This window comes from Nonomuraea sp. NPDC051298 (assembly GCF_055586305.1).
This window is the reverse complement of record NZ_JBVJIM010000014.1, coordinates 1-54,578: the sequence shown is the minus strand read 5'-3', so window position 1 is coordinate 54,578 and position 54,578 is coordinate 1. Positions and strand designations below refer to the sequence as shown.

The 54,578-nt window shown below is 72.1% G+C and carries 55 protein-coding genes and 2 pseudogenes; 24 read left to right on the top strand and 33 right to left on the bottom strand.

Features of this window, described 5'->3' with window-relative positions; genetic code table 11:
• Positions 1-151 precede the first annotated feature (151 nt).
• The 6 genes from ACZ6S0_RS33310 (at position 152) to ilvA (ending at position 7,522) form a co-directional block, all read left to right on the top strand.
• Positions 152-775, top strand: coding sequence for a TetR/AcrR family transcriptional regulator (locus tag ACZ6S0_RS33310; protein ID WP_465923278.1), 624 nt, complete (start codon positions 152-154; stop codon positions 773-775).
• A complete protein-coding gene (locus ACZ6S0_RS33305) occupies positions 775-2,511 on the top strand; it encodes an ABC transporter ATP-binding protein (RefSeq protein WP_465923277.1) in 1,737 nt (578 codons plus the stop codon). Before ACZ6S0_RS33310 ends, ACZ6S0_RS33305 begins: the two co-directional genes overlap by 1 nt.
• Positions 2,508-4,460 (top strand): ABC transporter ATP-binding protein, encoded by a 1,953-nt coding sequence (locus ACZ6S0_RS33300; RefSeq protein WP_465923276.1) that lies wholly within the window; start codon positions 2,508-2,510, stop codon positions 4,458-4,460. The genes ACZ6S0_RS33305 and ACZ6S0_RS33300 overlap by 4 nt, the downstream gene beginning before the upstream one ends.
• Positions 4,461-4,592: 132 nt before the next feature.
• Positions 4,593-5,024 (top strand): PPOX class F420-dependent oxidoreductase, encoded by a 432-nt coding sequence (locus ACZ6S0_RS33295; protein ID WP_465923506.1) that lies wholly within the window; start codon positions 4,593-4,595, stop codon positions 5,022-5,024.
• A 98-nt stretch (positions 5,025-5,122) separates the two neighbouring features.
• Positions 5,123-6,037 carry a TIGR03620 family F420-dependent LLM class oxidoreductase gene (locus tag ACZ6S0_RS33290; protein WP_465923275.1) on the top strand — a complete coding sequence of 305 codons (915 nt, stop codon included), beginning with the start codon at positions 5,123-5,125 and terminating at the stop codon, positions 6,035-6,037.
• Positions 6,038-6,160: 123 nt separating this feature from the next.
• Entirely contained in the window at positions 6,161-7,522 is a 1,362-nt protein-coding gene (gene ilvA, locus ACZ6S0_RS33285; protein WP_465923274.1) for a threonine ammonia-lyase IlvA, read from the top strand.
• 28 nt (positions 7,523-7,550) lie between these two features.
• Here the strand turns inward: ilvA and ACZ6S0_RS33280 are convergent, their stop codons facing one another.
• Entirely contained in the window at positions 7,551-8,231 is a 681-nt protein-coding gene (locus ACZ6S0_RS33280) for a TetR/AcrR family transcriptional regulator (protein WP_465923273.1), read from the bottom strand.
• 102 nt (positions 8,232-8,333) lie between these two features.
• Between ACZ6S0_RS33280 and ACZ6S0_RS33275 the strand changes: the two are divergent.
• Positions 8,334-8,814 (top strand): annotated as a pseudogene (locus ACZ6S0_RS33275) (alcohol dehydrogenase catalytic domain-containing protein); the annotation flags it as partial.
• Positions 8,815-8,877: 63 nt separating this feature from the next.
• Entirely contained in the window at positions 8,878-9,471 is a 594-nt protein-coding gene (locus tag ACZ6S0_RS33270) for a zinc-binding dehydrogenase (RefSeq protein WP_465923505.1), read from the top strand.
• 35 nt (positions 9,472-9,506) lie between these two features.
• Here the strand turns inward: ACZ6S0_RS33270 and ACZ6S0_RS33265 are convergent, their stop codons facing one another.
• Complete coding sequence (locus ACZ6S0_RS33265; protein WP_465923272.1) at positions 9,507-10,160, bottom strand: response regulator; 654 nt, start codon at positions 10,158-10,160, stop codon at positions 9,507-9,509.
• Positions 10,157-11,266: a sensor histidine kinase gene (locus ACZ6S0_RS33260; RefSeq protein WP_465923271.1), complete on the bottom strand. Its 1,110-nt coding sequence runs from the start codon at positions 11,264-11,266 to the stop codon at positions 10,157-10,159. Before ACZ6S0_RS33260 ends, ACZ6S0_RS33265 begins: the two co-directional genes overlap by 4 nt.
• A 112-nt stretch (positions 11,267-11,378) precedes the next feature.
• On the opposite strand from ACZ6S0_RS33260, the gene ACZ6S0_RS33255 reads away from it, so the two are divergent.
• Positions 11,379-12,320 (top strand): ABC transporter ATP-binding protein, encoded by a 942-nt coding sequence (locus tag ACZ6S0_RS33255; protein WP_465923270.1) that lies wholly within the window; start codon positions 11,379-11,381, stop codon positions 12,318-12,320.
• A complete protein-coding gene (locus tag ACZ6S0_RS33250) occupies positions 12,317-13,105 on the top strand; it encodes an ABC transporter permease (RefSeq protein ID WP_465923269.1) in 789 nt (262 codons plus the stop codon). Before ACZ6S0_RS33255 ends, ACZ6S0_RS33250 begins: the two co-directional genes overlap by 4 nt.
• Before the next feature lie 132 nt (positions 13,106-13,237).
• Here ACZ6S0_RS33250 and ACZ6S0_RS33245 read toward each other — a convergent pair whose 3' ends face one another.
• Complete coding sequence (locus tag ACZ6S0_RS33245; RefSeq protein WP_465923268.1) at positions 13,238-14,155, bottom strand: LysR family transcriptional regulator; 918 nt, start codon at positions 14,153-14,155, stop codon at positions 13,238-13,240.
• A 108-nt stretch (positions 14,156-14,263) separates the two neighbouring features.
• On the opposite strand from ACZ6S0_RS33245, the gene ACZ6S0_RS33240 reads away from it, so the two are divergent.
• Positions 14,264-15,865 (top strand): GNAT family N-acetyltransferase, encoded by a 1,602-nt coding sequence (locus ACZ6S0_RS33240; RefSeq protein ID WP_465923267.1) that lies wholly within the window; start codon positions 14,264-14,266, stop codon positions 15,863-15,865.
• 94 nt (positions 15,866-15,959) lie between these two features.
• On the opposite strand, the gene ACZ6S0_RS33235 is transcribed toward ACZ6S0_RS33240, so the two are convergent.
• The 4 genes from ACZ6S0_RS33235 to ACZ6S0_RS33220 form a co-directional block, all read right to left on the bottom strand.
• On the bottom strand, positions 15,960-16,127 hold the full coding sequence (locus ACZ6S0_RS33235; protein ID WP_465923266.1) for a hypothetical protein: 168 nt from the start codon (positions 16,125-16,127) through the stop codon (positions 15,960-15,962).
• Positions 16,128-16,262: 135 nt separating this feature from the next.
• Positions 16,263-16,871 (bottom strand): dihydrofolate reductase family protein, encoded by a 609-nt coding sequence (locus ACZ6S0_RS33230; RefSeq protein WP_465923265.1) that lies wholly within the window; start codon positions 16,869-16,871, stop codon positions 16,263-16,265.
• 99 nt (positions 16,872-16,970) lie between these two features.
• Positions 16,971-17,378, bottom strand: coding sequence for a hypothetical protein (locus tag ACZ6S0_RS33225; protein WP_465923264.1), 408 nt, complete (start codon positions 17,376-17,378; stop codon positions 16,971-16,973).
• Positions 17,379-17,544: 166 nt separating this feature from the next.
• Positions 17,545-17,988 carry an ester cyclase gene (locus tag ACZ6S0_RS33220; RefSeq protein WP_465923263.1) on the bottom strand — a complete coding sequence of 148 codons (444 nt, stop codon included), beginning with the start codon at positions 17,986-17,988 and terminating at the stop codon, positions 17,545-17,547.
• A 301-nt stretch (positions 17,989-18,289) separates the two neighbouring features.
• Here ACZ6S0_RS33220 and ACZ6S0_RS33215 point away from each other — a divergent pair, with 301 nt between their 5' ends.
• The gene (locus ACZ6S0_RS33215; RefSeq protein WP_465923262.1) at positions 18,290-19,822 is read left to right on the top strand and encodes a glycosyl hydrolase family 18 protein; all 1,533 of its coding nucleotides are present in this window, start codon (positions 18,290-18,292) and stop codon (positions 19,820-19,822) included.
• Between the two features lie 91 nt (positions 19,823-19,913).
• On the opposite strand, the gene ACZ6S0_RS33210 is transcribed toward ACZ6S0_RS33215, so the two are convergent.
• A complete protein-coding gene (locus ACZ6S0_RS33210; protein ID WP_465923261.1) occupies positions 19,914-20,411 on the bottom strand; it encodes a MarR family winged helix-turn-helix transcriptional regulator in 498 nt (165 codons plus the stop codon).
• 84 nt (positions 20,412-20,495) lie between these two features.
• Here ACZ6S0_RS33210 and ACZ6S0_RS33205 point away from each other — a divergent pair, with 84 nt between their 5' ends.
• The gene (locus ACZ6S0_RS33205; protein WP_465923260.1) at positions 20,496-21,143 is read left to right on the top strand and encodes an FMN-dependent NADH-azoreductase; all 648 of its coding nucleotides are present in this window, start codon (positions 20,496-20,498) and stop codon (positions 21,141-21,143) included.
• Between the two features lie 119 nt (positions 21,144-21,262).
• Here the strand turns inward: ACZ6S0_RS33205 and ACZ6S0_RS33200 are convergent, their stop codons facing one another.
• Together ACZ6S0_RS33200 and ACZ6S0_RS33195 are read right to left on the bottom strand one after the other, a co-directional pair.
• Positions 21,263-22,561, bottom strand: coding sequence for an alkaline phosphatase family protein (locus tag ACZ6S0_RS33200; protein WP_465923259.1), 1,299 nt, complete (start codon positions 22,559-22,561; stop codon positions 21,263-21,265).
• Positions 22,562-22,685: 124 nt separating this feature from the next.
• Complete coding sequence (locus ACZ6S0_RS33195; RefSeq protein ID WP_465923258.1) at positions 22,686-23,252, bottom strand: AAA family ATPase; 567 nt, start codon at positions 23,250-23,252, stop codon at positions 22,686-22,688.
• A gap of 226 nt (positions 23,253-23,478) precedes the next feature.
• On the opposite strand from ACZ6S0_RS33195, the gene ACZ6S0_RS33190 reads away from it, so the two are divergent.
• A complete protein-coding gene (locus ACZ6S0_RS33190; RefSeq protein ID WP_465923257.1) occupies positions 23,479-23,955 on the top strand; it encodes a hypothetical protein in 477 nt (158 codons plus the stop codon).
• A gap of 46 nt (positions 23,956-24,001) precedes the next feature.
• Here ACZ6S0_RS33190 and ACZ6S0_RS33185 read toward each other — a convergent pair whose 3' ends face one another.
• From ACZ6S0_RS33185 to ACZ6S0_RS33165, 5 genes are all read right to left on the bottom strand, one after another.
• Positions 24,002-24,802, bottom strand: coding sequence for a hypothetical protein (locus ACZ6S0_RS33185; RefSeq protein ID WP_465923256.1), 801 nt, complete (start codon positions 24,800-24,802; stop codon positions 24,002-24,004).
• Positions 24,803-24,925: 123 nt separating this feature from the next.
• Positions 24,926-27,364 carry an RICIN domain-containing protein gene (locus ACZ6S0_RS33180; RefSeq protein ID WP_465923255.1) on the bottom strand — a complete coding sequence of 813 codons (2,439 nt, stop codon included), beginning with the start codon at positions 27,362-27,364 and terminating at the stop codon, positions 24,926-24,928.
• Positions 27,365-27,666: 302 nt separating this feature from the next.
• Positions 27,667-28,218, bottom strand: a complete 552-nt coding sequence (locus ACZ6S0_RS33175) for an anthrone oxygenase family protein (RefSeq protein ID WP_465923254.1) — start codon at positions 28,216-28,218, stop codon at positions 27,667-27,669.
• Between the two features lie 169 nt (positions 28,219-28,387).
• On the bottom strand, positions 28,388-28,747 hold the full coding sequence (locus tag ACZ6S0_RS33170; protein WP_465923253.1) for a hypothetical protein: 360 nt from the start codon (positions 28,745-28,747) through the stop codon (positions 28,388-28,390).
• Entirely contained in the window at positions 28,723-28,968 is a 246-nt protein-coding gene (locus ACZ6S0_RS33165; protein ID WP_465923252.1) for a hypothetical protein, read from the bottom strand. Before ACZ6S0_RS33165 ends, ACZ6S0_RS33170 begins: the two co-directional genes overlap by 25 nt.
• On the opposite strand from ACZ6S0_RS33165, the gene ACZ6S0_RS33160 reads away from it, so the two are divergent.
• On the top strand, positions 28,967-29,785 hold the full coding sequence (locus tag ACZ6S0_RS33160; RefSeq protein WP_465923251.1) for an SAM-dependent methyltransferase: 819 nt from the start codon (positions 28,967-28,969) through the stop codon (positions 29,783-29,785). The two genes, ACZ6S0_RS33165 and ACZ6S0_RS33160, sit on opposite strands and share 2 nt — an antisense overlap.
• A gap of 55 nt (positions 29,786-29,840) precedes the next feature.
• On the opposite strand, the gene ACZ6S0_RS33155 is transcribed toward ACZ6S0_RS33160, so the two are convergent.
• Complete coding sequence (locus ACZ6S0_RS33155; RefSeq protein WP_465923250.1) at positions 29,841-30,614, bottom strand: hypothetical protein; 774 nt, start codon at positions 30,612-30,614, stop codon at positions 29,841-29,843.
• A gap of 41 nt (positions 30,615-30,655) precedes the next feature.
• The gene (locus tag ACZ6S0_RS33150) at positions 30,656-31,489 is read right to left on the bottom strand and encodes a hypothetical protein (protein ID WP_465923249.1); all 834 of its coding nucleotides are present in this window, start codon (positions 31,487-31,489) and stop codon (positions 30,656-30,658) included.
• 144 nt (positions 31,490-31,633) lie between these two features.
• Here ACZ6S0_RS33150 and ACZ6S0_RS33145 point away from each other — a divergent pair, with 144 nt between their 5' ends.
• The gene (locus tag ACZ6S0_RS33145) at positions 31,634-32,116 is read left to right on the top strand and encodes an NUDIX domain-containing protein (RefSeq protein WP_465923248.1); all 483 of its coding nucleotides are present in this window, start codon (positions 31,634-31,636) and stop codon (positions 32,114-32,116) included.
• Here ACZ6S0_RS33145 and ACZ6S0_RS33140 read toward each other — a convergent pair.
• From ACZ6S0_RS33140 to ACZ6S0_RS33100, 9 genes are all read right to left on the bottom strand, one after another.
• The gene (locus ACZ6S0_RS33140; protein WP_465923247.1) at positions 32,109-32,816 is read right to left on the bottom strand and encodes a histidine phosphatase family protein; all 708 of its coding nucleotides are present in this window, start codon (positions 32,814-32,816) and stop codon (positions 32,109-32,111) included. The genes ACZ6S0_RS33145 and ACZ6S0_RS33140 overlap by 8 nt on opposite strands.
• A 240-nt stretch (positions 32,817-33,056) precedes the next feature.
• Positions 33,057-34,154, bottom strand: coding sequence for a pyrroloquinoline quinone biosynthesis protein PqqE (gene pqqE / locus ACZ6S0_RS33135; RefSeq protein ID WP_465923246.1), 1,098 nt, complete (start codon positions 34,152-34,154; stop codon positions 33,057-33,059).
• Positions 34,151-34,402, bottom strand: a complete 252-nt coding sequence (pqqD, locus tag ACZ6S0_RS33130; RefSeq protein ID WP_465923245.1) for a pyrroloquinoline quinone biosynthesis peptide chaperone PqqD — start codon at positions 34,400-34,402, stop codon at positions 34,151-34,153. The genes pqqE and pqqD overlap by 4 nt, the downstream gene beginning before the upstream one ends.
• Positions 34,399-35,070 carry a pyrroloquinoline-quinone synthase PqqC gene (gene pqqC / locus ACZ6S0_RS33125; protein ID WP_465923244.1) on the bottom strand — a complete coding sequence of 224 codons (672 nt, stop codon included), beginning with the start codon at positions 35,068-35,070 and terminating at the stop codon, positions 34,399-34,401. The genes pqqD and pqqC overlap by 4 nt, the downstream gene beginning before the upstream one ends.
• A complete protein-coding gene (gene pqqB / locus ACZ6S0_RS33120; RefSeq protein ID WP_465923243.1) occupies positions 35,067-35,876 on the bottom strand; it encodes a pyrroloquinoline quinone biosynthesis protein PqqB in 810 nt (269 codons plus the stop codon). The genes pqqC and pqqB overlap by 4 nt, the downstream gene beginning before the upstream one ends.
• A 12-nt stretch (positions 35,877-35,888) precedes the next feature.
• Entirely contained in the window at positions 35,889-36,056 is a 168-nt protein-coding gene (locus ACZ6S0_RS33115; RefSeq protein ID WP_465923242.1) for a hypothetical protein, read from the bottom strand.
• Positions 36,057-36,255: 199 nt separating this feature from the next.
• On the bottom strand, positions 36,256-36,588 hold the full coding sequence (locus tag ACZ6S0_RS33110; protein ID WP_465923241.1) for a hypothetical protein: 333 nt from the start codon (positions 36,586-36,588) through the stop codon (positions 36,256-36,258).
• 22 nt (positions 36,589-36,610) lie between these two features.
• The gene (locus ACZ6S0_RS33105) at positions 36,611-36,976 is read right to left on the bottom strand and encodes a hypothetical protein (RefSeq protein ID WP_465923240.1); all 366 of its coding nucleotides are present in this window, start codon (positions 36,974-36,976) and stop codon (positions 36,611-36,613) included.
• 274 nt (positions 36,977-37,250) lie between these two features.
• Positions 37,251-38,408: a hypothetical protein gene (locus ACZ6S0_RS33100; RefSeq protein ID WP_465923239.1), complete on the bottom strand. Its 1,158-nt coding sequence runs from the start codon at positions 38,406-38,408 to the stop codon at positions 37,251-37,253.
• Between the two features lie 193 nt (positions 38,409-38,601).
• Here ACZ6S0_RS33100 and ACZ6S0_RS33095 point away from each other — a divergent pair, with 193 nt between their 5' ends.
• The 3 genes from ACZ6S0_RS33095 to ACZ6S0_RS33085 are packed head-to-tail and all read left to right on the top strand — an operon-like array spanning position 38,602 to position 42,891.
• Complete coding sequence (locus ACZ6S0_RS33095) at positions 38,602-38,982, top strand: hypothetical protein (protein ID WP_344873001.1); 381 nt, start codon at positions 38,602-38,604, stop codon at positions 38,980-38,982.
• Positions 38,975-40,150, top strand: coding sequence for an FxsB family cyclophane-forming radical SAM/SPASM peptide maturase (locus tag ACZ6S0_RS33090; protein WP_465923238.1), 1,176 nt, complete (start codon positions 38,975-38,977; stop codon positions 40,148-40,150). The genes ACZ6S0_RS33095 and ACZ6S0_RS33090 overlap by 8 nt, the downstream gene beginning before the upstream one ends.
• On the top strand, positions 40,147-42,891 hold the full coding sequence (locus ACZ6S0_RS33085) for an aKG-HExxH-type peptide beta-hydroxylase (RefSeq protein WP_465923237.1): 2,745 nt from the start codon (positions 40,147-40,149) through the stop codon (positions 42,889-42,891). The genes ACZ6S0_RS33090 and ACZ6S0_RS33085 overlap by 4 nt, the downstream gene beginning before the upstream one ends.
• 450 nt (positions 42,892-43,341) lie before the next feature.
• Here the strand turns inward: ACZ6S0_RS33085 and ACZ6S0_RS33080 are convergent, their stop codons facing one another.
• The 3 genes from ACZ6S0_RS33080 to ACZ6S0_RS33070 all read right to left on the bottom strand — a co-directional run bounded on the left by ACZ6S0_RS33080 (position 43,342) and on the right by ACZ6S0_RS33070 (position 46,517).
• Positions 43,342-45,234, bottom strand: a complete 1,893-nt coding sequence (locus tag ACZ6S0_RS33080; protein WP_465923236.1) for an alpha/beta fold hydrolase — start codon at positions 45,232-45,234, stop codon at positions 43,342-43,344.
• Positions 45,235-45,406: 172 nt separating this feature from the next.
• Positions 45,407-45,694, bottom strand: a complete 288-nt coding sequence (locus ACZ6S0_RS33075; RefSeq protein ID WP_465923235.1) for a DUF402 domain-containing protein — start codon at positions 45,692-45,694, stop codon at positions 45,407-45,409.
• Positions 45,695-45,980: 286 nt separating this feature from the next.
• The gene (locus ACZ6S0_RS33070) at positions 45,981-46,517 is read right to left on the bottom strand and encodes a helix-turn-helix domain-containing protein (RefSeq protein ID WP_465923234.1); all 537 of its coding nucleotides are present in this window, start codon (positions 46,515-46,517) and stop codon (positions 45,981-45,983) included.
• A gap of 75 nt (positions 46,518-46,592) precedes the next feature.
• Between ACZ6S0_RS33070 and ACZ6S0_RS33065 the strand changes: the two genes are divergently transcribed.
• Positions 46,593-47,744 carry an aminotransferase class V-fold PLP-dependent enzyme gene (locus tag ACZ6S0_RS33065; protein ID WP_465923233.1) on the top strand — a complete coding sequence of 384 codons (1,152 nt, stop codon included), beginning with the start codon at positions 46,593-46,595 and terminating at the stop codon, positions 47,742-47,744.
• A gap of 21 nt (positions 47,745-47,765) precedes the next feature.
• Positions 47,766-49,172, top strand: a complete 1,407-nt coding sequence (locus ACZ6S0_RS33060; protein ID WP_465923232.1) for an amino acid permease — start codon at positions 47,766-47,768, stop codon at positions 49,170-49,172.
• Here ACZ6S0_RS33060 and sigJ read toward each other — a convergent pair.
• Both sigJ and ACZ6S0_RS33050 read right to left on the bottom strand, forming a co-directional pair.
• A complete protein-coding gene (sigJ, locus tag ACZ6S0_RS33055) occupies positions 49,163-50,041 on the bottom strand; it encodes an RNA polymerase sigma factor SigJ (RefSeq protein ID WP_465923231.1) in 879 nt (292 codons plus the stop codon). The two genes, ACZ6S0_RS33060 and sigJ, sit on opposite strands and share 10 nt — an antisense overlap.
• A 57-nt stretch (positions 50,042-50,098) precedes the next feature.
• Positions 50,099-51,064 carry a helix-turn-helix transcriptional regulator gene (locus ACZ6S0_RS33050; RefSeq protein WP_465923230.1) on the bottom strand — a complete coding sequence of 322 codons (966 nt, stop codon included), beginning with the start codon at positions 51,062-51,064 and terminating at the stop codon, positions 50,099-50,101.
• Between the two features lie 62 nt (positions 51,065-51,126).
• On the opposite strand from ACZ6S0_RS33050, the gene ACZ6S0_RS33045 reads away from it, so the two are divergent.
• Genes ACZ6S0_RS33045 through ACZ6S0_RS33035 form a run of 3 tightly spaced genes read left to right on the top strand, consistent with a single transcriptional unit; the run spans position 51,127 to position 54,416 of the window.
• Positions 51,127-53,499: an ATP-binding cassette domain-containing protein gene (locus tag ACZ6S0_RS33045; protein ID WP_465923229.1), complete on the top strand. Its 2,373-nt coding sequence runs from the start codon at positions 51,127-51,129 to the stop codon at positions 53,497-53,499.
• 26 nt (positions 53,500-53,525) lie between these two features.
• Entirely contained in the window at positions 53,526-53,762 is a 237-nt protein-coding gene (locus tag ACZ6S0_RS33040) for a GntR family transcriptional regulator (RefSeq protein WP_465923228.1), read from the top strand.
• Positions 53,763-53,792: 30 nt separating this feature from the next.
• Positions 53,793-54,416, top strand: coding sequence for an alanine racemase (locus ACZ6S0_RS33035; protein WP_465923227.1), 624 nt, complete (start codon positions 53,793-53,795; stop codon positions 54,414-54,416).
• A 21-nt stretch (positions 54,417-54,437) separates the two neighbouring features.
• Here ACZ6S0_RS33035 and ACZ6S0_RS33030 read toward each other — a convergent pair.
• Positions 54,438-54,578, bottom strand: a pseudogene (locus tag ACZ6S0_RS33030) (IS982 family transposase); the annotation flags it as partial.

Genomic DNA, 54,578 nt, shown 5'->3' with positions numbered 1-54,578 from the left:
GAAGGCGCCGCCGCCCGAGCGAGAGGCTCGGGCGGCGGTCCCGGTAGAGGCCCCAGACGTTCTGCAACCCCCGTCAAACGGGACATGAACTTCGCTTTGCGGGTATTTAATGATTTGAACGAGCGAGTGCTCACTCATTAGACTCCTCCGCATGTCAAGAAGGCGAAGAGTGCCGGCCATGGCGCCGGAAGACCGTCGGGCCGCGCTCATCGCCGCCACCGTTCCCCTGGTGCGCGAGCACGGCACGGCCGTGAGCACCCGTCAGATCGCCGAGGCCGCGGGCGTGGCCGAGGGCACGATCTTCGGTGTCTTCCCCGACAAGGCCACCCTGCTGCGCGCGGCCGTGATGCGCGCGTACGACCCGCGGCCCACGCTGGACGCGCTGGCCGCCATCGGCACGCGGACCGGGCTGCGCGCCCGGCTGCGCGAGGCGGTCACGCTGATGCGCGAAAGATGGACCGCCAACGCCAACCTCATCGCCGCGCCCAAGGAGCTGATGGCCGAGGACGCCGAGTTCAGGCAGTGGATGCTCGACGGCCGCCGCCTGATCTCGGCCGCGGTCGCCGCGCTGATGGAGCCCGACCGCGACCGGCTGCGGCGCTCCCCCGAGGCCGCGGCGCAGTTGCTGCTCATGCTGATCGCGGCGAGCGTGTTCCGCGACTACGGCCACGGCGGCGAGTTCGGCGACATGGACGACGAGGAGATCGTCTCCGTCCTGCTCGACGGGCTGCTCGTGCGGTCCGCCCTCGCCCCTTCCACAGAAAGTCCCCTTTGATGCTGCTCCGTCTCCTGCGGGGCCAGCTCAGGCCGTACGGGAAAGAGATCACGCTCGTCGTCCTCTTCCAGTTCGTCCAGACCCTGGCCACCCTCTACCTCCCCACACTCAACGCCGACATCATCGACAACGGCGTCGTGCGCGGCGACACCGGCTACATCGTCCGCGTCGGGCTGGTGATGCTCGGCGTGACGCTGGTCCAGATCGTCTGCTCGATCGTGGCCGTCTACTACGGCGCCCTGACCTCGATGGCCCTGGGCAGGGACCTGCGGGCCGCGATCTTCCGCCGGGTGCAGGACTTCTCCGCCCAGGAGGTCAACAGGTTCGGCCCGCCGTCCCTGATCACCCGCACCACCAACGACGTGCAGCAGGTCCAGTTGCTCGTGCTGCTGACGTTCACGATGATGGTGGCCGCGCCGATCATGTGCGTCGGCGGCATCGTGCTGGCGCTGCGCCAGGACACGACGCTGTCGTCGCTGCTGCTCGTCGTGCTGCCGGTGATGATCGCCATCGTGGGCGTGATCATCATGCTGATGCGGCCGCTCTTCCGTACGATGCAGGAGCGCATCGACCGGATCAACCAGGTGCTGCGCGAGCAGATCACCGGCATCCGGGTCATCAGGGCGTTCGTCCGCGACCGGCACGAGCGCGCGCGCTTCGGCGTGGCCAACGACGAGCTGACCGACGTGTCGCTGCGGGTCGGGCGGCTGATGGCGCTGATGTTCCCCTCGGTCATGCTGGTGGTGAACGTCTCCAGCGTCGCCGTGGTGTGGTTCGGCGCCGACCGCATCGCCGACGGGAGCATGCAGGTGGGCGCGCTGACCGCGGTCATCTCCTACCTCATGCAGATCCTCATGTCGGTCATGATGGCGATGTTCATGTTCATGATGATCCCCAGGGCCGAGGTGTGCGCCGAGCGCATCGAGGAGGTGCTCGGCACCGAGGTCACCGTCCACCCGCCGGCGAACCCCGTCACCCCGGAGCGCCGCATCGGCGAGGTGGAGCTGCGCTCGGTGGGCTTCCGCTATCCGGGCGCGGAGGAGCCGGTGCTGTCCGACGTCGGCTTCACCGCCCGGCCCGGCCGCACCACCGCGATCATCGGCAGCACCGGCAGCGGCAAGACGACGCTGCTCAACCTCGTCCCGCGGCTGTTCGACGCGAGCGACGGCGAGGTGCTGGTCGACGGCGTCGACGTACGCGACCTCGATCCGGCCGTGCTCTCCCGGACGGTCGGCCTGGTCCCGCAGTCGCCCTACCTCTTCTCCGGCACCGTCGCCTCCAACCTCAGGTACGGCAGGCCCGACGCCACCGACGAGGAGCTGTGGCGGGCCCTGGAGGTGGCCCAGGCCCGCGAGTTCGTCGAGGAGATGCCCGGCGGCCTCGAGGAGCCCATCGCCCAGGGCGGCACGAACGTGTCCGGCGGCCAGCGCCAGCGCCTGGCCATCGCCAGGGCCCTGGTGCACCGGCCCGAGATCTACCTGTTCGACGACTCCTTCTCCGCCCTCGACTACGCCACCGACGCCCGCCTGCGCGCCGCGCTGGCCGAGGAGATCACCGACGCCACGATCGTCATCGTGGCCCAGCGGGTGAACACCATCCGCGACGCCGACCGCATCCTCGTGCTCGAAGAGGGCCGCGTGGTCGGCAGCGGCACCCACGCCGAACTCATGACGACCTGCCCGACGTACCGGGAGATCGTGCTTTCCCAGCTCACCGAACAGGAGGCCGCAGCATGACCACGGAGGCGCCGGCACGGCGCCCGCAGCCCGCCTTCGGGCCGGGCCGGATGATGGCCGGGCCCGCCGAGAAGGCCCTCGACTTCGGCGGCACGCTGCGCCGCCTCTCGGGGCTGCTGCGCCCCGAGCGGACGCCGCTGATCGTCATCCTGGCGCTCGGCACGGCCAGCGTCGCGCTGACCGTGATCGGGCCCAAGCTCCTCGGTCACGCCACCGACCTGATCTTCTCCGGCATCATCGGCGCCCAGCTCCCTGCGGGCCTCAGCAAGGAGCAGGCGGTGGCCGGGCTGCGCGCCCGGGGCCAGGACACCTTCGCCGACATGGTGTCGTCGATGAACGTGGTGCCCGGCCACGGCATCGACTTCACCGCGCTGGGCCACGTGCTGGCCTGGGTGCTGGCGATCTACCTGGTGGCCGCGCTGCTCGGGATCGTGCAGTTCAGGATGACCACGACCGTCGTGCAGCGGGCGGCGTCCCGGCTGCGCGAGCGCATCGAGGCCAAGCTGGCCCGGCTGCCGCTGAGCTACTTCGACGGCCAGCCGCGCGGCGAGATCCTCAGCCGGGCCACCAACGACACCGACAACATCGCCCAGTCGCTGCAGCAGACGATGAGCCAGCTCATCTCCTCGCTGCTGACGGTCGTGGCGGTGCTGGTGATGATGGTCGTCATCTCGCCGCTGCTGGCGCTCATCGCGCTGGTCACGGTGCCGGTGACGGTCTACGTCACCGCGGTCGTCGGCAAGCGGTCGCAGCCGCAGTTCGTCAAGCAGTGGTCGTCCACCGGCAAGCTCAACGGCCACATCGAGGAGATGTACGGCGGCCACACGCTGGTCAAGGTGTTCGGCAGGCAGAAGGAGTCGGCCGAGACCTTCACCGAGCACAACGACGCCCTGTTCACCTCCAGCTTCCGCGCCCAGTTCATCTCCGGGCTCATCCAGCCGGCCATGATGTTCATCGGCAACCTCAACTACGTGCTGGTCGCCGTCGTGGGCGGGCTCAGGGTGGCCTCGGGCTCGATCTCGCTGGGCGACGTGCAGGCGTTCATCCAGTACTCCCGGCAGTTCAGCCAGCCGCTCACCCAGGTGGCCGGCATGGCGAACCTCGTGCAGTCGGGCGTCGCCTCCGCCGAACGCGTCTTCGAGCTGCTGGACGCCCCCGAGCAGTCCGCTGATCCCACCGAGCCCGCGCGGCCCGCGCAGGTCAGGGGGCGGGTGGCGTTCGAGGACGTGTCGTTCCGCTACGTGCCCGACCGGCCGCTGATCGAGAACCTGTCGCTGACCGTCGAGCCCGGCCAGACCGTGGCCATCGTCGGCCCCACGGGAGCGGGCAAGACGACGCTGGTCAACCTCATCCTGCGCTTCTACGAGGTCACCGGCGGCCGCATCACGCTCGACGGCGTCGACATCGCCCAGATGTCCAGGGACGAGCTGCGCGCCAACATCGGCATGGTGCTGCAGGACACCTGGCTGTTCGGCGGCACGATCGCGGAGAACATCGGCTACGGGTCCGAGGGCGCCACCCGCGAGCGCATCGAGGCCGCCGCGCGGGCCGCCCACGTCGACCGCATCGCGCACACGCTGCCCGACGGCTACGACACGGTGATCGACGAGGAGGGCGCGACGGTCAGCGCGGGGGAGAAGCAGCTCATCACGATCGCCCGCGCGTTCCTGTCGGAGCCCGCGATCCTCATCCTCGACGAGGCGACCAGCTCGGTCGACACCCGGACCGAGGTGCTCATCCAGCGGGCGATGAGCTCGCTGCGCGAGGGGCGTACGAGCTTCGTGATCGCCCACCGGCTGTCCACGATCCGCGACGCCAGCCTGATCCTCGTGATGGAGAACGGCCGGATCGTCGAGCAGGGCACGCACGAGTCGCTGCTGGCCGCCGAGGGCGCCTACGCCCGGCTCTACTCGGCCCAGTTCGCCCAGGCCGTGGCGGAGGTGGAGTAGGCGGGCCGGAGTAGGCGGGCGCGGCCCCGGGGCGACCCGCCGGGGCCGCCGCGCCGCGTCGCCGACCCGGAGTTCCGGCGGCGCGGCGCGTCGCAGGAAATACCGGCGGGCGTCCACGACTTGTCCATGAACATGATGAGCACACCCTTCGACCCGCGCGCTCTCCTGGCGGAGAGCAGGCTGGGCGTCCTCGCCACGGTCAAGTCCGACGGCCGCCCGCAGCTCTCCCCCGTCATGCCCTTCTACGACCGCCAGGCCGAGACGATCTACGTGTCGACGGGGGAGGGCACGGCCAAGACGGCGAACCTGCGCCGCGACCCCCGCGCCGCACTCGAGGTCACCAGCTCCGACGGCTGGTCGTGGGCCACCGCCGAGGGGGTCGTGACGCTCGTCGGCCCGGGCGCCGACCCGCACGGCCCCGAGGTCGAGGCGCTGGTCGACTACTACCGGCGCGCGGCGGGCGAGCACCCCGACTGGTCCGAGTACCGGTCGGTGATGGTCTCCGAGCGGCGGGTGCTCATGGTGATGAAGGTCGAGCACGTGTACGGCGCCGACATCCGGTGACGGCCGACTCGTGAACCGCACGTTGATCTCACCAGACGGTGTGCTCCCTATCGTGAAGATCGGTGGCCGGCCCTGACGGTCGGGGAGAGGGGGCGTTCATGCCGGGTGCGGACGAGATCGCGGCGCTGAAGCGGCGCATGGGGCGCGTGGGGGTCTGGAACAGCACGCTCGGCGGTGAGTCCGCCGGGTTCGAGCAGGAGGCCGCCGCCGAGGTGGAGAGCCTGGGCTTCGGCACGCTCTGGGTCGGCGAGACCCCGTCGGGCAAGGAGGCGCTGACCCACGCGGCGCTGCTCCTGGGCGGCACCCGGCGGCTGACGGTGGCGACCGGCATCGCCAACATCTGGGCCCGCGACGCCACCGCCGCCGCCAACGGCGCGAACACCCTCGCCGAGGCGTCGGGCGGCAGGTTCGTGCTCGGGCTGGGAGTCAGCCACGCGCCGCTGGTGTCGCAGCGGGGCCACGACTACCGCAAGCCGGTGTCGGCCATGCGCGAATACCTCGACGCCATGGACGCCACGGAATACACCGGGCCGCTCCCGGAGCCCGCGCCGCGCCTGCTGGCGGCGCTGCGGCCCAAGATGCTGGAGCTGGCCGCGCGGCGGGCCTACGGCGCGCACCCGTACTTCGTGCCGCCGGAGCACACGGCCCGCGCCCGCACGGTGCTCGGCCCGCTGCCGGTGCTGGCGCCGGAGCAGACCGTGCTGGTCGAGACCGACCCCGAGCGGGCGCGGCGGACCGCCCGCCGCTTCATGGCGCTCTACCTGGCCCTGCCGAACTACGTCAACAACCTGCGCGATCTCGGCTGGCCGGAGGAGGACCTGGCCGGCGGCGGGAGTGACGCGCTCGTCGACGCCATCGTGGCGTGGGGGGAGCCGGAGACGATCATCGCGCGGGTGCGCGCGCATCTGGACGCGGGCGCGGACCACGTGTGCGTCCAGCCGCTCGCCGACAGCCCGCGCGCGATGCTGGAGCACCTGCGCGTCCTGGCGGCCGCCGGCCTGACCTCCCTCTGACCCTCGCCACCGCGGACGCCTTCCCCAGCGAGGGCTTCGAGTTGGGGTTGACGGGCACGATGGGCTATGACTTCAGGGATGGAACGAGACAGCGCGCCGATCCGCGTTGAGACAGGGCGGCCCGTGACCGATCTGCCGGGAAAAGGCGCCACGCCGGGGCAGAACGCGCCCGCCGACGCCGGAGCGGTCCCCGGCGCGGCGGTCGCGTCCGTGCCGGTTGACGTGCCGGTTGACGTGCCGGTCGACGCCGATGCGGTCGACGCCGCCGCGCTGCGCCTGGCGGGCGTCGTCGCGACCACCCCGCTCGAACGCAGCGCCCGCCTGTCGGAGCTGACGGGCGCCGACATCTGGCTCAAGCGGGAAGACCTGCAGACCGTGCGCTCGTACAAGGTGCGCGGGGCGTTCAACCTGATCGCGCAGCTCGACGACGCGTCCCGGGCCGCGGGCGTGGTCGCCGCCAGCGCCGGCAACCACGCCCAGGGCGTGGCCTACGCCTGTTCGGCCCTGGGCGTGCGGGGCCGGGTCTACCTGCCGCGCACGACGCCACGGCAGAAGCGTGACCGCATCGCCGCGCTCGGCGGCGACATGATCGAGATCGTCGTGGGCGGCGAGACGTACGACGAGGCGTCCGCCGCCGCGGTCGCCGACGCCCGGTCCGGTGGGGCGACGCTGGTGCCCGCGTTCGACGACCCGCGCACGATCGCCGGTCAGGGCACGGTCGTCCGGGAGGCCGTCGGCCAGCTCGGTACGACCCCCGACCTGGTGGTGCTCCCGGTCGGCGGGGGCGGGCTGCTGGCCGGTTCCCTCGCCTGGCTGGCCGCACGGCACCCGCGCGCCCAGGTCGTCGGGGTCGAGCCCGCCGGGGCCGCCTGCGTCGCCGCCGCCCTGGCGGCCGGGGGGCCGGTCACGCTGGGGACGATCGACACGTTCGTCGACGGCGCCGCCGTGCGCAGGGCCGGAGACGTCACGTACCCGCTGATCGCCGCCTCCGGCGCGGAGCTGGTCGCCGTCCCGGAAGGCCGGGTGTGCAGCGAGATGCTGGCGCTGTACCAGATCGACGGGATCATCGCCGAGCCCGCGGGCGCGCTGGCCACCGCCGTGCTGGGCGTGCCGTCCGTGCTCGACGTCCCGGCCGGGGCGAGCGTGATCTGCGTGCTGTCCGGCGGCAACAACGACGTCAGCCGCTACGCCGAGGTCGTCGAACGCGCCCTGGTCCACGAGGAGCGCAAGCACTACTTCCTGGTCGAGTTCCCGCAGGAGCCGGGCGCGCTGCGCCGCTTCCTCGACGAGGTGCTCGGCCCCAACGACGACATCACCCTCTTCGAGTACGTCAAGCGCAACAACCGCGAGACCGGCCCCGCGCTGGTCGGCATCGAGCTGTCCAACCCCAACGACCTGCCCGCGCTGCTGAAGCGCATGGAGGCCGCCCCCCATCGGATCGAGCAGATCGACCCGTCGAGCCCGCTCTTCCGCTTCGTGCTGTGACCGGCCCCGCGTTATGAAGGGCCCCGCGTCATGAAGGGCCCGGCAGCAGTGTGGCGATGACCTCGCGCAGGGGGTCGGCGAGGTCCTGCGCCCCGGCGGAGGCGAGGGGCTCGAGCGGCGTGGAGGCGCGCAGCGTCGCGATGCCGATGGCGATCGACAGCACGAGCTGAGCGCGCAGCATGAGCTGGTCGCCGCCGGGCGCGTCGTGCCGCCAGCCCGCGGTCGAGGCCAGCCCCTCCGCGTACGAGCGCAGCAGCGCCACCCGCTTGTGCTCGGTCCGCTCGTCCCCGGAGGAGCGCAGCAACAGCAGGAGCAACTGGTACGGGCGTCCCGTGGAGATGACGCGGATGATCTGCTGGATGGCGTCGGAGATCAGGCCGGGGCCCATCACCGTGTCAGGAGCGGCGCCCTGAGCGGCGTCGGGCCCGGTGCCGGCGGCCCGGCGGAACTCCTCGACGGCGGCCTCCAGACACGCTTCGAACAGGCCCTCCTTGGACTGGAAGTAGCGGTTGATGAGCGCGACGTTGACGCCGGCGTCGTCGGCTATCTCGCGCACGGTGGTCGCCGCGTACCCGTCGTGGGCGAAACGCTGGAGGGCCGCGTCGAGCAGTTGCCGGCGGGTCTTGGCCGCGTCACGCCGCCGGGGCGCAGCCGGTGCGCCCCCCGGGGCCACGGGAGTGGTCGCGGGGCCGGGGCTGCTGGTCATCATGGATTCCTCTCGATCTCCCCGAAGGATATCCGTCGCGATCAGCATCGGCGGATCCACGCCCGCGAGCCGCGGGCGGACCACCGGTCCGGGGGAGAATCCTTCATGACCTGTCTCCCGACCGGGAAGAGGACTCACCGTGCACCTCAAGCGCATCGGCCCGTCCGCCGCCGACCGGCCCGCCGTCCGCCTGGTCGGCGCCCACGACCTCCCGGGCTCCCGCTAGTGCGGGCGCTGGTGCTGACCGGGCCTGGCGCGGCCGCGGTCGAGGAGGTCGAGCCGCCCGTCGCGGGACCGGGCGAGGTGGTCGTGGACGTCGAGCGCGCCGGAGTGTGCGGCACCGACCTCGAGCTGTTCACCGGCCACATGAGCTACCTGGGCACCGGCCGCGCCTGGTATCCGCTGCGTCCTGGGCACGAGTGGTGCGGGCGGGTCCACCGCCTCCCCGACGGCCGCCACCCCGTCCTGGCTGGGCCGCCGCGTCACCGGCGACACCATGCTCGGCTGCGGGCGCTGCGACCGTTGCCGCGGGGGCCGCCACCACGTGTGCGCCGAGCTGGCCGAGCTGGGCATCAGCCGGGGCCGGGCGGGGGCGCTGGCCGAGCGGGTCGCCGTCCCGGTCACGGCGCTGCACGCGCTCCCGGACGCGGTGGACGAGACGCTCGGCGCGCTCGTGGAGCCGGGCGGAAACGCCCTGCGTGCCGTCCGCGCCGCCGCCCTGCGGCCGGGCGAGCGGCTGCTCGTCCTCGGGACCGGGACGATCGGGCTGCTGGTGGCGTTGTTCGCGCGGGCACACGGGGTGGAGACGCACCTGCTCGGCCGCGATCACGACGGGCTCCGCCTGGCTCGCGAGCTGGGCTTCGCGGGCGCCTGGACCCGCCCGTCACTGCCGGACCTGGCCTGGCACGCCGTCGTGGACGCCGCCGCCAACGCCCCCGAGCTGCCCGCGCTCGCGCTCGAGCTGGTCGAACCGGCCGGACGGGTGGTCTGCGTCGGCCTAGCCGGCACGCCGAGCACCATCGACACCCGGGACCTGGTGCTCAAGGACGTCACCGCCGTCGGAATACTCGGCGGCTCGGCGGGACTGGCCGGAGCCGTCGCCGCCTACGCCGACGGCTCGGTGGACGCCCGCCCGCTCGTGGCCGCCACGGTCGGCCTGGCCGAGACGGCCGACGTCCTGGCCGGTCACCGCCCGCCCTGGGCGGGGCCCGGCCCGAAGATCCACATCGACCCGCGCCGATAGGAGCCCGCGAACGCCGGAGCCCTCGTCAACCGCCGTCAACCGAGCACGTTCTCGTGCAGTGCGCGCAGCACCGCATTGGTACGGTCGCGCGCCCCGAGCTTGAGCAGCAGCGTAGAGACGTGGTTCTTCACCGTCCCCTCGGCCAGGAACAGCGCCTGGGCGATCTCGCGGTTGCTGTAGCCTTCCGCCACCAGCCGCAGCACCTCCAGCTCCCGCTCGGTGAGCCGCTGCACCGGCGGCAGCTCGCCGTCGGCGGGCGGCCCGCCGCGCCGGACGGCGCGCAGCAGCCGGTCGGTGATCGAGGGCGAGATCAGCGTGCCCCCGTCGGCGAGGGTGCGGATGGCGCGGGTGAGCTGCTCCAGCGTCACGTCCTTGAGCAGGTAGCCGCGCGCCCCCGCCCGCATCGCGTCGAGGACCAGGGTGTCGTGGTCGAACGTGGTGAGCACGAGCACCGGCGGCGACGCGCCCGCCGAGCGCCCGCGCAGCGCGGCGAGGGCCCAGATGCCGTCGTGGCGCGGCATCCGCAGGTCGAGCAGGACGACGTCGGGGGAGTGCGCGTCGACGGCCGCCAGCGCGGCCATGCCGTCGTCGGCCTCGCCCACCACCTCGATGTCGTCGGTCAGGTCGAGCAGGCTGCGGATGCCCTGCCGCACGAGGGTCTGGTCGTCGACCACGAGCACCCGGATCATCGGGCCGGCACCTTGGCCGTGACGCGGAAGCCGTCGCTGCCGTCGAGGAGCACGTCGCCGCCGAGCGCGTTGATCCGCTCGGTCAGGCCGCGCAGCCCGTTGCCGGGGGTCAGGGTGGGGCTGCCGCGCCCGTTGTCCGCGGACGTGAGCCGTACGGCGCCGTCGGAGGTCGTCTCGATGCGGATCCGCAGGCGGGTGGCGTCCGCGTGCCGGATGGTGTTGGTGACGATCTCCTGCACGACGCGTACGAGGGTCGCGGTGAGGTCTTCCCCGGCGGGCACGTCGTCGTCGATGCGCACGCTGACGTCGAGGCCGGGGATGTCGCGTACCACGGCGGTGAGCGACTCGCGCAGGTCGAGGCCGTCGGCGCGGAGCCGGCCGACGGTCTCGCGCACGTCGTCGAGCAGGTCGCGGGCGACCCGGTTCGCCCGTTCGACGTGCTCGCGCGCGGCGGGGCCGTCGTGGTGGCGCGCCACCTCCAGTTCGAGGGCCAGCACGGTGAGCTGGTGCCCGATGGCGTCGTGCAGCTCCCTGGCGATCCGCAGGCGTTCGCGGGCCCGCGCGGAGTCGGCCAGCACGACGCTCGCGGCCCGCAGTTCGAGGTGCGCCTCGGCCAGCTCGCGCCGCATCCGCTGCTCCCGGATGATCGCGAACGAGCTGAGCAGCGCGGCGATCTGGATCAGCACGTAGAGCAGCGTGCCGATGGTGACGTCGGCGGTCCCGCCGCCGGCGCGGGCCGTGGTCACGGCGATGACGACCGAGTTGAGCACGATGACCGCCGCCCCGGCCCACGGCGGGACGATGTACGCGCTCACCGCGGCGACGAGGACCAGCAGGATCGGCAGCCATCCGGCCCCCGGCGCCGTCGCGACCACGGTCCAGCCCAGCACGACCGACAGAGCGTAGGCGGCGGTGGCCCGGCGCGGCCGGTAACCCTCGTAGAGGGCGGCGGCCAGCACCGCGGCCAGCAGTGCCGCGTACGCGACGAGCCACAGCGCGCGCGGCACCAGCGTCTCGGACGCGCTCAGCGCGACCGGCAGGCCCACCGCCCCGCAGCCCACGAGCATCACCACGCCCGCCCCGACGTCCGGCTCGATTCGCGGCATGCCGTCACTGTAATGCCCGATCCGCCCGCCACGGGGGTGCCGAAAGTCATGCCCGCGAACGCTGACCATCGGCACGGGCCACACCCGCCTGCCCGCCCCTAGCGTCGGCGGCATGCCAGAAACCGTGTCCTCACTCGCCGTCGAAGCGGACGGCCTGCACAAGCGCTACGGAGCGACGATCGCCGTGGACGGGATCAGCCTGTCCGTCACCGCCGGTGAGATCTTCGGCCTCCTCGGCCGCAACGGAGCGGGCAAGACGACCACCGTCGAGCTGATCGCCGGGCTCGGACGGCCCGACCGCGGCACCGTACGGGTGCTCGGCCTGGACCCGTGGCGCGACCGCGTCCGGCTGCGGCAGCTCCTCGGCGTCCAGCTCCAGGACGCCCAACTGCACGCCACGCTGACCGTCGTCGAGCTGGTCCGCCTCTACCGGAGCTTCTACCGGTCGCCGAGGGAGACCGACGAGCTGATCGAGTCGGTCGGCCTGGCCGGTTCCCGCCGCGTCCGCTTCGCCAAGCTCTCCGGGGGTGAGCAGCAGCGGCTGTCGATCGCGCTGGCCCTGGCCGGGCGGCCCCGGGTGGTGATCCTGGACGAGCTGACGACCGGGCTCGACCCGGAGGCCCGCCGCCAGATGTGGTCCACGCTGGAGAGGCTGCGCGAGTCGGGCGTGACCGTGCTGCTCGTCAGCCACGCCATGGAGGAGGTCGAGCGGCTCTGCGACCGGGTCGCGCTGCTCGACGCGGGCGAGGTGGTCGCACTCGACTCGCCTGCCGGGCTGGTCAGGCGGGCCGGGTTCGCCCAGCGGGTACGGTTCAGCGCCGCCGAGCCTTTGCCCGGCGGGCTGCTGGAACGCCTCGACGAGGTCGACCGGGTACGCTCCGACGGCGGCGAGGTCGTCGTGGAGGGCCGCGGCGACCTGCTCCAGGCGGTGAGCGTCGCGCTCGTGCGCGCGGGCGTCGTGGCGACCGGCACGCGCGTCGAGCGGGCCACCCTCGACGACGCCTTCCTCGCCCTGACCGGACGGCCCCTCGACCGTGAGGAGGCCGGCCGATGAAACCCGTCTTCGACGGCGCCCCGGCGACCACCGCCGTGTACCGCCCCGGCCCGCGCTCGTGGGGTCTGCTCCTGGTCAGCGAGCTGAAGATGGTCGCCCGCGACACGGCCGGGCTGATCGTGCCGGTCGGGCTGCCGATGCTCATCCTGGTGATGAACGCCTCCGGCGCCGGCGGCCAGGCCGTCGCGGGCGGCCGGACGGCGCTCGACGTCCGCGTGCTGCCGCTGGTGTTCACGATGGTCGTGGCCATGACCGGGATCGTGAACATGCCGAGCTTCTTGGCGTACTACCGCCGTACCGGGATCCTGAGGCGGCTGGCGGTGACGCCCGCCTCGCCCGTGATGGTGCTCGTCGCCCAGGTGGCCGTCGGGGTGCTGCAGACCGCCGTGGGGGTCGCGGCGGCGTGGCTGCTCGCCATGCTGGCGTTCGGCGCCAGCCCCCCGGTGGACGCGGGGGCGGCCCTCGGCGTGCTGGTCCTGACCACGGCGGCGATGTACGCCGTGGGCCTGGTCGTCGCCGCGCTCGCGCCCACGCCGAACTCCGCCGTGGCGATCGGCCTCGTCCTGTTCTTCGCCCTGGGCGCGCTGGGCGGGATGTTCGGCGGACGGGACGGCCTTCCCGGCGTGCTGGCGACGGCGGGGGAGTGGCTGCCGTTCGGGGCCGCGGCCGAGGCCCTGTCGCTGACCTGGCTCGGGCATCCCGTCGAGCCCGCCCACCTGATCGGCCTCGGCGTGACCGTGCTCGCCTGCGGTGGCGTCGCGGCCGTGTTCTTCCGCTGGGAGTAGGAGGAACGGCGAGCGCCCAGAAGGTCACGCGGGGGCGTGGGCGCGGGCCGGTCGGGTCACTCCGGGACGCAGGCGTGGGCGCGGGCCGGTCGGGTCACCCCGGGACGCGGGCGTGGGCGTGGGCTGATCGGGTCACCCCGAGTCGCGGGCGTGGGCCGTCGGCGGGCCGGGCCGGTCGCCGAGCAGCCCGAGCACGGCCTCCACCGCCGGGGTCGACGTCCGGACCAGCGCGTGCGTGGTGCGGGTGATCTCCACCGAGGAGACCGCCCGCAGCACCACCCCCTCGGGGACGCCCACCACCGTGGCGACCACCTCGGGCACCAGGCTGGCACCCAGCCCTTCGCGGACCATGCGCAGCACGAGCGCGTAGTCGTCGGCCGTGTGCACGATCCTGGGCTGGAACCCCGCCCACGCGCAGGCCCGATGCAACATCTCGTGGTCGGTGGTGCCCAGGGACCCCGCGATCCACTGCTCCTCGCGCAGCGAGCGCAGGTCCACGTCGCCGTCCGCCGCCGGATGGCCGGCGGGGAGGGCGATCAGGATCGGCTCGACGCCCAGGAGCCGCCGCGTGACGCCGGGCGGAGTGTCCTGCGGGATGAGGTTGTAGGTGAAGGCGATCGCGAGGTCGCAGCCGCCGTCGCGGAGTGCTTCGACGGCCTCGCGGGGTTCGAGTTCGCACAGGATCACGTGCAGGCCGGGGTGGCGGTCGCGGGCGGCGGCCATCGCGGGCAGCAGCCGCCGAACGGCCGCCGTGGCGAAGCAGGCCACCCGGACGGGCCCTCTCGGGGTCGTGGCCGACCGGAGGTCCTGTTCGGCGGCGTCCAAGGCGTTGAGCACGGCGTACGCGTGCCCGACCAGCCGCCGCCCCTCGGCGGTGAGCCGGACCCGGCGCCCCGCCCGCTCGAACAGCGCGACCCCCGCCTCGCGCTCCAGGGTCGCGAGCTGCTGCGAGACGGCGGACGAGGTCATGCCGCAGACCTCGCCCACGGCGGTCATCGTGCCGTGCTCGGCGAACGCGCGCAGCAGCCACAGCCTGGTGGGGTCGAGCATCAAGGAATCCTTACAGATCAGCTCACGATCACTAAGTGGACGTTGCCAATTCGACCACGCCACACTGTGCTGCGGCCACCCGCGGAACCCGAGGTGAGGAGGGGTCGGATGCTGACCGTCGTCGAGGTCCCCCAGTGGCGGGGGTCGTCGTCACCCACGGCGCCCCGACTGGTCGAGGGCGCGTCCAGGCTGGCGGCGATGGTTCCCGGGGCCGCCCGGCACGTCCGGGTGGACGCCGAGGGCACCCTCGCCGAGACCGCCGACCGGGTCAGGCGCGCGCTGCCCGGCGACGGACTCACCGTCACGGTCGGCGGCGACTGCGGCGTCGAGCTCGAACCGGTCACGGCCGCGCTGCGCCGCCACGGCGACCGGCTGACCGTCGTCTGGTTCGACGCCCACGGCGACCTGAACACTCCCGCCACGTCCCCGTCGGGCGCCTTCCACGGCATGATCCTGCGTACGCTCCAGGGCGAAGGGCCGTCCGAGCTGGTACGCTCACCCGCGCTGCGCCCCGGCCAGATCGCGCTGGCGGGCACCCGTTCGCTCGACCCAGCCGAGGCCGACCACATCCGGCGCGCGGGCATCGGCGGCCTGTCCACCGTGCGCGACGACGCCGTGCTCTACGTCCACGTCGACCTCGACGTCCTCGACGGCATCAGGTCGGTCGGCTACCCGGAGCCCGGCGGCCTGTCCCCGAGCGCCCTCACCGAGGCGGTCGCCGCCCTGGCCGCCCGGCACGAGATCGTCGGCCTGGGCATCACCGAGTACGCGCCCTGCGACCCGGGCGACGAGGAAATGCTCAGGAGCCTGGTCCCGGGGCTCGTGCGGCTGTGCGCCGCGTCCCGCCCGTCGCAGATCGAACGACGCGCCGCCCGCGCCTGGCCCGCCCGGCACACCGAGGAACGCGACGGCTGGCTGCTGCGCCACACCCCGGGCGTGGACCGCAGACGGGCGAACTCGGCCCTGCCCACCCTGGACGCGACCCCGTCCATCCAGGCCCTGGAGAGTTTCTACGCTGGACGGGCGATGCCCGCGACGGTCCAGGTCACCCCCGCGGAACAGCACGCGGAGCTGGACGCGCTCCTGGAGTCCCACGGCTACGCCAAGAGCGGTGGCACGCTCGTCATGACCGCCGACGTCGACGCCGTGGCGGCCGCGACGGGGGGATCCGGCGGCGCCGAGCGGGTGGCCGATGAGGGCCGCTGGCCCGCCCTGTTCGAGGCGGTGACCGGTCACGCCGGTGACATGGACGTCATCCGGCGCATCGCGCCCGCAAAGGCACTGCTCGCCAGAACCACCTCCGGCCCGCTCCCGGCAGCCACACCGGACGTCGCAGGGCCGTGGTCGGCGGCCCCTGGTGATGCCGCCGGGCTGGGGTGGGCGGTCCCTGGTGATGCCGCCGGGCCGCGGTCGGCGGCCTCTGGGGATGCCGTCGGGTCGGGGTCGGTGGTCGCTGGAGACGTCGCTGGGCTGGTGCTGGCGGTCGCGGAGGACGGCTGGACGGGGCTGTTCTGCCTGGCCACCCACCCCGGTCACCGGCGGGCGGGCGTGGCGAGCGCGGTGCTGGCCGAGGCCGCCCGGTGGTCGCGAGAGCAGGGGGCCTCCCGCCTCTATCTCCAGGTCGTCGAGGACAACCACGCCGCCCGAGCCCTCTTCGACGGCCTGGGCTTCACGAAGTCCCACAGCTACCACTACCGCTCGCGAGCATGAGGGCCTGACCAGGCCGGGCCGCACTCAGCCGGTGGCGGGACTCTTTCTGGGGCCCCGTGGCAGGGATACGGCGACCAGGCCCGAGCCCGGCGACTCAGTCCAGTTCCGGGACGACCAGGAGGAACGAGGCGATCCCCATCAGCAGGAAGAACAGCAGGAGCAGGATCATGCCGAGGATCACCAGCACGCGTCGCCGCGCCGTCGGCTTGCCGGGTGGGGGCTTGCCGGGCGGGCGGTCGTCGTCGGGGTGATGGGACGCCATAGGCGGACGCTAACACCGCGCACGCCCACGGCCGGGGCAGCCGGGCCGCGCCATGGGCACGATTTCCGCCAAGCGGTGCCGCTCTTTCCCCGGCGAGTCCCCGTGGCCCGCCGTCCGAGAGGCTGTGCGGAACCGCTAGGCGATGGTGCCGAAGGCCGGCTTGCCCGCCCATGCGTACGTGAGGTAAGCGACGCCGGTGTCAGTGGTGCTCGATCCGGTGAGCTTCAGCCCGGCGGGCGTGGTGCCCTCGGCGAACAGCCGCTTCCCCTGGCCGAGCACGACGGGAAAGACCAGCAGGTGGTACTCGTCGACCAGTTCGGCGCTCTGCAGGGTGCGCAGGAGGTCGCTGCTGCCCTGGACGAGGATCGTGCCCTCGGTGCGCCGCTTGAGTTCGGCGACGGTCTCGGCGGCCTCGCCCGTCAGCACCTCGGTGTTGCGCCAGGTGGCGTTCATCGGCGTGCGGGTGGCCACGTACTTCGGCATGCTGTTGATCTTGGCGCCGCCCTCCTCGTCGGGGACGTCGGGCCAGTGCGAGCTGAGGATGTCGTACGACCTGCGCCCCAGCAGCAGACCGTCCGCGCGCTCGAACAGCGGCCCCATGATGCGGTCGAACCCCTCGTCCAGATGCGGGGGCACCCAGCCCTCGTAGGTGAAGCCGTTGGAGGCGTCCTCGCCCGCCCCGCCGGGGGCCTGCATCACGCCGTCCAGGGTCACAAAGGTCCCGACCACCAGTTTGCTCGCCATGTGTCACTCCTTCGCACGTAGGTGCGGCGGGCTCGTCCGCCCGCCGCTCTCATGTGCTCCAGAGTGGCGGCAGCCGTTTACGGAATTCTTCAGGCTTCCCTACGGTCCGGCGGGCTCCGCGTCATAGGGCTTCGGCGTGCGCTCTGGAGGGCGCCGTTCACGGCGGGCGAGGGCGCCGCGCGCGGACAGCTCGTCGAGCAGGGCCGCGTCGACCGCGTCGTGGAAGTCTTCGGACTGCTGCGGAGTGCCGTGTGCGGCGGTCGCGTAGTCGCAGGAGTGCCAGCGCGGTTCGATGATCTCGGAAGCGAGATATCCCCGCCACACGTCGCCGACCTCGAGCCCGGGTCTGCCCACGGTTTCCCAGCAGCTATAGAGGGTGCCGTCGGCGTTGACTACCGTGCCGCGCCGGCCGGCCTTGAGGCTGCAGAAGTCGCACCAGAAACCCGCCCTGGGCGGGCGTACCGAGAATCCCAGCTCCAGCGCGTGCAAATACCACGAGATATGCATCCGGACGCGTTTTCACCATTCGAGGTGACGCCCTTACGCCGTCATGCTCACACAACGGCCACGGCCGGCCCAAGGTAAAAGACCCGGGCATTCACCGGGCATTTCCCGTACCTCGACCGGCCGGCACACCGCCGGTCCCGGAGAGGTCGAACCCCGAGGGGCGGGGTCACGCGGGGAGCCGACCCCGTTCGACGAGGGCGTAGCCGAGCTGGGTGTAGAGCTCCAACTGGTCGTAGTACTCACGGTGGGAGCTGATCCTGCCGTCCGTGACGTGCGCGTTGCACGTCGCGCGGATGGCGATCCGGCGGCCGGTCGCCGCGATCTCCTGTCCGTCGGGCAGGAGGAGCGGGCCCAGGTGGGTCCCGGTGTACGTCCATTCCGTGACGGTGGGGTTGTCGCAGTCGCCCAGCTCGAACCACGCCGTCATGTGGAAGTCGGGAAAGCCCCGCAGGAACTGGTTGTGGAGCCAGGCGATCTGCTCGTGGCCCTCCGCGATGCCCGCCGGTGTGACGTAGACGGCGTCCGGCTGGTAGCAGTCGAGTACTTTCCGCAGGTCGTGATCGTTGACCGCCGCGCCGAGCCGGTGCTTGAGATCCCAGTAAACGGACATGCGCATTCCTACATGAGGTGCTGCCTTCTTGGACTTTCCGGTCACGTTACTCACGTGCCGGTCGGCCGCTGGTCATGGCGACGTCAGGCGGCGGCAAAGCGCCGGAGGCCGTGCCCGGAGGCGGGCCGCCCGATGCGGGGGGCGGGCCGGGCGCGCTGCCACCTGGGGTGCCGTAGACAATGGATAAGTTTCTTTACAATAATGAGGGCTGACGCACCCCCCAATGCGCGGCACTTCCCAGGTCTCCGCGCCGCGCCCGTCACGGTCCGGGCGACGTCCGGGCCACAGAAGGGTTGTCCTCATGACCCGAACACCGTTAGTGCTGGCCGTCACGCTGCTCCTCGCCGTCCTGGGTGTGTTCGTCACCCAGACCTCGGCCAGCGCCGCCAACCTGCTCGCCAACCCCGGCTTCGAGGCCGGGGGCCTGTCGCCCTGGACCTGCGCGGGTGGCTCGGTCGTCAGCACGCCCGTCCGCTCCGGCGGCGGCGCCCTGGCCGGGGCCGCCACCGGGTCCAGCACCGCCCAGTGCAGCCAGTCCGTCACCGTCCAGCCCGGCGCCGCCTACACGCTGACCGCCTGGGTCCGCGGCGGCCATGTCTACCTCGGCGTGAACGGCGGCGGGTCCACCTGGACCTCGTCGCCGTCGGCGTACGCGCAGCTCACCGTGCCCTTCACGGCCGGGCCGAGCCAGACCACCGCCGTGGTCTACCTCCACGGCTGGTACGGCCAGGGCACCTACTACGCCGACGACGTCAGCTTCGACGGCCCCGGCACCCCGCCCACGTCCACCCCCACCCCGACGGTCACCCCCACGGTCACCCCGACCGTGACTCCCACCGTGACCCCCACGGTCACTCCCACCGTCACCCCGACCGCAGGGACCTGTCCGCTCAAGCCCAGGCCCACCGGCAAGGTCCTGCAGGGGTACTGGGAGAACTGGGACGGCGCGGCCAACGGCGTCCACCCGCCCTTCGGCTGGACCCCGGTCACCGACCCGCGCATCGCGCAGCACGGCTACAACGTTCTCAACATGGCCTTCCCGGTGATCCGCTCCGACGGCACGGTCCTGTGGGAGGACGGCATGGACAACACCGTCAAGGTCGCCACCCCGGCCGAGATGTGCGCCGCCAAGGCGGCCGGCGCCACGATCCTCATGTCCATCGGCGGCGCCACCGCCGGCATCGACCTCAGCTCCAGCACCGTCGCCGACCGCTTCATCGCCACCATCGTGCCGATACTCAAGCAGTACAACTTCGACGGCATTGACATCGACATCGAGACCGGCCTCACCGGCAGCGGGAACATCAACACGCTGTCCGCCTCGCAGGCGAACCTGATCCGCATCATCGACGGCGTGCTCGCCCAGATGCCGGCGGGCTTCGGCCTCACCATGGCGCCCGAGACGGCGTACGTCACCGGCGGCAGCGTCGTCTACGGCTCGATCTGGGGCGCGTACCTGCCGATCGTCAAGAAGTACGCCGACAACGGCCGCCTCTGGTGGCTGAACATGCAGTACTACAACGGCAGCATGTACGGCTGCTCCGGCGACTCCTACTCGGCCGGCACCGTGCAGGGCTTCGTCGCCCAGACCACCTGCCTGAACAACGGCCTGGTCATCCAGGGCACCACGATCCGAGTGCCCTACGACAAGCAGGTCCCCGGCCTGCCCGCCCAGCCGGGCGCGGGCGGCGGCCACATGTCACCCTCCCTGGTCTCCCAGGCGTGGAACAGCTTCAACGGCCAGCTCAAGGGCCTGATGACCTGGTCACTCAACTGGGACGGCGCCAGGAACTGGACGTTCGGCGACAACGTCAAGTCTCTCCAGGGCCGCTGACCCAGAACGCTCCGCGCCGGCCCGAGCGCCGGCGCGGAGCCGGCGGCGCCCGGCCCGCGGGACTCCTGCCCCGCGGGTCGGGACGCGCGGCTCAGCAGGGATCCTCTTCCGCCGAGCAGACCTCGTCTCCGTTGCCGCCGAGCGCCAGCCTGAGCAGGTGGTAGAGAAGCTCCCGCTGCTCCTGGTCGAGCGCGTGGAGCACCTCGTCCTCCTCGGCGGCGAGGGCGAGTTCGGCCTCGGCGAGCAGCCGCAGGCCCTCATCGGTCAGTTCCACGACGTGGCGGCGGCGGTCTTCCGGCGAGCGCTTGCGCTCGATCAGGTCCTTGGCTTCGAGATCGTTGAGCAGCCCGACGACGTTGGTGCCGTCCATGGACAGCATCGTGGCGAGGGCCTGCTGCGTGCAGGCGCCCCGATCGCGGAGCAGCGTGAGCGTCACCAGGTGACGGGTGCGCAGATCGAGCGGCGCCAGCGCCGACTCCGCGCGCAGGCGCAGGCGGCGGGCGAGGTGGTCGAGGAGCGCCGCACTGCGGTGCGGCGACCCGTCTGCGGAGGGCGTCGTGGGCGCGTTGACAGCGGACGGGGAGGCCATGTCCCAAGTCTATCGACAACCAGCGCCGATCCATGTGGTACAAATGATTTGCGTTAAGTCAATCATTTATAGAGAGGTAGCGACATGGCGCACCTGCTGCACATCGACTCGAGCATCCAAGGCGACACCTCCACCAGCCGCAGGCTCACGGCTCGCGCGGCCGCCGCGTGGCGGGCCGCCCACCCCGGCGGCACGGTCACCTACCGGGACCTCGGCAGCAACCCCCTGCCCCACCTCGACCACCTCGGCGGCCTTGCGCGGAGGGTGCCGGTCGAGCAGCACACGCCTGAGCAGGCGGCCTCGTGGACGCTCACCGAGCGGCTGGTGGAGGAGCTGAAGCGGGCCGACACGGTGCTGCTGGGCCTCCCGCTGTACAACTTCGGGGCGCCCAGCAGCGTCAAGGCGTGGGTCGACCACTTCATGGCGGCCGGGCTCTCGTACGACCCGGTGAAGGGGGAGGGGCTGCTCGGTGGCCGCGAGTTCATCGTGGTGAAGTCCCGGGGCGGCGGTTACGGCCCCGGCTCGCCCCGCGAGGGCTGGGACCATGCCGAGGCGTGGCTCCCGCACGCCCTGTCGATGGCCGGCCTGACGCCCCGCTTCATCACCGCCGAGCTGACGCTGGCCAAGGTGAACCCGCAGATGTCCGACCTCATCCCGCTCGCCGAGGAGAGCCTCGCCGCCGCCGAACGCGAGATCGACCTCCTCTGGTCCGCTGCCACGGTGGCCGCGTAGAGCCCTCGGGGCCCCGGTTCCCCCGGGCCACGGGGGAGCCGGGGGAACCGGACGCGGCCGGCGCGGGCCCGCGGACGAACGCGCAGACATCGCGCGCCACGAGGAGCGCGACCGGCCGCCTACGGCTGGGCGGACCCCGCGATCCCCGTCAGGTCCCGCCCCTGGGCCTGCGCGGGCGGGCGGGTCCCGAGCAGCGCCGCGATGGTCGGCGCGACGTCGATCAGCCGGGGACGGCGCAGGCGGAGCCCGGGACGGATCCCCGCGCCGGACAGCAGCAGGGGCACCTTCATCTCGCTCAGGCTGCCGTGCGCCCCCCGCCACTGCCCGGCCGGCGGCTCGGGGAGCGCGAAACCCCACGGCGGCCGCGCCTCGGCCACCAGGTCCCCGAGCTTGTCCCCGGCGCGCAGGGCCCGCAGCGCGCGATCGTCGAGCACCCGGCTGATCTGCGGCAACCGGCGCAGCGCCGCCTCGATCCGGCCCCGGGCCCGCGGCTCGGCGGCCGTGCCGCGCAGCGTGACGTGGCCCACCCGCACCGCGTTGGGGACGATGACGACCTCGGTGCCGGGGGCCGGGGCGCTGCCCGACGGGACGACCTCGACGCTGTGGCCGAGCGCCGTGACGGCCTCGACGACCTGCGGGAGCAGGGAACGGTTCCAGGCCGTCATGCCGTGGTCGCCGGTGAGCAGGAACGCCGTGTCCTGGTGGATGCCGACGTCCTTGGTGGCCTGCACCAGCCGGCCGAGCTGCCGGTCGTGCTCGGCGAGCACCGGGGCGATGTTCGGGCTGTCCGGTCCTTCGTCGTGGCCCACGGCGTCGAGGTCGGAGCTGTAGACGGCGAGCAGGTCGGGGATCTTCGGCACGGTCACCTGCTGCCCGTTCGAGTTCACCGGGCGCAGGTTGAGGATGTCGATCGCCGCGTCGACCCGCGGCCCGAAGGCGCCGCCAGGCTGGACGTACAGGTGCTCCGGGTCGCCGTAGCGGACGCCGTGGTCCTGGATCATGTACCACTGCACGGAGGCGACCGTGCGGCCCTCGGCCGCCAGGGACTCCGCGATGGTCTCGGCCGCCAGGAACCGGCTCTGGCCCTGCGCCCTGCCGCTCACCGGGTCGTACACGTACGCGACGTTGCCGTGCACCTCCGGGTGGGCGCCCGTGCTCATGGACGCGCGGCAGGGGTTCGAGACCGTGTGGAAGGTCGCCTCGGCGACGGCGAGGACGCCGCGGGCGGCCAGCGCGTCGAGGTTCGGGGTCGCCACCCGGCCGAGGTAGCCGGGGTCGAAGCCGTCCCAGTCCACCACGATGACGTGCTTGGCCCCGCGCCGCCCGCCTGTGTGCGCGTCGGCCCGCCCTGTGGGGGCGAGGCCCCCGACTCCGGCCGCCGCGAGCCCGCCGAGCACGGTACGTCGTGAAATCGACATCGACCATCACCGCTTTCGTGCCGTCACCGTGACGGCCGCCGCCAACGTTGGACCGCCAACGTAGAAGGTCACCGGCAACGATCACAGCCGCGTCCGGGTGACGACCCCGTGAACGCCGGGCCGATCACCGGATCCGCTCCCGCTCGGCCGCCGCGGCCGCCGCGGCCACCGTGGCCAGGATCGCGGCCACGCGCTCGGCGACCGGCCCGGCGGGCACGTCGACGAGCTCGAAGCCGAACGCGCGGTAGGTCCGCTCGTGGAGGCGTTCGAACTCGAGGGAGTCGGCGAAGCTGATCCGGCGGGCGTCGGTCGGCTCGCAGAAGCCGAGATTGCGGACGAAGAACACGCGCCGGTCGTAGAGCCGCTCCCGGACGATCCGGTCGATCTCCTCGGACAGGGACGCCGGGACCGGATGGCCGACGAACGTGCTCAGGGCGTGCGTGCAGATGGGCGAGCGGTCGAAGAACCGTACGGGCGCCGGGCCCGCCTCCGTCTGCCGCAGCCGTTGCAGGGCCACGACCTTGCCGACGAACGACGGCCGCGCCCAGGGCTCGGCGTCGCCGCGGGCCTGTTCGCCGGCGATGACCGCCGTGGCCGCCTCCTCGACGGTAGCGTACCCGAGGTCCGCCAGGCGGTGCAGGATCGTGGTCTTGCCGGCGCCGGGGGTGCCGGTGAGGATGTAGCGCTTCATCGCTGGTACGAGTGCCTTTCTGGACGTGGGCACGGGCGAGCTTCCGCCGGGACGGCGGTCATGGGATCGAGCGGGCCGGGGGGCCTTCGCCACGCTCCGGCAAGAGGGTTGAAAGCGACGCCGGACTCCCGGCAAGCGCCTTGAAATCGACCGCCGATTTCCGGCAAGTCACTTGAAATCGGTGCACCGCACAGTAGGGCCAGCCCACCTGAAAGGACGGCCCCCGATGCCGATCTCCCGTACTCTATCCGGCCTGGCCATCGCCGCCACCGCCGCCCTCGCGACCGTCGCGGCCCTCACCCCCGCCGCCCAGGCCGCCGACTCGGCGACCAGCACCTGGGGCCCCTACTACGCCCCCGGCAAGGCGGCCAGGGCCACCGGCACCCTGACGGCCACCGGTGAGGACCACGAGGTGCTGCCGACCGCCGACGTCGTACGGATTTCCGGCAAGGTGTACGACAACACCCGCGGCCCCGCGTGCGGGTGGGCCGTCTTCCGCATCACGTACCGGTCGGGGAACAACCTGCCGTTCAAGGAGCGCTGGGTCCGCGACTGCTCGTACCGCACCGCGCAGGCATTCTCCCTCAAGTACCAGGACGTCTACCAGGTCGAGCTGAAGGTCTGCACCGAGCGCAAGGCCGCCAAGCCGTCACTCAACTGCCTGTACGCGGGCACCTGGAAGACCCTCTACCTGTCGAAGTAGGAACACCGGCCACGACGCCCCCGGGAGCCCCGCCCGCCCGGTGGCGTCACCCGGCGGGCAACCGGCCGAGGACGTGCTCGGCGAACCGCACGATGGCCAGCCTGCGCTCGTGGAGCGTCGCCGTCTCCCAGATGCGCCGCTCCAGCAGTGCGCCGCCCTCGTCCAGGCCGAGCCGCCGGACCCACCGCCGCAGGTGCTTCGGGAAGGGCAGATAGTGCCCCTCGGCCGCGAACCAGGCGACGTGGAGCTGCCGGACCAGGCGGGCGGCGAGATCGTGGAAGAGCCACCCGTCGTCGTCGCGGGCGCAGGCGAGCAGGGCGTCCGCGTACGCGGGGAACTGCCGTTCCAGCGCCGCCCCGGCCTTGGCGGCCAGTCGCGGGGCGGGCGTGCGCATCGAGCGCCGGATCGCCTCGCCCGTCCCTCGGTCGTCGGCCAGGAGGGTGCCGTGGACGAAGCCCGCCACGGCGTGCAGCGGCTGGGGCCACTCCGGCTCCTGCCAGCCGTCTCCGGCGCCGACCAGCGCGCACCAGGAGTCGAACCTGGCCCGCGGACAATGGCCGACGTCGACCTCCCACCCGGAGACACGCAGCTTGTCCAGCCCGTACGCGGCCGCGTGGAACTGGGTGGGCTCGCAGCCCGGGTCGCTCAGCCGCCCGGCCGGTCGCCGGTCCGGGGGCGGCGGCTCGCCGGCACCCCAGACGATCACGATGTCGAGGTCCGAGTCGTCGGTGAACCCGCTGAACACCGAGCCCTGGCCGTAGGCGAAGTCGAGCGCGCCGCATTCCGCGTACGCCGCGACCACCTCGCGCGCCACCCGCTCGGCCGCCGACTCCCGCACGGGGAACATCCAAACACGGACGCGCGGGGCCGCGGACATGCCCGCGTCCCCGCGGAATTTCCGCGGGGACGCGGACCCGCGCCGGGCGGCCCTCAGAGGGCGCGTCCCGCTCGCGGTCCTTGTCGCAGTTCCTCAGTTCGTGGTGGGGCAGGCGCCCGGCCCGACCCAGCCGTCACACCAGTTCGCCTTCGGCCCCCAGACCTGCCCTATCGAGGAGAGGCTGGTCCCGGCGGTCATGTCCTGTAGGGAGTAGGTGAGGAGGTAGATCACGTTGCCGATCTTCATTTCGTAGCCTCCGCCGAGGATGGGTCCCCAGAACATCCAGCGCTCGTTGTGACCGGAACTCGAGGGCTTGCCGGCGTCGTAGTTGTGGTCGGCGGTGAAGATCCACAGACGTCGCTGCTGGTAGTTGACGACCTGGAACTGCATCGTGACCGCGCACTTGGGGCCGACGACATAGGCGCGGGTGTCGAGGAACATGCCGCCGATGGGGCCGCTGCCCGGCCGGACGGCCTTCGTGGACCAGTAGCCCTGCATTCTGCACCGGCCGTGGCGGACGTCGACCAACTGCTTCGGGTACCTCACCGTGACCCACTCGTTCGAGGCCGCCTTCCCCTCCCGGGCCTCGCCGGTGCCGGCCGAGGCGTCGGCCGCCTGGACCGGCGCCTGCCCGCCCGGTGCGAGGGTGGTGGCGGTCAGCAGGGTCCAGGCTTGTTCCTGGCCGCCGTTGGCCGTCCACTGGATCACCTTGGCGCCGTCGGCGGTGCTGGCGCCGGTCACGGCCAGGAGCAGGGCGCTCTTGACGTTCCTGAGGCTCGTCTCGGTGCTGTGGGGGTCGGCCTGCAGGATCCACTGCTGCTCGGTGCCGGACCCGCAGGGCCACTGGATGGCCTGCGCGCCCTTGGCGGTGTCGCCGCCGCCGATCGCCAGGCACTTGCCGCTGTGGGTGTTCTTGAGCTGCCGGCCGTCGGCCCCTGACCAGCTCCACCGCTGTTCCGGGCCGCTGCCGCAGGTCCGCTGTACGGCGGGGGCCGCGTTGGCGGTGCCGGCCCCGTCGATCGCCAGGCATTTGCCGCTCTTGAGGTTGCGGATCTGGTAGCTCGGCGGTGGCGGGTCGAGCGGCAGGTCACCGCCGCCGCACGCCTCCGGCGCCAGAGGGGTGAAACCGTGCGTCCTGATGAGCGCGGTGTTCTGGCAGACCAGCGAGTCGGGGCCGGTGAACACCTCCCGCCACGGGCTGGTCCGCTGCTTCGCCATGGGGATCACGTTGTACAGCCGGTGCACCAGCGGCCGGCCGTAGTTCGGGTTGAGCACGAACGGCCGCGCCACCACTCCGCCGCCCTGCGGGAGCGAGCCCAGCCGCCGTCCTGCGCGCTTGTCCTGGATCGGCGAGCCGCCGCTGTGTCCGGCCGCCTGCCGGAGGTACTCGGCGATGGAGTAGGGAATGACCTCGGTGTCCCGCAGCCCGGTGCCGTCGTTGGCCGCGATCGGCGAACCGTCGCTCCTCATGTCGCGGATGCACGGGTAGCGGCCCTCGATGATCTCGGCCTCGGTGATGCGCATCGTCCGCAACCACGCCGACCGCACCGCACCCGCCGCCGGCAGCAGCGGCGTGATGCCGGACGTCGTGTTCCTGCACTGGTAGAGGTCCAGCAGTTCGGCGAGGGTGAGCTGGATCGGCATCTCGTCCAGGACGGCGTAGCCGACCCCTTCGGGGAAGTCCTCGGTGTTGGGCACCACGGGGCCCCGCCCGTCCGACTCCGGCGCCGCCTGGATGTCGCCGATCCTGATGCCGGCCCATCCGCCCGTCGCGTACTTCGCGATCGAGATCGGCAGGATGGCGTACGGGTCCGCCAGCACCGGGGTGAAGTAGTTCTCGCGGATGGGCTGTCCCTCGCTGGTGTCCTTGACGCAGGGGTACTTCCCGGCGCTGACGTCCGACTCGGGGATGCCGAGTGCCGTCAGCCATTCGCTGCGCAACTGCGACCCCGCCGCGGGCAGCAGGGGATGGAGCGGGGGTGAGACGTCGGCACAGGTGTAGACGAGGCGCAGGAACTCCAGGCTCGGCGGGCGCATGGGGTTGGCCAGGTTCGTCGCGTACGTGATCCCGTCCAGCGCGTACGGCCGGTAGGTCACGTTGTGGGCGGGGGAGATCGACTGCCGGTCCGGCTCGCCTGCCAGGCGGGCGAAGTCCAGGCATCCGTCCTCGGCCGCGATCGAGTACTGCAGGGCGCTCTGGCCGGAGGCGTCGCCCCCCGGGCGGTTCAGCGTGCAGTCCGGATGCGTCGCCGGATCCTTGGTGGTGATCCTGCCCGGCAGCAGCGGCCGGGCCGCGTCGTAGGAGGCCAGCACCTTCTGGCCGTTCACCGTGACCACGTTCGACAACGCGTTCATCAGTTCCTGCGTCGTCGTGGAGCCGACACCGGCCAGCGCCCGGTACTGAGGGGTTCCGGACGGCTCCGCCTGGGCGGGCCGGTCGGGGATGCCCGTCAGCAGGCCCACGAGCATCGCCACCCCCAGCGACGCGGCCGATAATCTGAACCAGCGGCTCTTTCCACGTTTGAGCAACATGTCGTACACACACGTCCCTTTCCAGATCTCCTCCGCATCCCTCGGCTGGGCCTGCGGCAAGGTCGGCAGGCGCGGGCAGCCGGGCGGAGGTCTCGCTCACGAGGATGTTCACGTCGATCGCGGAAGCGAGATGACCGCAATCGGCTGGTCGGCGGCTGTAGATCAGGAAAACTGTTGTCGGACACGCCGCGAAGAGCCGGCATCGGAGAGCCCAACAGGATCCTCACCCGGGACGTGCCTGGCGGCTGGGCCCCTCGTGGTGCGGTGGACAGCCCGCGGCAGGGCCCGCACGGAGTCAGGGCTCACGACCGCCCGCTCCGGACGCGCGGTGCCGTGGCGCGGGCCAGGCAGGCCACCGCGAGCGTGCAGGCCAGCGCGCGGGCCACATTGGCAGGCACCCACACCTCTTCGAACGCGCCGCGGACCTGGGCCAGGTCGGCGATGTGGGCGGGATCGCCGGCCCGCGCCAGTTCCTCGTTGAGCGGGACGTTGACGCCCATCGTGATGGCGAGGGCCACGATGTAGAGCGCCAGCGCGGCCAGGATCCACCGGGCGGCGGCCCGCGCCCCGAGGCGATGGCGGGCGATCGCCGCCGCCCCGGTGAAGACGAAGGCGCCGAAGAAGGTCACGAAGAAGACCGGATTCTCGATCGTCCTGTTGATCTTCTGCATGACCAGCACGAAGGTCCTGTCGTCCGCGCCGGCGAGCGCGGGCATGACCGCGACCGCGAAGGCGTAGAACAGGCCGGCCATGAGCCCCATGGTGACCATGGCGAGCCAGAGGGCCGGCGCGGACCACCAGGGGATCGGACGTTTCGGTACGGCTGGGGAGGGGGCTTCACGGGTGAACTGCATGGTCATCTTCCTTCTGGTCCCAGGCCGGCTCGGGCCTGGAATCGTTCGACGACCACAGTCAAGCCGTCCCGGCCGGAACGAACCATGGCCGACAGGCTCAGGCGCATACGCGTTCGTCCACGCGACCGGTGCCAGGCCGACAGGCCGCCCCGTCAGGAGGGCGCGCTGGTCAGGAGGGCTTCCCGGGAGGGCGTACGCTCAGGCGGCCGGGGTCGGGCAGCCGCGCGGGGGCGTCGTCCGGGGTGTAGACCTCCAGGCAGGACAGGTACCCGTCGCGGACGAAGAGCAGCACCCCGTCGCTCGTGCCGCGGATGTCGGCCGACAGCGGATGGCCGTCCGGCACGGGGGCCGGGGCGGGATCGCCCGCCACCCTGAGGTCGATGGTGTCGCACCCGCACGCGCAGCCGCCGGTGACCACGACCGAGGGCACCTGGGCCCGCAGCTCGGCGCTGCCGGGGAAGTCCGGCCCGAGCATCGCGAGCAGGATCGCCTCCTCTTCGGGCGTCAGGCGACGCTCTCCTGCTGCCATGCCGCCATGCTAGTCGGGCACCGACCGGGAAACGCCCTTATGGCCGCCATGCCGGGATTCATCCCGAGACAGGGAATATCGGCAAATTTATCCCCCGAATAGCCATAACGCGATGCCATGAAATATGGATATTTGTCCGACAATTCGTGACCATCCGCGATACCTCGGTTGGTTACGATGAGCGGATTGGTGGAGTGATCTTGTGAGGGAAAGGAATCCATGACTTCCGACCCGGGCACGCAGGTCCCCGACAGCCAGGCCCTCCTCAGCCGCGTCGACACCGGCATTCCGCACCCGGCCCGGGTGTGGAACCACTGGCTCGGCGGCAAGGACAACTACGCCGCCGACCGCGAGGTGGGCGATCAGATCCTGATGGTGGCACCCGAGCTGGCCGTCATCGCCCGCGCCGAACGGGAGTTCCTGGGCCGGGTCGTCCGCATGGCGGCCGACGCGGGCATTCGCCAGTTCCTGGACATCGGCACCGGTGTCCCCACCGCCGACAACACCCACGAGGTCGCCCAGCGTGTCGCGCCGGAATCCGCGATCGTCTACGTCGACAACGATCCGATCGTGCTGGCCCACGCGCGGGCCCTGCTGCGCGGCACCAAGGCGGGGAAGACCGCCTACCTGGACGCCGACCTGCGCGACCCCGAGACCATCCTGCGCGACGCCCGCGAGACGCTGGACCTCGACCGGCCCGTCTGCCTGCTGCTGCTCGGCATCCTGGAGTTCGTCCCCGGCCTCGGCCACGCGTACGAGATCGTGCGCACGCTCACCGGCGCCCTGCCTTCCGGCAGCCTGCTCGCCATCGCCAGCAGCGTCACGAGCCCCGCCATGGACGAGGCGGCCACCCTGTGGAACGACGGCGGCGGCACCCCCATCACGCTGCGCAGCCCGAAGGAGCTGGAGGGCTTCCTCGAGGGCATGGAGGTGCTGGAGCCGGGGGTGGTGTCGCTGCCCGGGTGGCGGCCGGAGCCCGGCACGCAGTACACCGACCGCGAGGTCTCGCAGTACGGAGGCGTGGCCCGCAAGCCCTGACCGCCGTCAAGAGCCTGGGCGCGTCCCCGTTCCGCCACCCGGACGGGGACGCGCCTCACGTGCGGCCCGCGCCGCCGCCCGTCGGGGACGGGACCGCCGCCTCCGGCCTCGGCACCATCGCCGAGAACTGGTCGTAGAAGTCCACCCTGAGCAGGTAGGCCCGCCGCTCCACCGCGCGGAACCCCTCGGTGTCGCCGTCGCGCGCCAGCAGCTCGCTCAGGCGTACCCCCAGCCGGTCGGAGTGGCTGGCCGACAGCCGCGAGGTGGTCGCCAGCGGATGGGCCTTGGCGTCGTGGATGAGGTGCGGGTAGTAGAAGCAGGAGTGGTTCTTGCCGTCGCGCGTCAGCAGCGGCTCCATCCGGGGCCAGAACCGCTCGTACTCCACCGAGACCAGGATCTCGCCCCAGAAGCGCAGGATCGTCAGCAGGCGCAGATCCGCGTGCTCGGCCCGCCCGGCTTCGGCGATCAGGTCGAGCGTGCCGGTGATGGCGGCCGTCGTCGCCGGGGTCGGCCGGGTGTCGACGAGGGCCTGCCGGGGGACGCCGAGCCTGAGCAGGTCCTCCTTCATGTCCTCGCGATGCGACCGGGTGCGCCCGTGGCTGCCCGGATATTCCTCGCGCAGGATCGTACGGGCGATGCGCAGCCCGCTCTCGTCGGTCAGCAGATCGATCGCCAGGTCGTAGGCCGGGGTGAAGGCCAGCGACAGGAACCGCCGTTGCAGCAGCAGCGCGGCGAAGTCCGCGTCGGGCAGCCGGGGCACCCCGGCGAGCACCGGGTGCCGCTTGAACGCCTCGATGAGGCCGTCCTCGAAGTCGTCGAGCTCTTGCATGGGACCGTCCTTTCAGGCCCGGAGCCGCCGGGGGGCGTCGTTCAGAGGCAGATGTTGTTGACCGACACCTGCCAGTCGCGCAGGTCCACGGGCCGGCTGATCTCCCAGATCTTGTCCAGCTCGTGGCGCACGTCGCGGCCCACCACGGTGCCCGAGCCCGACACCTCGATCTGGCTCGACTTGATGGCGAGCTTGCCGTGCAGGAAGGAGCTGACCAGGTAGTGCTCGTCCACCTGGTGGACGGCGATCGACGGCAGCGAGTTGTAGACGTGCACCTCCAGCAGGCCCGCGTGCTCGCCGAGCCGCGCGTGCATGGCGGAGAAGGCGGCCAGGCACGACTCCACGCTCTCGCGGACGTTCGCCTCGGCGGAGGGCTCGCGGTGCTGGCCCAGGGCCTCGTCACGCAGCAGCGCGACCGGCGAGGCCGGGTGCAGCAGCAGCACCCGCACCCTGACCCGCCTGTGCAGGATCGCCTCCTCCAGCCGCTTCTGGAAGTCCTCCAGGTTGGGGATCCAGGTCTGCAGGATGGCCACTTCCCGGTGCGCCGAGTCGAGCAGCCTGGTGAACACCTCACCGGGGAAGCCGGGATGCACGCGGGCGACGCCTCCGTAGTGGCCGTTGAGGCGGTCGCGGACGATCGCGTCCGTGTCGAGCCGCCGTACCACGTCGTGGATCTGGTCGACCACCCGCAGGCGGCCGAGCTCCAGCAGCAGGTAGACGACCACCGTGCTCAGGATGAGCAGGGTGATCTTGGGTAGTGCGCCGCCCAGGGACACGCTGTCGAGCAACCCCAGGAGACCGGCCAGCGAGATGGCGATGCCCGCGCCCGCCATCACCCACTGCACCGCTCGCTCGGCGATCCGGCTCACGCTCATGAAAGGCTCCCGTCACACGACGACGTTGGCGCGTTCTCGGGTTCGGTGGTGAACGTGCCTCCATCCTGGCGCATCGACCGCGACCGTGCGCGGCTGTTTCATGACCTGGAGTACCGGGGAATTCGTCGGATACGGAGGACAGTGGTGAAGAGGCTGATGGCCCGGCTCTGGCTCGGCATCCGGGGGTCGGTGCAGTGGCGGCTGCTCTACCTGACGCAGGCCAAGTTCATGGTCGGCGTGACCGGCATCGTCCGCGACCGCGAGGGGAACGTGCTGCTGCTGCGGCACCGCTTCTGGCCCCCCGGCCGGCAGTGGGGCCTGCCGAGCGGGGGAGCGAAGCGGGGTGAGACCTTCGAGCAGACGGTCGTCCGCGAGGTCAGGGAGGAGACCGGGCTGGAGGTGCGGGTGGAGGAGCTGGTACGGCTCGGGAGCGGCTTCCGGCTCAGGATAGAGGTCGCCTACGCGGCCGCGTACGAGGGCGGCGGCACGCTGCGGCTGAACCCGATGGAGATCCTCGACGCCCGCTGGTGCGCCCCGGACGACCTCCCGGAGGAGCTGCTGGAGCCGCACCGGCTCCTGATCGAATCGTCGTCTCCCCGGCAGCCGGGCCCCACTTCGCTCAGGTGAGCGGGGCCGCCGTGGCGGAGTGGCCCGCGCCGAGGTGCGCGGTGTCGTTGTAGCCGCGCAGGATCCACCGCTTGTCCGTCAGCACCAGGCGCGACACCGACCCGTTGTCGGCCCCGAGGAACGCGAACGGCCGCGAACCCGTGGCCGCCGCCAGCGCCTCCGCGATCACGCCGCCGTGCGTCACCACCACGATCCGCTGGTCGGGGTGGGCGGCGCCCAGCTTGCCCAGCGCCTCGCGCACCCGGTCGGAGAAGGCCGGGGCGGGCTCCGCGCCGGGGATCACGTCCCAGCGCTCCTCGTCGGACATCCGCCGCGCGATCGGGTGCCCCTCCGCGACCATGCGCCGGAACAGGCCGCCCTCCCAGTCGCCGAGATAGACCTCACGCAGCGACGGCTCCACCACGGGCGTCAGGCCGAGCCGGGCGGCGAGCGGCGCGGCGGTCTGGGACGTGCGGCGCAGCGTGCTCACGTAGATGGCGTCGATGCGCTCGGCACCCAGCCGCAGGGCCAGCCGCTCGGCCTGCTCGCGGCCCTCGGGCGCGAGACCGGGGTCGTCCTGGCCGTCGACCCGCGGGATCGGCCGGTCGGGGCGGACGGGCTCGGACTCGCCGTGCCGCACCAGCAGAATCTCGGCCGCCCCCGGCGGCGTGCGGAAGCGGCTCTGGCGGTATTCGACCGGCTGCTCACTCTCGGACCCCACAATCACCGAACATTACTCGCCTTGCGGCCCGTGGCGAACGCCCGAACACGCGGCGCGTGATCCCTGTGAGTGGAAAGTCCCGGCCCGTCGCCGCCTTCGGGCGGCCGGACGCCCCGGCTGCTTCCCCGCAGCCGGGGCGCTTGGCGGGGTGGGCAATCAATCCCCAGTAGCCTCATACCCAGAAAAATCGAAATATATACATATGTCCGTTTTGTGCTTGCGGGTAAGGGCTGCGCAGGCTCAAGGGGCCCGCCGGTCCCGGCCGTCGCCCGAGGGGGCCGCCCGCCGGTACGTCCAGACGCCGCCCGCCGCCAGCCCCTCGACGAGGCCGTGATCCGGCGACAGCGCGCAGGCCGGGTCGGTACGGCCCGCGTCGCCGGTCAGCGCGTACGCCTGGCACCGGCAGCCGCCGAAGTCCAGCTCCCTGCGCGGGCAGCTCGCGCACGGCTCACGCATCCACCCGGTGCCCCGGTAGGCGTTGAAGGCGGGGGAGTGCTCCCAGATCCAGCCGAGCCGGCGATCGCGGGCGTTGGGCAGCTCCAGCGGCAGGTCGTACGCCGCCGGGCAGGGCAGCACGCGCCCGTCGGGCGCGACGGTGATCGAGATCGCGCCCCAGCCGCCCATACAGGGCTTGGGCACGCCGTCGAAGTAGTCGGGGACCACCCAGATCAGCTCGACCTCCGTCTTCTCCCGATACTCCCGCACGACGGCCTCGGCGCGGGCGAGCTGCTCCCTGGTGGGCAGCAACGCCGACCTGTTGCGCAACCCCCAGCCGTAGAACTGGGTGTTGGCCAGCTCGATGCGCTCGACCCCCCACGCCAGCCCCAGTTCGATGATCTCGGCGATGGCGTCGAGATTGGCCCGGTGCAGCACCACGTTGAGCCCGAGCGGCAGCCCGCTCGCGGTCACCGCCGCCGCGGCCCGCTCCTTCCGCTCGAACGACGCGACCCCCGCGATCCGGTCCGACTCCCCGGCCGTGGCCGACTGGACCGACAGTTGCACGCTGCGCAACCCGGCCGCGGCCAGCTCGTCCACCCTGCGCTCGGTCAGGCCGACGCCGCTGGTGACGAGCTGGGTGTAGACGCCCGCGCGGTCGGCCGCCGAGACGATCTCCGCCAGGTCCCGCCGCAGCAGCGGCTCGCCGCCCGACAGATGGCAGTGCACGACGCCCAGCGCCGCCGCCTCCTGGAGGACGCGCCGCCACTCGGCCGTGGTCAGCTCGCTCGACCTGGCCGCCAGCTCGGTCGGGTTCGAGCAGTACGGGCAGCGCAGCGGGCACGCGTGCGTCAGCTCGGCGAGCATGGCCCAGGGAGCGCCCGCCGCCCGCGCGCCGGTCACCTGAGCCATCCCTCGGCGCGGATCCGTTCGAGGAAGTCCACGACGTCGGGCTCGGCGCCCTCGGGCAGTTCGGCGACGATGTCGGCCACGGTCCGCGCGCCGTCGCACAGGGCGACGACGGCCGCCGCCTCGTCGTTCAGCACGACGATCCGCTCGGGCACGATCAGCAGATCGGCCCCGCGTACGGGGTCGTGGCGGAGCACGGCCGAGCGCGCCAGCGCCGGGCGCCAGGCCGTCGCCTCGCTCACCGGTACGCCCCGTCCACCGCGTCGAGCAGGGCCCACAGCAGGTCGCACTTGTAGGTGAGCGCCGCGACGGCCCTGTCCCGGTCGGCCCTGGTCGTGGCCCAGCCGAGCACCAGGGCCAGGGCCTCGCCGCTGTCCTGGCGGCCCTGGCCGACGCGCACCTGGAAGTACCGCAGGCCCTCCGGGGCTATCCACGGGTAGTGCCGTTCGAAGGCGGCGATGCGCGTCCGCATGAGGTCGGGCGCGAACAGCTCGGTCAGCGACGCCGCGACGGCCTCCAGCGCGGAGCCGTGGCGGCACAGGTTCACGTAGCCGTCGACGGCCAGCCGCACGCCGGGGAGCACGCCCTCGCCCGACAGCAGCAGCGACCGCTCCAGACCGGCCGCCTCGCCCAGGCGCAGCCACCGCTCGATGCCGCCCTCGCCGTCCGCGGTGCCGTCGTGGTCCTGGATCCGGCGCAACCACGCCCTGCGCAGCTCGGGCGTGGCCAGCTTGGCCAGGATGAGCGCGTCCTTGACCGGGATGTGGCGCTGGTAGTGGAAGCGGTTGAGTATCCAGCCGCGCAGCTCGTCACGGGTCAGCTCGCCCGCGTGCATGCGCTGGTTGAAGGGGTGCAGGTGGTGGTAGCGCTTCTCCGGTACGGCACGCAGCTCGGACTCGAAACCGTTCACAGGTCGATCACCATCCCGTCGGCGGCCACCTCGATCCCCAGCTCGGCGAGCGCCTTGTGCTGCTCGGCCGCCGGGTCCACGAGGGGGTTGGTGTTGTTGAGGTGGGTGTAGAGCCGGCGGCCTGGCAGGCGGGAGAGCCGTTCCATGGTCGCCTCGATCGGCAGGTGGCCCATCTGGGTGGCGGTCCTGGTGGAGATCCCGGTGCGGCGCGGCTCCTCGTCGTCCCAGAACGTGCCGTCGACGATCACGCACGCGGCCCGCAGGAACGCCTCGTCCAGCTCGTCCGGCCACACACCCATGGCGGGCGCGTACACCAGCGGGCCCAGGCGCAGCGCGGACACCCAGCCAGGGGCCTCGGGGGAGCCGGCGGCGTACCGGGGGCGCTTGCCGGAGACCGGGATCGTGTCGGCGTCGGCCCAGCTCAGCTCCACGTAGTCGCGCAGGAGGTCGGCGAAGGGGCGCAGCGCCTGCCGTACGACCGGGGTGGAGCGCACCTCCAGTGCCGCGGCCTCCCTGAGCCTGAGCAGGCCGATCGTGTGGTCGAGTTCGGCGTCGGTGAGGATCACGCCCTTGAGCGGCGACTCGCGGGGGCCCGGTCCCGGGCGCAGGAACGCGCACGACTCGATCTGGTCGGCGAGGTCGGGTGTGGCGTTGACGACGTACGCGCCGTCGGCGAGCTGGACGGCCAGGCTGGCGTGACGCCGTCGGCGGCCCGGATGGGCGCGTGCCCCGGAGCAGCCGGGGCACGCGCAGTTCCACTGGGGCACGCCGCCACCGGCCGCGGTGCCGAGCACCTGCAGGCGCATGGCGGCCCCCGGTTACCTGGTGGCCAGGAAGTACGCGGACATCTCCATGGCGGCCTCGACGACCTGGTAGTCGGGCTTGTGCCAGGTCGTCTCCTCGCCGCGGCCCTTGGCCTTGCGCTCGTGGATCCTGCGGGGCTGTGCCTTTCCCCGTGTCTTTCCCTGATCCTTGGGCTGGGACATGAGCACCTGCCTTCCGTTCGGGGTATTACCACCGATATGACCGTGAGGTGAGGCCATAGTCAATGCCCGAGGTCGGAGCTATGGTGCGGATTTTCCGTAAATTTCGACCTTTGTGGCGCGTGGTGCGCCCTTCATCCGATGTCTGCCCGAAGCCGCCGCCGATCCACAGGTCAGGCCGGAGTGTTCGGCCTCTGCGCTCTCAGCAGGTGACGGTCTTCTCGTACTTCGCGAATGCCGCCTGGGGTACGAACGCCCAGAATCTCCGCTGGTTGTTCTTCATCGTGAAGCACCAACTGTCCTTGCCCCGCTTGACGAGGACCTTCACCTTCATCGTCTTGCCGCACCTGTTCGTCAGCATGACTCCCTGACGGATGAGCAGCTTGCGGTGGACGCAGGAAGGTGCCGTACCGGCCGACGTCACGGCACCGGCCTGCGCGGGCGCCGCGTGGGCCGTGCCCGCGGGCGCCAGGGCCAGGGTGAGGGCCGCCGAGGCGATGGCGGCGGCCGCGGAGGTCGTGCGTGTTCTCATCATGGGAGCGGTCTCCTCGCTTTCGTCAGCACCACGGCGACAGGAGGCAGTAGAAGTACCTCTTGTGGTTCCAGAGCAGGGCGCGGATGGTCCTGGGGAGCTGGTTGAACGCCTCGGAGTAGCGGTTCCACCCCTTCTTGGCGGCGTTCTCGAGCTTCGAGAACACCCACCCGCCGCCCGCCTTCATCACGGCGTGGCAGGCCAGCCGCGCCTTCCAGTTCTTGACCTTGCCGCACGAGAACTTCTGGCTCGCCGCCGCCTCCCGCACCACCATGACGTTGACGTGCGCGGACGGTGTCACCGTGGCCGCCGCGGCCGGCGTCGTGGTGGACAGGGTGATGACCGCGGTGCCCGCGGCCAGGACCAGTCCCGCCTTCTGACGCAGATTCATGCTTGTCACCCTTCTTCCCCGTGTCCGGCGACCCTCTGCCGCCGGACCGGCGCGCCACCGCGCGAACGCGGGCCCCGCGCGGCTCCCGCCGCTGTCCGATGGCCCGCGTGGCCTGCGGAGAGGCTGCGCGTGGCGCTCGACCCGCCACCCCAAGGCGGGTGCTTTCCGGTTGCGGCCAGCATCTCCCGGCCTCGGAGCGATGTCGTTGGCACGGAGCGCACACCTCTTACCACCACGCGCACACGTACGCCCGCCCGAACGGGCAGCGCGGCGCCTACCGGCCCTTGACCGTGCTCCGTCCCGTCAGCTCCACCGGCTCACCGCCGAGCGCCAGACCCTGAACGGCCAGGAACTCCGCACCCGCCAGCCCCACCGAGGCGTGCCCGGTCACGCCCTGTTCGAGCAGGGCACGGGACACCATGGCGGCTCCCCGGTGCAGCGGTGGCCGCCAGCCTGCGCCGCGTACGGTCCAGATGCCCGGCCTGCCGAACACGCCCCTCTCCAGCGACCGCAGCCACCCGGGCAGGTCGGCAGCGGCGCAGGGCGTGTAGAGCTGCGGGCACAGCAGCAGCGTGATCCGCTCCCGCAGCGAGTGGGCCGGGTGGTCGGCCTCGACGAGCAGGTCCTCCGCCGTGACCCGCAGGGACGGCTCCGCGCCCGGCGTCCTGGTCACGGTGAGACGGGTGCCGGGCGGGAGGCGGACGTCGCCGGGCACCGGCAGCGGCTCGGCCCATCGAGACGCCCACCGGCGGCCGAGCTCGGCCATCAGCGTCTCGTACGCGCGGGCGAGGTCGCCGAGCGAACGGAGTGGCAGCGTCGCCGGCCCCCGCGGGCCGAACAAACGCGCGAGGTCGTCCACGAGCCGTGCGCTCTGCCCGTGGAGGGAAAGCGTCTCGTGCCCCCACCCGGTGACCCTCAGCCGGTAAGCGTCCGAGCCGATCGTGCCGCTGACCTCGACCGGCCGGGGATACCTCGCGCGCCCGCCGCCCGGATCGTCCTCGGGCGGCGCCGTGCCGAGCAGCCCGGCGAGCGTGCCGAGCACCCGGCGGAGATCCCCGCCGTCGCGCAGCGTCGCGGGCAGCGGCCAGCCCGGCATACGCGCACCGGGTGCGCACACCGTGATCCAGTCGGTCGTGGAGCGGTCGCGCGGGGTCGCCCGCAGGGACCACTGGTCCGGCGAGCGGACCGTGAGGCCCACCTCCAGCACGTCGTCATCGGCGAGGTCGGACACCAGGGCGTCGATCGTACGGGGGTGGGTGTGGCTGATCCGCTGATCGTAGGGGCGGCCGTTCGGCGGACCGCCGTGGCGCGGCGTCCTCTCCCCGCCGCGCCGCACCGAGAACCCCTCGGGTGACACGGCGAACCGGTCGAAGACCCCGGCCAGCCAGTCACCGAGGTCTCCGGCCCCGGGCCGCCAGCTCAACCGCTCCACCCGGCCTCCCGCCTTCCGCGATCACCGTACCCTCCAGCGGGCGGCCGGGCGTTGCCCGTGGTGGCGTACGTCCTGGGGTGCACGCTGTCCGGTGGTGGTCAGTTCGCGGCCTTGACTGGCACGGGGAGTTGCTGTGCTATGGCAACAGGTACCGCCGCACTCCCCTGAAGCCCCCTCAGCCGTGGAGGTTCGGATGGCCGAGCCGTCGGATCACGCGGAGACCTCCGCGGAAGGCATCGATCTGGAGCTCGGCGAGTTCGACCTCAGCTCGGTCGGGGAGCTCGAAGGCACGGTGCTCGGGCAGATACTGACGGAGCTGTACCCGCACGAGATGGCCTCCGGCGAACTCGGGCAGATCTTCAGCTCCCACAGCCGGCACAGCAGGCACAGCGCATTCAGCTCGCACAGCCGCCACAGCGCGTTCAGCGCCTTCAGCGCGCACAGTCAGCACAGCCAGCACAGCGCGTTCAGCTCGTTCGACTCCTTCAGCTCGTTCAGTTCCTTCAGCTCGTTCGACTCGTTCAGTTCTTTCAGCTCGTTCAGCTCGCACAGTTCGTGGTCCGGACGTGTCTGAGGCCGAGCCGTTCGGGGAGTCGTTCAGGGAGCCGTTCAAGTCGTACATCTGCAAGGTGGCCTCGCGCTGCAACCTCGACTGCGACTACTGCTACGTCTACCACCACGCCGACCAGTCCTGGCGCGGGCAGCCGCACCGGATGTCGCTGGAGACGGCCGCCCGGCTGGGGCAGCGGATCAACGAGCACGCCCTGACCCACGGCCTGCCGCAGGCCGACGTCATCCTGCACGGCGGTGAGCCGCTGCTGCTCGGCGTGGACTACCTGCGGCAACTGTTCGAGACGGTCACCCGGCACGCGCCCGACGTGCGCATCCGGTGGAACGGGCAGACGAACGGAGTGCTGTACACCGAGCAGGTCCTCGCGTTCTGCCAGGAGTGGGACCTGTCCTTCGGGCTCAGCATGGACGGCCCCCGCTCCGTCCAGGACCTGCACCGGCTCGACCACGCGGGCCGCTCGTCGTTCGAGGCCGTGGAACGGTCGATCGCGCTGTTACGCACGGCTCCCCGGCTGTGGGGCGGCATCCTCGCGGTCGTCGACCTCGCGGCGGACCCGCTGGAGACGTACTCCTACTTCCGCTCGCTCGACCCGCCGTCGGTCGACTTCCTGCTGCCGCTCGGCCACCACGACCGCAGGCCGCCGGGCAAGGACTCTCCCGACACCACGCCGTACGCCGACTGGCTGCTGCCGATCTTCGACGTCTGGTACGCCGAGAAGCCCCAGCCGATCAGGATCCGGCGCTTCCGCGACATCATCGCGCTCTTCCTGGGCGCGACGCAGAGCTCGGAGGAGTGGGGCCTGCAGCCGGTCGACTTCGTCGTCGTGGAGACCAACGGCGAGATCCAGGCCGTGGACACGCTCAAAGTCACCCATCCGGGCGCCTGCGACCTCGGCATGAACGTGTTCGAGCACAGCTTCGACGACGCGCTGACCTCGCCCAAGGTCCGGGCGCGGCAGGACGCGTGGGCGACGCTCAGCGACACCTGCCGGGCCTGCGACCTGGTACGCATCTGCGGCGGCGGCTACTTCCCGCAGCGCTACTCGCGCCGCAACGGGTTCGCCAACCCCTCGGTGTACTGCGCGGACCTGATGAAGCTGATCCGCACGATCGTCGGCACCGTCCGTACCGACCTGAAGAAGGTGGCCAGGCGCGAAGGAGGAGCGCGGTGACTCCACGGCTCGACGCGACGACGATCGCGAAGTTCGCCAGGCCCGGCGGGTGGACCGACACCACCAGGGCCGTGTTCGCCGCGCGCTACCTGAACACCCTCGTCGGGGTGCGGCGCCTGGCGGAGTCGCTGCCTGAGCCCGTGCTGGCCGCGTCCGGGTTCCCGGGCTGCCTGGCCGCGCTGACCGCCGCGCCGGCGTCCGTCCAGCGGCGCGTGCTCGGCCATCCCAGCGCCGCGTTCTGGGTGGACGTCGCCTGGGACCTGGTACGCCGCCGCGCCCACGAACGCTTCCCCGACGTGCACCTCATCCCCCACCTGCGGGAGTTCGCCCGGCTGGCCTGCGCGGCGCTGTACCTGACGGGCCGCGGGCAGCTCGACGCGGACGTCCGCGCCGACCCGCGCGGCCGGGTCAGCCTGCCCGGCGCGGGCCTGACGCTGGCCGCCGGGCCGCCGCGCGGCCGCGTCCGGCTCGCGGTCAAGGACGGGACGTTCGCCGGGGACCCGCCGCTGTCGCGGGTGCCGACGGTGTCCGGCGGCATCGAGCTCAACTGGCTCGACTTCGACCTGCGGCTCGGCGGGCGCGCCGACTTCTCCTTCGCCGACCTGGACGAGGCCGCGGCGGCGCGCTGGCTGGAGACCATGGAGGAGCACCTGCGCCTGATCGCCCGGGTGTCCGAGCCGCTGGCCGAGGAGGTACGCGGCGGCGTCGGCGTGATCGTCCCGGTCTGCTCGCCCGACGAGCGGCGGCACCTGAGCGGCAGCTTCCGCGAGGCGCCCGGCCTCGTCGCGCTCTCCCTGGGCAGCCCGCTGCAGACCGCCGAGGCCCTCGTGCACGAGTACGGCCACCAGAAGCTCAACGCGATCATGACGCTCGCCCCGCTGATCGTCGAGGACACCGGCGAGCCCCTGCACTACTCGCCCTGGCGGGACGACCCCCGGCCGCTCAGCGGCCTGCTGCACGCGGTGTTCAGCTTCGCGACGGCCGCGCATTTCCACCGGGGCCTGCTCGACCTGCCCGACGCGGGCGGGCTGGAGCCCGCGGAGGTCGTGGGCCGCGCCTACCGGACCGTCCGCCAGATCCACGCGGGAGTCGACGGCCTGCGCGAGCACGCCGTCCTGTCGCCGCTCGGCGAGGCGTTCGTGGCGGAGATCGCCGCGTGGGCCGGGGAGTGCGCCGAGGGGCTGCCGTCGCCCCCGCCCGCCGAACGCCGCCGCATCGACGCCGACCTCGCGGCCCACCGGGACCGCTGGGACGAGCGCAACCCGCCCTCGCCTGTCCTCGACGTGCCCGCGCCCGTGCTGCCCGACCCGGCGGCGGCCGGGATCCTGCGCGCGCTCGGCCTGCCGGAGAACTGGGTGCTCGACGGCGTGGTACGCCGCTGGTATCCAGGGGACTCGCTGCTGGAGGCCGCGCGGGCGCTCCCGGAGGAGGCCGAGCCGCCCTTCGTCCCGCCCGGCACGTCGCTGACCGCGGACCTGGCCGCCGCGCACGTGGCGTACGTACGCGGCGACTACCGGACGGCCGCCGAGCGCTACGCCTCCTGCGTGCGGCTGGATCCGCGCAGCCCGTACCTGTGGCAGTGCTACGCCTTCGCGCTGCGCCACCTGGGACGGCGGGAGGAGGCCCTGCACCTGCTCACCCGGACCGAGAGCCTGATGGCCGAGGCCGCCCGGCCCTCCGTCGAACGGGACCTCCGGCCGTCTGCGGAGCCGATCCTCGTGCTGCCGTCCGAGCCGCCGGCCGTCGTCCGGCCGGTGCACCTGCCGGTGCCCGCGCCGGTGGAGGCCGAGCTGCGCGGCAGCCCGTACTGGAACTTCGTCGCGGCGACGCTCGCGGGCGCCCAACTGCCGACCCTCATCGCGGTGGCCCACGGACTCAAACCCGCGATGGACGCGTGGATCCCCGTGGACGGCTGGCACCCGTTCCTCGCCCTCGTCGCAGAACTCGGCCTGGAATACCACGTCGACGCCTGCTTCGACCGGTTCTCGCCGCAGCTCGCACAGGTGCCGCCGAACATGCTCACCACCACCCGCGCCGCCTTCGCCCCCGTGCTGACCGAGGGCACCGAGGCGCACGTCTTCCTCGCCCGCGACCCCGCCGCGCTGGACCGGGTGGTCGCCGCCGGCTGGTATCCGCTGATCGTGAACGGCAAGGTCGTCAACAAGCACCGGGCGGACCACGACAAGTTCGGCGACGCCCTCGGCTATCCGCGCTGCTGCCAGGACTTCTTCCGCGCCCGCAACAACTGGCACGACGACAACACCTACTACGCGGCGCTCCGCAACACCTCCGGCGAGCCGTCCGCGCTGTGCAACCCGTTCGTGCGGCACCGGGTGCACGGGCTCATCGCGTACATGCCGTGCTCGTACACGTGCGCCGCCACCACGCGGTACGCCGGGCGGCTGCGCGACGTCATCCGCGCCGAACTGCCCGGGTACGCCGCCGAGATCGGGCGCGAGAGCGCCAAACCGCTGCTGTGCGTCTCGGAGCTGCGCATGTACGGCTTCACCGGCGAGACCGTGACCCGCTCCGCGGACACCGTGACCATCGCCTACGACGGCGTCGAGTCCCTCTATCCCATCGAGCACACCGACCCCCTGGCCGGCCTGCTCGCCTCCGGCAACCGGTGCACGCTCGACGGCAACATCCTGCACGTCCGCCGCGACGACGAGTACCTGGACTCCTATGAGGCGCGCAACGACCGGCACGGGCCTGAGTGCCCCTTCGTCATCTCGTTCTGACAGCCGTCCTGCGGCGGCGGTTCTTCGGCGGCGGTTCTTCGGCGGCGTCGCGCGAACCGGTGAGCGTGCCGCCTCCTGGGGCCGGTGAGTCCTGTCGCGGGTCACAGTTGCGTTCACGGGGACGGTGGAGGGACCGGATCCCGTTTTCCGCCACCGGACAGGGGCACGGTTCCTGAAGAGACACACTGCCCCTGAACCGCCAGCGGTCGTCGCCGGCTCCAGGCCCGCGCTGACCGCTCCCTGGAAAGGACCGCGATGTCCAAGGCAGCGTCAGTTCTCCGGCTCCGTGTGCCCGCCCGCCCGGCCGTCCCCCAACCCGCCCCGCCATCAGCCGCCTGTGTCGACCCAGCCGTCGACCCAGTCGTAGACCCAGCCGTCGACCCAGCCTCGCGGACGGCGCCGGGTATGCGCCTCATCCGGGTGTCGGCCGCCCCGGCGACCGGCAGGCCGTCACTGACGACCGGCGACGCGGTGGCCTGACCAGGGGCCTGGCGCGTGCGTGCGGGGCCCGGCGGTCGCCGGGCCCCGCACGGGACCACCTGTGTCGTCCGCGGCCGCTTGCCCGGTGCCGCGACCCGGCGACTGGCCGAAGGGGATTCCGTCGAAGGTGCCGGACAGGGCCGGCCGGGTGGAGAACGCCGTCCAGGTGAGCGCCACCTCGTGGACGCGTCCGCCGGTCTCGGCCGTGAGGGTCGCGGTGGCGCGGCCGTCCTGGGTGAGGGTGATCGGGCCGCTGACTCGCAGGTCGCGCACGAACCGTACCCCGTCGAGCGTGATGTCCTGACCGAAGGTGACCTGGCCGCCGCGCAGCCCCGGCTCGTTCTTCCGCCCGAAGTAGTAGAAGGCGTGCGGATTGCGGCGGGCGGTGGCGTCGGCGGCGGTGGCGAAGGCGGCCGCGAGGATCCGCCGCCGGCCGGGGCTGAGCTTGCCCGCCGGGTGCGGCGCCACGTCCCCGAGCTTCTGCGGGAACGCGCCGACGGCGCGGTAGTTCTCGCCGGTGCATTCCTGGTCGGCCACCCGCTTGGTGGTCAGGAACGTACGCAGCATGCCGCGCACGCATTCACCCAGCGGCGACGGGAACAGGGACTGTGCGTGGATCCCGAACGGGATCCGGATGACGGTCGCGTTCGGGAAGACCCGAAGCGAACGCTCCACCTCCGCGGGGCGTTCGACGTCGAAGTCCCCTGCCACGACCAGGACAGGAATGTCGGGCAGCGCCTGTCCGGGCGGGCGTGGCGGGCTGTGCCGCGGGGTCGGCCAGTTGACGCACCACTCCTGGCCGGCCACCGCCTCCGTGGGGAAGATGTCGGCGGGCTCGAAGGGCGCCATCGGGCGTTCCCGCTCGTAGTACCGCTCGGCCTGCGCCTGACGTTCGGCCGCCGATGCCAGCCGGTCGAAGGGGAAGGAACCGTCGCCGCAGCGAAAGGCCAGATACCCCGCGAGCCACGGAGGATCGAACGTCGGGATGGTCTTGGGGGTCAGCCGGGCCAGGCGGCGTAGTGGGGCCGGATCGCCGTCGAGGTAGGCGTGCGCGGCCGCGACGTTCTCCCGGCCGAGCACCGCTTCGGCGGGCTCGCGTAGCGTGAGCGCTTGGTGCGGTGTCACCTCCGGGTCGGGCTGCTTTCGCAGCCGCTCCACCAGCCTCGTCCAGATGCCGGAGGCCGTGCCCGGCAGCGCGTCGCAGGCCCTCGACTGCTCGCAGACGAGATCGAGGTAGTCGAGGCGAGCGTCGAACCCCTGCTCCGCGTACCCGTCGCGACCGATGACCAGCGAACTGTCCACGAAGATCGCGTCCAGGCTGTTCGGGTACCGGGCCGCGTACGCCTGGGCGTACAGGGTGCCGTAGGAGTTGCCGTAGTAGCTCAGCTTGCCCAGGCCGAGCGCTCGCCGTACCGCGTCGAGGTCGTGCGAAGCCTGGTCGGCGGTGAAGTACGCGCCCCGCGCACCCACGCTCTCAGCACAGGCGGCGACGGTCGCCGGCTTGAAGGGGTCGGCTCCCGGGCACGACAGCGGCGAGGACTGTCCTAGCCCCCGAGGATCCATGACCAGGAGGTTCTTCCGGTCGAGGACCGGCCCGAGCGCTTGCTGGATCGCTGGTGTCTCCGGCAGCGCCGGTTGCGGCCCGCCGCGGTTGGCCGCCACCGTGCCGTCGGCGTTCTTGGCCGGGATGAAGGTGAAGGCGACGGAGATGCGTTCTGAGGAGGGGTTCGCCCAATCAAGGGGGACCTCGACGGTGCCGTCGCAGCGTGTGGTCGCGGTCGCGCACTCATGCAGAGGGGGAGGGGACGGTGCGCCGGGCAACAGGGCGGCGGCCAGTACGGGTCCCAGGATTTTTGCGATCATGCTGACAGCTTCGTCTCCCGCGCACCGGATTTCTTCGGCCGGTCGGAGGGTTCCCCCCTGGGAGCCTGCTCCCAGACCCTGCTCAGCCTCCCAGGCCCGCTCAGCCTCCCAGGCCCGCTCAGCCTCCCAGGCCCGCTCAGCCTCCCAGGCCCGCTCAGCCTCCCAGGCCCGCTCAGCGGACGGTCCGTACGTCCTCGGGCAGCGTCGGGGTGGGCCAGTCGGGGTGCCGGGGTGGCGTCCAGTCGTGGGCGAAGGGGCCCTGGCGGGTCTCGATCAGCCCGATGACCTCCTGGCGGGCTTCGGCGACCCGGTGGTGGACGTCGTCGCCGATCAGGCCGAGGCGTCGGCCGTGCCGGTACTCGTCCTCGTCCTTCCAGCGGTGGCGGGAGAGGTCCGGCTCGACGAGGAGGTCGAGCAGCAGGTCGAAGGTGTCGATGCCCAGGTGGGGCCCAGTTCCCACCTGCCCGAGGCCAGCTCCGCGAGCGTGCGGTCGCGGTGGGTGCGGCCGTTGCGGAAGGAGCGGATCCACGTGGTGGACATCAGGCCGCGCAGCCCCGGCCAGCCGGCCACCACGAGGTGCTCGTCGGTGTCCTGGAGGACGCGGTAGGGGACCGCCGTCCAGACCTTGCCCTGCCAGACATGGCGTCGGACGGCTGTCTCGCCCGGCGTGAAGCGCTTGCGGTCGGTGGTCATTCCTTGATGTTGTCCGCCGGACGTCACTTCGCGCCACCGGCCCACGACGGGGGTCAGTAGCTGGGCGGGGTGGTGGCGATGAGGTAGGTCGCCGGTTCGTCGCCCGGGTTCAGGTAGCGGTGCGGCAGCGACGAGTCGAAGTAGCAGGCGTCGCCCGTCTCCAGGAGGTGCTCCACCCCCGACACCTCCACGACGAGCCGTCCCCGCAGCACGACCACGCACTCCTCCGACGGGTGCGACCACGGCTCGGCGGCCGAGGAGCCGCCCGGCGCCAGGTGGCCCTCCAGCACCTCCAGCCGCCCGTGCCCGGGGGAGACGCGGGTGTAGGCGACCCCGCCGGTCGGGGATCTGACCAGCATGCGGTTGTCCTGCCGGACCACGGCGACGGCGGCCCCGTCGGGTTCCTGGAAGAGGCTGAACAGCGGCAGGTCCAGCACCTTCGCGATCTTCCTGAGCGTCTCCAGGCTCGGGTCCGCGAGGTCGCGCTCGACCTGGCTGATGAGTCCGCTCGACACGCCCGCCGCCGCGGCGAGCCGGGCGAGGGTGAGCCCGCGCGCGGTACGGAGCTCCCGGATCCTGGCGCCGATCATCCGCAGATCCTATCGGTATTAATGGTGTTAAATCCGTATTGACCTGGTTAAAGGTCGGCCGATAGTGTGCCCGAAATGTCGCACCTGTTGGACGCCTCCCCCTTCCTGGACGCCACCCAGTTCCGGGCCGAGTTCCCCTCGCTGGCCGACTCCGTCCACCTGGCCAGTTGCAGCCAGGGCGCCCTGTCGTCGCGGCTGGCGTACGCGCTGCAGGAGATCGGCCACTCGCTGCGTGACAGGGGCGCACCATGGGAGACGTGGATGGAGCAGGTCGGCCAGGCCCGCGCGCGCTTCGCCCGGCTCATCGGCGCCGACCCGGGCGAGGTGGCCGTGCTGTCCTGCGCGTCGGAGGCCGCCTTCCAGACCGCGTCGTCGTTCGACTGGTCGCGCCGCCCCGGCATCGTCACCACCGACCTGGAGTTCCCGTCGATCGCGCACGTGTGGCTGGCGCAGCGGCAGCGCGGCGCCCGGGTACGGGTGAGCGCCGACACCGGCGAGCACGTCGCCGCCGAGGACTACGAACGGGTCATCGACGAGAGCGTCAACCTGGTGTCCGTGCCGCTGCACAGCTACCGCAACGGCGCCCGCCTGCCCGTCGAGGACGTCGTGGCGCTGGCGCATGAGCGGGGCGCGCGGGTGTTCGTGGACGCCTACCAGGCCACCGGCGTCATGCCGGTCGACGTGCGCCGCCTCGGGTGCGACTACCTGGCCTCCGGGTCGCTCAAGTACCTGCTCGGCCTGCCCGGCCTCGCCTTCCTCTACGTCCGCGGCAGCATGGAGCACCAGCGCGAGCCCGAGCTGACCGGCTGGTTCGGCCGTACGCGGCCGTTCGCGTTCGACCCCCGGCTGCTCGACTTCCCCGGCGACGCCCGCCGCTTCGAGACCGGCACCCCGTCCATCCCGTCCGCGTACGCGGCCAACGCCGGGTTCGACCTCATCGAGCGCGTCGACCCGTACGCCGTGCGCGACCACGTGTCGGCCCTGGTCGAGGAGCTGGCCGAGCGGCTGACGGCGGACGGCGAGCGGGTGGCGAGCCCGGCCGGGGCGCGCGGCCCCCAGGTCGCCATCGCCGACGACGCCCCCGACGCGCTGGCCGCCAGGCTGGCCGAGCGCCGCATCTGGACCGCGCCGCGTGGCGACCTGCTGCGGCTGTCCCTGCACTACTACAACGACCGGTCCGACGTGGACGCGGCCGTCGAAGCCATCAGGGCCTGCCGCAGGACCTGACCACCCCCCGAGAGGTCTCGCGTGGACACCAGCGTCGACAACGAATCCGGACTGCAACGCCGGTTGACCGGCCGCCAGTTGACCATGATCGGGCTGGGCGGCGCGATCGGCACCGGGCTGTTCCTCGGCTCCAGCCTGGCGATCTCCCAGGCGGGCCCGGCGACCATCGTCGCGTACGTCATCTGCGCGGGCGTGGCCCTGGTCATCGGCTGGTCGCTGGCCGAGATGGTGGTGGTCCATCCGGAGGCGGGCGCCTTCGGCGTCATCGCGCACCGCTACCTGGGGCCGTGGGCGGGGTTCGTGGTCCGCTGGACGTACTGGACGATCCAGGTCATCGCCATCGGCGGCGAGGTCATCGCGGCCGGGATCTACGTGCAGTTCTGGTGGCCGTCGCTGCCGCTGTGGGCGCCGGTCACCGTCTTCTCGATCGTGGTGCTGATCACGAACGCCGCCGTGGTGCGGCTGTTCGGCGAGATCGAGTACTGGTTCGCGATGATCAAGGTGGTGGCCATCGTCGTGTTCGTCCTGCTCGGCGTGGTGCTCATCACCGTGGGCCTGCCCGGCGCGGAGTCCACGGGCGTCTCGAACCTCACGGCGCACGGCGGGTTCCTGCCCAACGGGATGAGCGGGCTGTTCCTGGCCATGGTGTTCGTGCTGTTCAGCTATATCGGCACCGAGGTCGTCTCGGTCACCGCCGCCGAGTCCGAGAACCCCGGGCGCGACATCCCGCGGGCCGCCCGCCGCATGGTCACCCGCCTGGCGCTCTTCTACGTGCTGGCCATCGCGGTCGTCCTCACCGTGGTCCCGTGGACCGTGACCGCCGAGGGCGGTTCCGTCACCGAGAGCCCGTTCGTCCGCGTGTTCGCGGCGGCCGGGATCCCCGCCGCGGCGACCGTCATGAACTTCGTGGTGCTGACCGCCGCGCTCTCCAGCGCGAACACGAACCTCTACCTGACCACCAGGATGATGCACTCCCTCGCCGCCAACCGGTACGCCCCCGCCTGGACCGGCCGCCTCAGCCGCTCCGGCGTGCCGCGCAACGCGCTCGCCCTGTCGGCGCTCGGCCTGGCGCTGGCCGCCGGGGTGTCGGCGGTCGGCGAGAGCGGGGCGTACCTGGCGCTGTTCGGGGTGTCGGTGTTCGGGGCGCTGGTGGTGTGGCTGCTGATCCTGCTCACCCACCAGGCGTTCCGCCGCAAGCGCGCGGCCCAGGGGCTGCCGCCGTCGCCGGTGCGGCTCTGGGGCGCGCCGGTGACGTCCGTCGCGGTCATGCTGCTGCTGGCCGCCGTGCTGGTCTCGACGCTGTTCATCGAGCCGCTGCGGCCGGCGTGGTGGGCGGGGGTGCCGTTCTTCGTGGTCGTCAGCGTGGTGTATTTCGCGATGGCCCGCCGCGAACGCGCGCGGCGGGCCGGTCGCCTCGGTCAGCGGTGAGCTGCGTGCCGTAGCTTGTCGGGGTTGGCCACCCGGCGGAACGCCGTGATGCGCCCGCCGTCGATCTCCACCGTGTCGATCCAGCGCAGCTCGCCGGCCCGGTAGGTCGCCAGGGCGGGCTCCCCGTTCACCTCGACCAGCTCCGCCCGGTCGCCGGGACGGTGCACGCCGATCGCGGCCAGCAGGCGGGCCACGCGCTCCGCACCGCGTATCGGGGTGCGCGACGCGGTCGCCTTCCCGCCGCCGTCGGCGACGTACTCCACGTCGGGGGCCAGCAGCTCCACCAGCCGCGCGAAGTCGCCCGCCTCGGAGGCGGCCCGGAACGCCCGCAGCACCCGCTCCCGCTCGGCCCGGCTCGCCGGCGGGCCCGCCTGCGCCGCCGCGGCCACCCGCTGCCGCGCCCGCGAGGCCAGCTTGCGACAGGCCGCCGACGTCCTGTCGAGCACCCCCGCGATCTGCTCGAACGGCAGCTCGAAGACGTCATGCAGGACGAACGCCACCCGCTCGGGCGGCGTCAGCTCCCGCATCACCAGCAGCATCGCCGTGCTCACCGACTCGTCCACCAGCACCCGGTCGGCGGTGTCGGGGCCGGTCAGCAGCGGCTCGGGCAGCCACGGCCCGACGTAGCCGTCCTTGCGCACGCGGGCCGAGCCGAGCACGTTGTACGAGGTCCGCGCCGCGACCGTGACCAGCCACGCCCGCAGGTCCACCACGTCGTCCAGATCGGAGGCCGCGGCCCGCAGCCACACGTCCTGCACCACGTCCTCGGCCTCCGCCACGCTGCCGAGCAGACGATAGGCGGCGCCGAAGACGGCAGGTCTGTGTTGTTCCCACTCCGCGTCCAGCCGCGGCCTCCGATCAACCCTCACACCTTCACCAACCGCCACAGGGCCGCCCGTTGTTCCGGGCGGGGCTCCCGGGTGCGCCTATCGGGGGTCTGACGCCGCGGCGAGCAGGCGGTGGGCGAAGGTGGCGCACGAGGCCCGGAAGTCCGCGGACTCGACGATGGTGAAGTCGGCGTCCAGGAACGCGAGATTGAGCACGAGCCACTCCCAGGAGTCGAGCCAGAGATCGACCCGGGTCTCCCGGTCGCCGACGCCCTCGATCTGGGCGTCCTGGTGCTTCAGCGCGTCGGCGACCTCGCGCGGCCCCGCCCGTACGTCGAGCCGGACCCGCCGGCGGTCCGCGTTCATGCCCTGGCGCAGGTACGACAGGGCGGTGTCGGCCGGCAGCCGCCGGGCGTCGTGACGTACGCCGGTGCGTACGAGGTCATCGAGGCGGTCGATGCGGAACACCCGCCAGTCGCCCCGGTCCAGATCCCAGCCCAGCAGGTACCAGCGCAGATGCAGGTGGACCTGCCGATGCGGCTCCACCCGCCGCCGGCTCGCCGCCCCGTGCCGGTCCACGTAGTCGAACGAGACGTTCTCCCGCTCGCCGATCGCCTCGGCGAGGGCGGCCACGACCTCGGCGTTCACGCCGGGGGAGCGCTGCTGCCCGGTCTCCAGCCCCGCGCGCAGCGCGGCCGCGCGCGGGCGGAGCCTGGCCGGGAGGAACTGGTCGAGCTTGCCGTAGGCGCGGGTGGCCGCGTCGTCGAGCGAGCCGTCCTCGTCGGAGCGGACGGCGGCGAGCGTGGCGAGACCGAGCAGCACCGCGATCGCCTCGTCGTCGTCGAGGACGAGCGGCGGCATCGTCCGGCCCGCCACCAGCCGGTAGAACCCGCCGGGGCCGGGCTGCGTCTCCACGGGATACCCGTAGCCCCGCAGCCGCTCGACGTCGCGGCGGACGGTACGCGGGCTCACGGCCAGCCGGGAGGCCAGCTCCTCCCCGCTGAAAGGGCGGCCCGTCTGCAAGGTCGACAGCAGGGCCAGCATGCGTTCTGTCACATCGGCCATGACTCCATCATGCGCCTAATTACGGTCAGGATCCGGCCACATCTGCCCCTACGGTCAGGGACATGGTGCAGCGCAGTATCTCCATCAAGGGAGCCCGTACGAACAACCTCCGCTCTTTGGACGTGGAGATCCCCCGCGGCCGCCTCGTCGTCTTCGCCGGCCTGTCGGGGTCGGGCAAGTCGTCGCTGGTCTTCGACACGATCGCGGCGGAGGCCGGTTACCAGCTCAACGACACCTTCCCGCCGTTCGTCAGGAACCGGCTGCCGAAGTGGACGCGTCCGGACGTGGAGCACATCGAGGGGCTCTCCCCGGTCGTGGTGATCGACCAGCGGCGCATCGGCGGCAACGCGCGCTCGACGGTCGGCACGATCACCGACACCTGGAGCTACCTGAGGCTGGTGTTCTCGCGGCTCGGCGAGCCCTTCGTGGGCGAGTCCAACCACTTCTCCTTCAACGACCCCGCCGGGATGTGCCCGACGTGCTCGGGGCTGGGCGAGGTCGTGGCCTCGGCCGTGGACCGGTTCCTCGACCTGGACAAGTCGCTGAAGCAGGGCGCGATCACCCTGCCCGGCTTCGGCAACGGCGGCTACTGGTACGCGCAGTACGCCGACATCGGCGTCTTCGACCCGGACACGCCGCTGCGCGACTGGAGCCAGGACGAGCGCGAGGCCCTGCTCCACGGCGGCGAGGCGGCGGCCAGGCTGGGGCGCAGACCGTCCAAGGAGTACGAGGGAGTCGTCCAGCGGTTCGAGCGCATCTACCTCCACACCGCCGACAACCTGTCGGAACGCAAGATGGAGGCGGTCCGCCGGTTCACCAGCTCCGAGGTCTGCCCCGACTGTGGCGGCGACCGGCTCAACGAGCGGTCCCGCTCCGCCACGGTGCTGGGGCACACGATCGGCGAGCTGTCCCGCCTGGAGGTCACCGAACTGGCCGAACTCGTCCGGCGGATCGACTCGCCGCACGTCGCCCCCGCCGTGGCCGCGCTCGGCTCCAGGCTCGACGCGATGGACGCCATCGGCCTGGGCTACCTCACCCTGGCCCGCGCGACCACGACGCTCTCGGGCGGCGAGTCCCAGCGCGTCAAGATCGTGAAACACCTCGGCTCCAGCCTCACCGAGATGATCTACGTGTTCGACGAGCCCACGGTCGGGCTCCATCCCACCGACATCGAGTCCGTGACCCGGCTGCTCGGACGGCTGCGCGACAGCGGGAACAGCGTGCTCGTCGTCGAGCACGACCCCGCCGTGATGGCGGTCGCCGACCAGATCATCGAGATCGGCCCCGGCGCCGGATCCGACGGGGGCAGCCTGGTCTTCCAGGGCGCCTTCGAGGACCTCGAACAGGCCGGCACCCACACCGGCCGCGCGCTCTCCCCACGGCGGGCGGTCGTACGGACCCCGCGCCCGGCCAAGGGGGCGCTGCGGATCGAAAACGCGACCCGCAACAACCTACGGGGCGTCACCGTGGACGTGCCCATCGGCGTGATGACCGTGCTCACCGGCGTCGCCGGCTCGGGGAAGTCCAGCCTCGCCGCCGAACTGGCCGAGCGGCACGACGTCACCGTGATCGACCAGCGGCCGGTCAGCACCAGCCGCCGGTCCACGCCCATCACCTACACGGGCATCGCACCGGCCATCCGCAAGCTGTTCGCCCGGCACAACGGCGTGCCCGCCGCCCTGTTCAGCGCGAACTCGGAGGGAGCCTGCCCCGAGTGCAAGGGCCTCGGGATCATCTACACCGACCTGGCCTTCATGGACGGCCAGGAGGTCGTCTGCGAGACCTGCCAGGGGCGGCGCTTCACCCCCGCCGTGCTCGCCCACACCGTCGCGGGGCTGTCCATCGCCGACGTCGACGCCCTCTCCGTCGACCAGGCCGTCGAGGCCCTGTCCGACCGGGGCATCGCCAAGGCGCTGCGGCACCTGTCGCGGGTCGGCCTCGGCTACTTCGGGCTGGGCCAGTCGCTCAGCACGCTCTCGGGGGGCGAGTGCCAGCGCGTGAAGATCGCCAAGGAGCTGCGCGACACCGAGCGGCCCACCACGTACCTGATGGACGAGCCCACGACCGGCCTGCACCCCAGCGACATCGGCACCCTGCTCCGCGTGCTGGACACGCTCTCCGAGCAGGGGCACACCGTGGTGGTGATCGAGCACAACCTTGACGTCATCCGGCACGCCGACTGGCTGATCGACCTGGGGCCCGGGCCCGGCAAGCACGGCGGGACCGTCCTGTACGAAGGCCACGTCCCCGACTACGCGCCCGGCAGGGGCACGGCGACGGCGCGCGCCCTCGCCGCCGGTCCTGCCGGGCGGGTCTCGGTGCTCCCCGGGAATCACCGCCTCCGCGAGAAGCCGCCCGCTCGCCTCGTCGCCTCGGAGCTGCACGGGGCGACGGTCACGATCCATCCGGACGACGCCCGCCAAGGCAAACGTTGAACGTTTGGCGTCCCCGGGAGGAGGAGATGAGCATCGCCATGGAGTCAGTCGGCAAGACGAGCTATCGCCAGATCGCCACCCGACTTGGTCAAGACATCGTCGAAGGTGTCTATCCGCCCGGAACCCTGCTTCCCGCCGAGCCCGAGCTCGCCGATCGCTTTGGCGTGTCCCGCAGCCTGGTCAACCGCGCTTTGGCCGTACTCGCTGCCGAGGGCAAGGTGAGAGCTCGGCAAGGTAGCGGCACCCGCGTCCGGTCCCCCTGACCTAGGACGACACACACGAGCGAGGAGCACATGACCGTCTCAGCGAGGAACGACGCCGCAGAAAGCCGGCTTCCATCGGTCAGCCGCTTTCCTGCCTACGTCTACAACCTCACGGACCTGCGAGACCACGTCGCCGAGGTCAAGGAGGCGCTCGGCGACATCGAGCTGTACTACGCCGTCAAAGCCAACCCCGACCCCGAACTACTGCGTGTCCTTGACGAGTACGTCGACGGCTTCGAGGTGGCCTCAGGCGGTGAGCTGTCGCATGTGCGGCGGCTCTTCCCGGACAAGGCCGTCGCCCTGGGCGGGCCAGGCAAGACCGACGAGGAACTGCTCAGCAGCGGCATCACTCGCCTTCACGTCGAGAGCATCGGCGAGTTGGAGCGATTGATCGCCTCTGGCCGCCACGCCGACATTCTTCTGCGGTCGAACCTCGATCTCCCCGTTGAAGGAGCCAGCCTCGCCATGGGGGGCGGCGCCACACCGTTCGGCATGGATCCGGCCATGGTGACCGAGTGCATGTCGCTCATAGCCGCGCAAGACTCCGTACGCCTGTGCGGCATCCACGCCCATCTCGCCAGCGGCCTTGATGCACCCCGCATGCTCCAACTGGCCGCCGAGATTCTGGCGTACGCCCGCCGCCTAGATGATTGATGCCAAGGGGGATGGCTACGGTTAGTGGTCGTAGGCGATCAGGGATCGCTTGATCGGCTGGCCGGTTTTGTCGTTGAGCCAGATCACAGCGGTCAGCGCGAGGATGCGGGTCAGCACTCGGATGATCACGCCGGCATGGGTCCGGCCGCCGTGGCGTTCCAG

Coding starts and splice junctions, on each gene's coding strand:
- ACZ6S0_RS33310 (WP_465923278.1), top strand. CDS start 152: ATGTCAAGAAGGCGAAGAGTGCCGGCCATGGCGCCGGAAGACCGTCGG.
- ACZ6S0_RS33305 (WP_465923277.1), top strand. CDS start 775: ATGCTGCTCCGTCTCCTGCGGGGCCAGCTCAGGCCGTACGGGAAAGAG.
- ACZ6S0_RS33300 (WP_465923276.1), top strand. CDS start 2,508: ATGACCACGGAGGCGCCGGCACGGCGCCCGCAGCCCGCCTTCGGGCCG.
- ACZ6S0_RS33295 (WP_465923506.1), top strand. CDS start 4,593: ATGATGAGCACACCCTTCGACCCGCGCGCTCTCCTGGCGGAGAGCAGG.
- ACZ6S0_RS33290 (WP_465923275.1), top strand. CDS start 5,123: ATGCCGGGTGCGGACGAGATCGCGGCGCTGAAGCGGCGCATGGGGCGC.
- ACZ6S0_RS33280 (WP_465923273.1), bottom strand. CDS start 8,231: ATGATGACCAGCAGCCCCGGCCCCGCGACCACTCCCGTGGCCCCGGGG.
- ACZ6S0_RS33265 (WP_465923272.1), bottom strand. CDS start 10,160: ATGATCCGGGTGCTCGTGGTCGACGACCAGACCCTCGTGCGGCAGGGC.
- ACZ6S0_RS33260 (WP_465923271.1), bottom strand. CDS start 11,266: ATGCCGCGAATCGAGCCGGACGTCGGGGCGGGCGTGGTGATGCTCGTG.
- ACZ6S0_RS33255 (WP_465923270.1), top strand. CDS start 11,379: ATGCCAGAAACCGTGTCCTCACTCGCCGTCGAAGCGGACGGCCTGCAC.
- ACZ6S0_RS33250 (WP_465923269.1), top strand. CDS start 12,317: ATGAAACCCGTCTTCGACGGCGCCCCGGCGACCACCGCCGTGTACCGC.
- ACZ6S0_RS33245 (WP_465923268.1), bottom strand. CDS start 14,155: ATGCTCGACCCCACCAGGCTGTGGCTGCTGCGCGCGTTCGCCGAGCAC.
- ACZ6S0_RS33240 (WP_465923267.1), top strand. CDS start 14,264: ATGCTGACCGTCGTCGAGGTCCCCCAGTGGCGGGGGTCGTCGTCACCC.
- ACZ6S0_RS33235 (WP_465923266.1), bottom strand. CDS start 16,127: ATGGCGTCCCATCACCCCGACGACGACCGCCCGCCCGGCAAGCCCCCA.
- ACZ6S0_RS33230 (WP_465923265.1), bottom strand. CDS start 16,871: ATGGCGAGCAAACTGGTGGTCGGGACCTTTGTGACCCTGGACGGCGTG.
- ACZ6S0_RS33225 (WP_465923264.1), bottom strand. CDS start 17,378: ATGCATATCTCGTGGTATTTGCACGCGCTGGAGCTGGGATTCTCGGTA.
- ACZ6S0_RS33220 (WP_465923263.1), bottom strand. CDS start 17,988: ATGTCCGTTTACTGGGATCTCAAGCACCGGCTCGGCGCGGCGGTCAAC.
- ACZ6S0_RS33215 (WP_465923262.1), top strand. CDS start 18,290: ATGACCCGAACACCGTTAGTGCTGGCCGTCACGCTGCTCCTCGCCGTC.
- ACZ6S0_RS33210 (WP_465923261.1), bottom strand. CDS start 20,411: ATGGCCTCCCCGTCCGCTGTCAACGCGCCCACGACGCCCTCCGCAGAC.
- ACZ6S0_RS33205 (WP_465923260.1), top strand. CDS start 20,496: ATGGCGCACCTGCTGCACATCGACTCGAGCATCCAAGGCGACACCTCC.
- ACZ6S0_RS33200 (WP_465923259.1), bottom strand. CDS start 22,561: ATGTCGATTTCACGACGTACCGTGCTCGGCGGGCTCGCGGCGGCCGGA.
- ACZ6S0_RS33195 (WP_465923258.1), bottom strand. CDS start 23,252: ATGAAGCGCTACATCCTCACCGGCACCCCCGGCGCCGGCAAGACCACG.
- ACZ6S0_RS33190 (WP_465923257.1), top strand. CDS start 23,479: ATGCCGATCTCCCGTACTCTATCCGGCCTGGCCATCGCCGCCACCGCC.
- ACZ6S0_RS33185 (WP_465923256.1), bottom strand. CDS start 24,802: ATGTTCCCCGTGCGGGAGTCGGCGGCCGAGCGGGTGGCGCGCGAGGTG.
- ACZ6S0_RS33180 (WP_465923255.1), bottom strand. CDS start 27,364: ATGTTGCTCAAACGTGGAAAGAGCCGCTGGTTCAGATTATCGGCCGCG.
- ACZ6S0_RS33175 (WP_465923254.1), bottom strand. CDS start 28,218: ATGCAGTTCACCCGTGAAGCCCCCTCCCCAGCCGTACCGAAACGTCCG.
- ACZ6S0_RS33170 (WP_465923253.1), bottom strand. CDS start 28,747: ATGGCAGCAGGAGAGCGTCGCCTGACGCCCGAAGAGGAGGCGATCCTG.
- ACZ6S0_RS33160 (WP_465923251.1), top strand. CDS start 28,967: ATGACTTCCGACCCGGGCACGCAGGTCCCCGACAGCCAGGCCCTCCTC.
- ACZ6S0_RS33165 (WP_465923252.1), bottom strand. CDS start 28,968: ATGGATTCCTTTCCCTCACAAGATCACTCCACCAATCCGCTCATCGTA.
- ACZ6S0_RS33155 (WP_465923250.1), bottom strand. CDS start 30,614: ATGCAAGAGCTCGACGACTTCGAGGACGGCCTCATCGAGGCGTTCAAG.
- ACZ6S0_RS33150 (WP_465923249.1), bottom strand. CDS start 31,489: ATGAGCGTGAGCCGGATCGCCGAGCGAGCGGTGCAGTGGGTGATGGCG.
- pqqB (WP_465923243.1), bottom strand. CDS start 35,876: ATGCGCCTGCAGGTGCTCGGCACCGCGGCCGGTGGCGGCGTGCCCCAG.
- ACZ6S0_RS33115 (WP_465923242.1), bottom strand. CDS start 36,056: ATGTCCCAGCCCAAGGATCAGGGAAAGACACGGGGAAAGGCACAGCCC.
- ACZ6S0_RS33110 (WP_465923241.1), bottom strand. CDS start 36,588: ATGATGAGAACACGCACGACCTCCGCGGCCGCCGCCATCGCCTCGGCG.
- ACZ6S0_RS33105 (WP_465923240.1), bottom strand. CDS start 36,976: ATGAATCTGCGTCAGAAGGCGGGACTGGTCCTGGCCGCGGGCACCGCG.
- ACZ6S0_RS33095 (WP_344873001.1), top strand. CDS start 38,602: ATGGCCGAGCCGTCGGATCACGCGGAGACCTCCGCGGAAGGCATCGAT.
- ACZ6S0_RS33080 (WP_465923236.1), bottom strand. CDS start 45,234: ATGATCGCAAAAATCCTGGGACCCGTACTGGCCGCCGCCCTGTTGCCC.
- ACZ6S0_RS33070 (WP_465923234.1), bottom strand. CDS start 46,517: ATGATCGGCGCCAGGATCCGGGAGCTCCGTACCGCGCGCGGGCTCACC.
- ACZ6S0_RS33065 (WP_465923233.1), top strand. CDS start 46,593: ATGTCGCACCTGTTGGACGCCTCCCCCTTCCTGGACGCCACCCAGTTC.
- ACZ6S0_RS33050 (WP_465923230.1), bottom strand. CDS start 51,064: ATGGCCGATGTGACAGAACGCATGCTGGCCCTGCTGTCGACCTTGCAG.
- ACZ6S0_RS33045 (WP_465923229.1), top strand. CDS start 51,127: ATGGTGCAGCGCAGTATCTCCATCAAGGGAGCCCGTACGAACAACCTC.
- ACZ6S0_RS33040 (WP_465923228.1), top strand. CDS start 53,526: ATGAGCATCGCCATGGAGTCAGTCGGCAAGACGAGCTATCGCCAGATC.
- ACZ6S0_RS33035 (WP_465923227.1), top strand. CDS start 53,793: ATGACCGTCTCAGCGAGGAACGACGCCGCAGAAAGCCGGCTTCCATCG.